Source organism: Spirosoma endophyticum (assembly GCF_900112365.1).
GTDB classification, from domain to species: domain Bacteria; phylum Bacteroidota; class Bacteroidia; order Cytophagales; family Spirosomataceae; genus Spirosoma; species Spirosoma endophyticum.
Genome location: NZ_FOLQ01000018.1, coordinates 1 through 57,671 on the forward strand (window position 1 = coordinate 1; position 57,671 = coordinate 57,671).

At 50.5% G+C, this 57,671-nt stretch carries 37 protein-coding genes (1 of these 37 running past the window's edge); 19 read left to right on the forward strand and 18 right to left on the reverse strand.

Going from position 1 to position 57,671, the window contains the following annotated elements:
* The first annotated feature begins 736 nt into the window (after positions 1-736).
* Entirely contained in the window at positions 737-5,380 is a 4,644-nt protein-coding gene (locus BM202_RS27975) for an endo-1,4-beta-xylanase (RefSeq protein ID WP_093832442.1), read from the forward strand.
* 438 nt (positions 5,381-5,818) lie between these two features.
* On the opposite strand, the gene BM202_RS37430 is transcribed toward BM202_RS27975, so the two are convergent.
* From BM202_RS37430 to BM202_RS27990, 4 genes are all read right to left on the reverse strand, one after another.
* On the reverse strand, positions 5,819-5,968 hold the full coding sequence (locus BM202_RS37430; RefSeq protein WP_177236704.1) for a hypothetical protein: 150 nt from the start codon (positions 5,966-5,968) through the stop codon (positions 5,819-5,821).
* A 98-nt stretch (positions 5,969-6,066) separates the two neighbouring features.
* Positions 6,067-7,113, reverse strand: a complete 1,047-nt coding sequence (locus tag BM202_RS27980; protein WP_093832444.1) for an SDR family NAD(P)-dependent oxidoreductase — start codon at positions 7,111-7,113, stop codon at positions 6,067-6,069.
* Between the two features lie 62 nt (positions 7,114-7,175).
* Entirely contained in the window at positions 7,176-8,333 is a 1,158-nt protein-coding gene (locus BM202_RS27985) for a zinc-dependent alcohol dehydrogenase (RefSeq protein ID WP_093832612.1), read from the reverse strand.
* Positions 8,334-8,443: 110 nt separating this feature from the next.
* On the reverse strand, positions 8,444-9,469 hold the full coding sequence (locus BM202_RS27990) for an SDR family NAD(P)-dependent oxidoreductase (protein ID WP_093832446.1): 1,026 nt from the start codon (positions 9,467-9,469) through the stop codon (positions 8,444-8,446).
* Between the two features lie 170 nt (positions 9,470-9,639).
* On the opposite strand from BM202_RS27990, the gene BM202_RS27995 reads away from it, so the two are divergent.
* On the forward strand, positions 9,640-11,247 hold the full coding sequence (locus BM202_RS27995) for an alpha-amylase family glycosyl hydrolase (RefSeq protein WP_093832448.1): 1,608 nt from the start codon (positions 9,640-9,642) through the stop codon (positions 11,245-11,247).
* 20 nt (positions 11,248-11,267) lie between these two features.
* A complete protein-coding gene (treZ, locus tag BM202_RS28000) occupies positions 11,268-13,127 on the forward strand; it encodes a malto-oligosyltrehalose trehalohydrolase (RefSeq protein ID WP_093832450.1) in 1,860 nt (619 codons plus the stop codon).
* Between the two features lie 35 nt (positions 13,128-13,162).
* Here treZ (BM202_RS28000) and BM202_RS28005 read toward each other — a convergent pair whose 3' ends face one another.
* Positions 13,163-13,852 carry a DUF421 domain-containing protein gene (locus BM202_RS28005; RefSeq protein WP_093832452.1) on the reverse strand — a complete coding sequence of 230 codons (690 nt, stop codon included), beginning with the start codon at positions 13,850-13,852 and terminating at the stop codon, positions 13,163-13,165.
* A 74-nt stretch (positions 13,853-13,926) separates the two neighbouring features.
* Positions 13,927-14,616 (reverse strand): DUF421 domain-containing protein, encoded by a 690-nt coding sequence (locus tag BM202_RS28010; protein WP_093832454.1) that lies wholly within the window; start codon positions 14,614-14,616, stop codon positions 13,927-13,929.
* A gap of 177 nt (positions 14,617-14,793) precedes the next feature.
* On the opposite strand from BM202_RS28010, the gene BM202_RS28015 reads away from it, so the two are divergent.
* Positions 14,794-16,533 carry an alpha-amylase family protein gene (locus tag BM202_RS28015; protein ID WP_093832456.1) on the forward strand — a complete coding sequence of 580 codons (1,740 nt, stop codon included), beginning with the start codon at positions 14,794-14,796 and terminating at the stop codon, positions 16,531-16,533.
* A 6-nt stretch (positions 16,534-16,539) separates the two neighbouring features.
* Entirely contained in the window at positions 16,540-18,453 is a 1,914-nt protein-coding gene (gene treZ, locus BM202_RS28020) for a malto-oligosyltrehalose trehalohydrolase (protein ID WP_093832458.1), read from the forward strand.
* Positions 18,454-18,648: 195 nt separating this feature from the next.
* Here treZ (BM202_RS28020) and BM202_RS28025 read toward each other — a convergent pair whose 3' ends face one another.
* The 4 genes from BM202_RS28025 to BM202_RS37435 all read right to left on the reverse strand — a co-directional run bounded on the left by BM202_RS28025 (position 18,649) and on the right by BM202_RS37435 (position 21,941).
* On the reverse strand, positions 18,649-19,872 hold the full coding sequence (locus BM202_RS28025; protein WP_093832460.1) for a PQQ-dependent sugar dehydrogenase: 1,224 nt from the start codon (positions 19,870-19,872) through the stop codon (positions 18,649-18,651).
* 95 nt (positions 19,873-19,967) lie between these two features.
* A complete protein-coding gene (locus BM202_RS28030; RefSeq protein WP_093832461.1) occupies positions 19,968-20,696 on the reverse strand; it encodes a LytR/AlgR family response regulator transcription factor in 729 nt (242 codons plus the stop codon).
* The gene (locus tag BM202_RS28035; protein WP_093832463.1) at positions 20,696-21,742 is read right to left on the reverse strand and encodes a sensor histidine kinase; all 1,047 of its coding nucleotides are present in this window, start codon (positions 21,740-21,742) and stop codon (positions 20,696-20,698) included. The genes BM202_RS28030 and BM202_RS28035 overlap by 1 nt, the downstream gene beginning before the upstream one ends.
* A 40-nt stretch (positions 21,743-21,782) precedes the next feature.
* Complete coding sequence (locus BM202_RS37435) at positions 21,783-21,941, reverse strand: hypothetical protein (protein ID WP_177236705.1); 159 nt, start codon at positions 21,939-21,941, stop codon at positions 21,783-21,785.
* 85 nt (positions 21,942-22,026) lie between these two features.
* On the opposite strand from BM202_RS37435, the gene BM202_RS28040 reads away from it, so the two are divergent.
* The 4 genes from BM202_RS28040 to BM202_RS28055 all read left to right on the forward strand — a co-directional run bounded on the left by BM202_RS28040 (position 22,027) and on the right by BM202_RS28055 (position 24,547).
* A complete protein-coding gene (locus BM202_RS28040; RefSeq protein ID WP_093832465.1) occupies positions 22,027-22,377 on the forward strand; it encodes a hypothetical protein in 351 nt (116 codons plus the stop codon).
* Positions 22,378-22,845 (forward strand): hypothetical protein, encoded by a 468-nt coding sequence (locus BM202_RS28045; protein ID WP_093832467.1) that lies wholly within the window; start codon positions 22,378-22,380, stop codon positions 22,843-22,845.
* Positions 22,846-22,911: 66 nt separating this feature from the next.
* Complete coding sequence (locus BM202_RS28050; protein WP_093832469.1) at positions 22,912-23,271, forward strand: ArsR/SmtB family transcription factor; 360 nt, start codon at positions 22,912-22,914, stop codon at positions 23,269-23,271.
* Between the two features lie 289 nt (positions 23,272-23,560).
* Positions 23,561-24,547: an aldo/keto reductase gene (locus tag BM202_RS28055; RefSeq protein ID WP_093832471.1), complete on the forward strand. Its 987-nt coding sequence runs from the start codon at positions 23,561-23,563 to the stop codon at positions 24,545-24,547.
* Positions 24,548-25,072: 525 nt separating this feature from the next.
* Here BM202_RS28055 and BM202_RS28060 read toward each other — a convergent pair.
* The 3 genes from BM202_RS28060 to BM202_RS28070 all read right to left on the reverse strand — a co-directional run bounded on the left by BM202_RS28060 (position 25,073) and on the right by BM202_RS28070 (position 30,213).
* The gene (locus BM202_RS28060) at positions 25,073-26,347 is read right to left on the reverse strand and encodes an FG-GAP repeat domain-containing protein (protein WP_093832473.1); all 1,275 of its coding nucleotides are present in this window, start codon (positions 26,345-26,347) and stop codon (positions 25,073-25,075) included.
* A gap of 175 nt (positions 26,348-26,522) precedes the next feature.
* On the reverse strand, positions 26,523-29,396 hold the full coding sequence (locus BM202_RS28065; protein WP_093832475.1) for a PVC-type heme-binding CxxCH protein: 2,874 nt from the start codon (positions 29,394-29,396) through the stop codon (positions 26,523-26,525).
* Between the two features lie 127 nt (positions 29,397-29,523).
* Positions 29,524-30,213 (reverse strand): 3-keto-disaccharide hydrolase, encoded by a 690-nt coding sequence (locus BM202_RS28070; RefSeq protein ID WP_093832477.1) that lies wholly within the window; start codon positions 30,211-30,213, stop codon positions 29,524-29,526.
* Between the two features lie 417 nt (positions 30,214-30,630).
* Here BM202_RS28070 and BM202_RS28075 point away from each other — a divergent pair, with 417 nt between their 5' ends.
* From BM202_RS28075 to BM202_RS28110, 8 genes are all read left to right on the forward strand, one after another.
* Positions 30,631-31,353, forward strand: coding sequence for an RNA polymerase sigma-70 factor (locus tag BM202_RS28075; protein WP_245776809.1), 723 nt, complete (start codon positions 30,631-30,633; stop codon positions 31,351-31,353).
* Positions 31,354-31,426: 73 nt separating this feature from the next.
* Positions 31,427-32,440: a FecR family protein gene (locus BM202_RS28080; protein WP_093832481.1), complete on the forward strand. Its 1,014-nt coding sequence runs from the start codon at positions 31,427-31,429 to the stop codon at positions 32,438-32,440.
* 21 nt (positions 32,441-32,461) lie between these two features.
* On the forward strand, positions 32,462-35,950 hold the full coding sequence (locus tag BM202_RS28085; protein ID WP_093832482.1) for a SusC/RagA family TonB-linked outer membrane protein: 3,489 nt from the start codon (positions 32,462-32,464) through the stop codon (positions 35,948-35,950).
* Positions 35,951-35,979: 29 nt separating this feature from the next.
* The gene (locus BM202_RS28090) at positions 35,980-37,419 is read left to right on the forward strand and encodes a RagB/SusD family nutrient uptake outer membrane protein (protein ID WP_093832484.1); all 1,440 of its coding nucleotides are present in this window, start codon (positions 35,980-35,982) and stop codon (positions 37,417-37,419) included.
* 124 nt (positions 37,420-37,543) lie between these two features.
* Entirely contained in the window at positions 37,544-39,847 is a 2,304-nt protein-coding gene (locus tag BM202_RS28095; protein ID WP_093832486.1) for a GH92 family glycosyl hydrolase, read from the forward strand.
* A 63-nt stretch (positions 39,848-39,910) separates the two neighbouring features.
* Positions 39,911-42,193 carry a GH92 family glycosyl hydrolase gene (locus BM202_RS28100; protein WP_093832488.1) on the forward strand — a complete coding sequence of 761 codons (2,283 nt, stop codon included), beginning with the start codon at positions 39,911-39,913 and terminating at the stop codon, positions 42,191-42,193.
* 55 nt (positions 42,194-42,248) lie between these two features.
* Positions 42,249-44,018: an L-lactate permease gene (locus BM202_RS28105; RefSeq protein ID WP_093832490.1), complete on the forward strand. Its 1,770-nt coding sequence runs from the start codon at positions 42,249-42,251 to the stop codon at positions 44,016-44,018.
* A gap of 118 nt (positions 44,019-44,136) precedes the next feature.
* Positions 44,137-45,771 (forward strand): carbohydrate-binding protein, encoded by a 1,635-nt coding sequence (locus tag BM202_RS28110; protein WP_093832493.1) that lies wholly within the window; start codon positions 44,137-44,139, stop codon positions 45,769-45,771.
* Between the two features lie 140 nt (positions 45,772-45,911).
* Here BM202_RS28110 and BM202_RS38375 read toward each other — a convergent pair whose 3' ends face one another.
* The 5 genes from BM202_RS38375 to BM202_RS28135 form a co-directional block, all read right to left on the reverse strand.
* Positions 45,912-49,697 carry a S8 family serine peptidase gene (locus BM202_RS38375; RefSeq protein WP_093832495.1) on the reverse strand — a complete coding sequence of 1,262 codons (3,786 nt, stop codon included), beginning with the start codon at positions 49,695-49,697 and terminating at the stop codon, positions 45,912-45,914.
* A 299-nt stretch (positions 49,698-49,996) separates the two neighbouring features.
* Complete coding sequence (locus BM202_RS28120) at positions 49,997-51,073, reverse strand: hypothetical protein (protein WP_093832497.1); 1,077 nt, start codon at positions 51,071-51,073, stop codon at positions 49,997-49,999.
* A gap of 174 nt (positions 51,074-51,247) precedes the next feature.
* Positions 51,248-52,540, reverse strand: coding sequence for a Zn-dependent hydrolase (locus BM202_RS28125; RefSeq protein ID WP_093832499.1), 1,293 nt, complete (start codon positions 52,538-52,540; stop codon positions 51,248-51,250).
* Between the two features lie 49 nt (positions 52,541-52,589).
* Complete coding sequence (locus BM202_RS28130) at positions 52,590-53,753, reverse strand: DmpA family aminopeptidase (protein WP_093832501.1); 1,164 nt, start codon at positions 53,751-53,753, stop codon at positions 52,590-52,592.
* A gap of 49 nt (positions 53,754-53,802) precedes the next feature.
* Entirely contained in the window at positions 53,803-54,669 is an 867-nt protein-coding gene (locus tag BM202_RS28135) for an alpha/beta fold hydrolase (RefSeq protein WP_093832503.1), read from the reverse strand.
* Between the two features lie 316 nt (positions 54,670-54,985).
* On the opposite strand from BM202_RS28135, the gene katG reads away from it, so the two are divergent.
* Entirely contained in the window at positions 54,986-57,259 is a 2,274-nt protein-coding gene (gene katG, locus BM202_RS28140) for a catalase/peroxidase HPI (RefSeq protein WP_093832505.1), read from the forward strand.
* A 323-nt stretch (positions 57,260-57,582) separates the two neighbouring features.
* A protein-coding gene (locus tag BM202_RS28145) for an outer membrane protein assembly factor BamB family protein (RefSeq protein ID WP_093832507.1) crosses the window boundary here: on the forward strand, positions 57,583-57,671 show its 5' end (the start). The gene runs 2,023 nt beyond the window's last position; the window shows 89 of its 2,112 coding nt (coding positions 1-89); its start codon is at positions 57,583-57,585; the stop codon falls past the right edge of the window.

A 57,671-nucleotide genomic window follows, 5' to 3' on the forward strand; every position in this document is an offset into this window, starting at 1 on the left:
TGGCTAGGGGTGAGTTTTCCGATTGAATTTGCCAGATGATGCCTTTATTCGCGTAAACAGCCCAGTCAAGAGTGTTCTTAGAAACATCAATCCCAATGAAATGGCGAATGTCCATTGAAGTGCTTAATTTTATGGTTCGACAATCAGACAGCTTACTCATCACTCGCTACCTTGCTAATGGGTCACAACACCCTAATTTCTATTCGAGGTTAAGTAAGAAAGACCGAGCGGGACCTGAATCGGCCCATAGGTTGCGAGCCTGGCCGGAGACGCTAGGGAAGCCCGCTCGGTTGTCTGTCTGGCAAGCTACCCAAATCTTGGTTTCTTACCAGCCCTCAAACCTAAAGGCCGGAGCGGTGATTTTAATAGCTGTCCAACTTAATCAGTAGCAAACGCTGGCTCACTTTAGTGGGTTCAAGACAAAAGCGTCCGTATTGATCGCGAATGTAATCTTGCCTAATTATTTATTTTAGGTGAAAAATCGATAACTAATAGCAGGCTAAAACACTCGAATTTCAAAACTTCCCTCAACGATCATCCCTCACCTACGAGCTTAATCAATAGGCCCATTACCGTAGTATAGATCTACACCAACAGTTATGGTGCTTTTTCAATATGTTCTAATACTTTTTTAATAAATAAGTGTCATTTTAACAAGTATAAAAAAAATGGCCTATCCTTTTGAAATCAAGCTGCAAATGCATGTCGGATCAGTCGATCCGCCAGCTCTTCGTCAATGAGAAAAAATTACTTTTTATTCGTTCTGTGTCTCCTGCTATTGGGAGTCATATCACCGCTAGTTGCCCAGCAAAACCTGGTACCCAACCCGGGCTTTGAGTCGGGCTCTGGTGATACGTTCACCAACTGGACCAAAGCCAATGGATCGACCTATCTGACCGCCACAACCGCTGCCGCCGAAGTGCACGGTGGAACACGCGCTTTAAAAGCAGCGGGGCCGGGCTTTGCTGGTCAACAATATCAGGTGCAGATGCTAAGTGACCTGATTCCAACTACCATCGGCACAGCCTACACGTTTAAAATCTGGATCAAAGCCGCTACTGCTGGCGGAACGGTCCGCTTCTCGACCCAGCCCAGTGCGCTCTACGGTCCCGATACGAATGTTCCGGACAACGTATGGACTCAGTTGTCATGGACATTTACGGCCAATGTAACCCAAACCCGCATCGCCCTGGATTTAGGACAAAGCAACGTCGTCTATTATCTGGACGACATGGAAATGCTGGGAACGGTTGTCGTTAACCCGCCTGCCGCTAATCTGGCAAATTACTTACCCAATCCCAGCCTGGAAGAGGGTACGGGCAACACCTTCACCAACTGGTCGGAACTGAATGGAGCGGGTTCGTTTTCAGAAACGACCAGTCCCGCCGAAGTGAAAGTTGGGGCCAGAGCTTTAAAGGTGGTATCCACCACGCCCCGCAATGCGTACGAAGTACAGTTTGCCAGTCCTTTTTTAAATACGCCGGTGGGCAAGCGCTTCCAGTTTAGTATCTACATCAAAGCGGCTGTGGCCGGAGGGCAGGTCAGACTATCCACTATATCGCCCCTGGCGAACTATGGCGCGTACGCTTATTCAACTACGACCACCATTGGTACCGACTGGCAGTTGTTAACGCTCGATTTTACACCGGTTGAACCTACTACGCGGGTCGCCATCGATCTGGGTACCAGCAGCGCTACTTATTTTGTAGACGACATGAGCCTGACCTCGACGGATGCCCTGCTAATCGGAAACGGTGGGTTTGAAACCGGTTTTGGCGATAACTTTACCAACTGGACCAAGCAAAACGGAGCTTCGTTTCTGACAGCTACCACTACTGAGACTCACTCGGGTGGCCGGGCGCTACGGGCTGAGGTCACCGGTAGTCAGCCTAATGCCGGCCAACCTTACTCGGTACAGTTGATCAACGATGCAGCCACAACGGTTGTCGGAACACAATATACGTTCTCGATCTGGGCTAAAGCCACCACGGCTGGAAGTACGATTCGCTTCTCGACCACGCCCAACTCGCTCTACGGACCTGATACGCCTGTACCGACCACCTGGACCAAACTGAGCTGGACATTTACAGCCAATGAAACCCAGACTAAACTGGTCCTTGACCTGGGCAAGAACACGAACGTTTATTACCTTGACGATGCCGATATCAGCCCAGCCATCATCAATCTCGTTACCAATGGGAGCTTTGAGTTGGGTGGCCCTGGCAACAATTTCACGAACTGGTCAAAATACAACGGGGCGGCCAATATAACCGAAACCACCGTTGCGGCTGAAGTGAACGAGGGCAGCCGAGCGGTAAAAGTGATCAATACAGCCACTGGTGAACCGTATAGTGTGCAACTGGTAAGCGACCCGATGAGTCTTAGTGCCGGCAAAAATTACACGGCCAGCATTTATGTGCGCTCGAATGTGGGGGGAGAAGTCATCCGGTTTTCGACCAATGCTACAGCCGGTGCTCAGTACGGGCCCAACTATACGACAACAACGGCCTGGCAAGCCATGACCTGGACGTTTACGGCCAATGATGCCAGTACCCGGATTGTGCTGGACATGGGTACAAGTGTTGGTACGTTCTTTGTCGATAACGTAACGGTGACCGGCGCGGATGATTGTGCGGTCAAGTATCAGGTACCCGCTGGTCAAACGCCTATCGCTACGGGAAAAAACAAATTCCTGGGATCTGCATACAGCACCCCTCAGATGCCAAATTTCGAGAAGTATTTTAACCAGGTAACGCCCGAAAACGCGGGTAAGTGGGGCAGTATTGAAGGAACCCAAGGCGTTTATAATTTTACCGAAGTAGATCAGGCCCGTGCGTTTGCCAAGCAGCGTGGGTTCCCCTTCCGGTTTCACGTACTGGTGTGGGGCGCGCAACAGCCAACGTGGCTAAAACCGCTGAGCGATGCGCAGAAGGTTCAGAAAATAAAAGCCTGGTTTCAGGCGGTTGCCAACCATTACGATGGCAGCTCGGACGCACGGGCCAGGCTGGAATACATTGAAGTGGCCAACGAAACGCTGAACGATCCACCGAATAACCTGGGCCCCAATTTAACTGATCCGGCCAGTGGTGATTACGTAAACGCGTTGAAATCATTGAATGCCGAACTAGGCACAACACCTGGTCGGTTCGACTGGGTTGTCAATTCGTTCAAACTGGCCCGGCAGTACTTCCCCTGCGAAACCAAACTGATGTTGAACGAGTACAACGCTGAATCCGGCCTGGCAGATGATTATGTGTCGCTGGTTAATCTGCTGAAAGCGGATAATCTGCTGGATGTGATCGGACTACAGGGCCACTCGTTCTCGACCCGGAAGTACGACCCCAATCAAAGCTTTGCGGCCCATACTGCCTATTTGAGAACACAACTCGATAAGATTGCCGCAACCGGATTGCCGATCATGATTACCGAACTGGACATCGACGGCGATGTAGACAATACCTACACGGTTACGACTAACGTAGCGGTGAAGCAGGCGTTCCAAAAATCGGAATATGAGCGCATTTTTGGTTTGTACTGGAATCACCCATCGGTCATTGGCATCACCCTGTGGGGGTATCTGACGGGCCACTGGCGCACAGCTCAGGAAGCGTTTCTGGTCGATGCCTGTAGCGGTCAGGAAAAACCGGCCTTACGCGATTACCTGAACAACACGCTTAGCAACAACCCAAACAGCGTTCGCGCATCCGGTAATCCGCCCTTAGGCACGAGTTTTCTACCCAAAATTTGTGGCATTCCGGTGGCCGCTCAATATACGTGTACCAGTGAGGTACCCGTGTCCAGTACGGCGGCTATCACGGCTTCGGCGGTCAACTGCCCCGGCCCCCTCAGCGTTACCGTGCAGGACGTAACCACGCCAGCGACCCCGACGACCGGTGCTTCCTACACCATTGTCCGAACCTGGACCGTCACCGATGCCTGCGGCAATGTCGGAACAGCATCTCAGCGAATCACGGTTTTGGGCACTTGTCTTCCCGTTGCTACGTCCTGCGGCAGTCCAACGGCCACGCTGGGGCAACCGCTCAGCCTGGTCGCACCAACCTACAACTGTGCTACGAATGAGTTCAAGTTCAACACCGTCGGTGGCGATGGCTCCCCCGTCAGTTACTCAGCAACTGGTATCACGTCTCCGACGACGAGCTGTACGGCTATGGTCGATGCTGGTATCGCGCAGGACATTCGGAATCAGCGACCCGATTTGGAGCCCTTCACCCTGTCGGCCACGCAGAACGGCATTACAGTGACGTATTTGTGGAATGCTCTGACCACCTGTAGTTCCGTAACGGCGACGCCACCGAATGGACTCGCTCTGCTTACACCAGAGTACAACTGCTTAACAGGTGCGTTCATCTTCAAAACCCAGGGCGGCAACGGCGACCGCATCGAGTTCATGGCCCTGGGTATCACCGGCTGGACCACGAACCCCAACCAGTTTGTGGATACCGAACTGCGCACCGCCGTCGATGCCCAGCCGATAACGCTTAAAGCCCGCCAGAACGGCACTGAGGTAACCTACGTTTGGAATATTCGGGCACAGTGTCCGGTGGGGGCCAACAGCCCACCGTTTTACAACGGGAGCTTATCGAACCAGACGGCTCAGCAAAACAGCCCGTTCAACTACGTACTGCCCACCGGTGCCTTCACCGACCCCGAAGGTCAGCCGCTTACCTTTGCCGCTTCCGGATTACCCATCGGCATTACCTTTAACGGAACGACACTGAGTGGTACACCCATGCAGTCAGGCAGTTACCTGGTTAAGATCACCGCTACAGACCCTAGTGGACTAGCGACAGAGGGTGTATTCACATTGACGGTTGCGCCAGTAGGTGGAGGTTCACTTCAGCTCGTAGCGCCGGAATACAACTGCTTGACGGGTGCATTCATCTTTAAAACCCAGGGCGGCAACGGCGACCGCATCGAGTACATGGCCCTGGGCATCACCGGCTGGACCACGAACCCTAATCAGTTCGTGGACAAGGAGAGCCGAACGGCCAGTGATGTTAAACCCTTTACGTTGATGGCTCGCCAGAGTGGCAACGTAGTGACGTATGTCTGGGATCTAAAAGCGTCCTGTGGACGAGCTCGTGCCGGTATCGACGAACTGGGCACGGGGTTGCAGGTACGGGTACTGGGCAACCCCGTGGAAAGTAAATCGGCGGAGGTCGAAATCAGCGGTGTCGATGGCCAGTCGGTTCAACTAAACCTGACTGACAGCCGGGGTGATCTGCTGCATCAGGTCCATATCCATCAGGCCCGAACGCTCGAACGAGTTAGTATACCGATCGGTACGGCACAGGGAATTTTGTTATTACGGGTTAGTACGGGCACCGAGCAGAAAACGCTTAAATTGCTCAAACCCTAACGCAAGAAGCTCCTGTTTACAGGTCAAGAAGTCAACAGCCAGACTTTAGAAAGTCTGGCTGTTTGTTTAGTTACTAAGTGGCCCGAACGAATTTAGGCACCTGAAGACGTATCGGCCTACGGCTTTCAAAGGGTGCAAAACAATTGATTGTATGACAACTGGAGTGGCGCGTATGTGCCCAAGATGTTCGAGATTTCTCCTTGTCAACTCATACGGATCATACAGGCAATTCTCTGAAATAGATGTTTATTAATCAAAGGGTTTTCGTGGACGAAATCCTAGTTGTTCAGAAAAAACAACCCTTTCGTGAACGGTTTCAGGCACTAATGGCAAGAGTCGGACTATTTCTCTGCTTAACAAATAGCGTTCATTTGGCCAAGGGATTTTGTTGACCCGGCTTATCGGGGTTTTTAGCGCTGTAGACTAAAGATCGGCACGCTACGTTAACGTCGGTTCGTTTTCCCTGAGCAACGGCACAAACTCTTTCTCCAGCCGGATGAAGGTAGCGTTACGATTACCAGTATGATCATAACAATCGTTGAAGGCCCCTTTTCTCCTTACGGCCGACAGCGATAGAGGAAAAAGCATACAATCACCGAAGGAAAGTTCAGCATGCCTTTTAAATAATAAAATCCAGACGATTGATTCGAATCAATCGTCTGGATTTTATTCAATGATAATACCGCTTATGCGATGGTATCTTCAACGGTGTCTTTCGCCCGCTTGTACGACCCTTTAATGGAATCCGCTACGTTGTCTAACGCATTTTTCGCCGTCCGACCCGCTTTATTCGCTTTGTACCGATATTTCATTTTATCGTAAGCACTTGGTACATACGAGTGTCGATTTCGAGAAAACAGCCATATACCGCCAAGCACGGCTATACCCACGGCTACGGCAATTGCTGTCGTTTGCTTCTGTTGCTGTTCGGCTTCTTCCTTAGGCGTCATGTCTTTTCGGGTTTGAGCGGCCAGCAATGGATCGGGCAGTATATGGCCCAGCGCTACTCGTGCCTTGTTCATCCAACCGGCCACTACGTGATCTTTTCCACTCATTAGCGCTTCGTACCCTTCTTTCGCCACATCGGCGGGGTTGGCCGTTTTCTGCGGATCGGCTCCTTTAATATTTTCAGCGCCCGCTACCTTAAAGAAATTGGTATTAGTCGCCCCGGGCATCAGTACCGTAACGGTTACATTCGTGCCAATCAACTCATTTCGAATGGCTTCGGAGAACGATTTAATAAATGCCTTGGTCGCACCATAGACGGCCATCATCGGGTTGGGCACGACCGATACTTCTGAACCGAGCATCAGAATTTTGCCGTTATTCCGGGCTACCATGTCTTTTAAATACAGCTTGGTCAGGTGCATCAGGGCTACAGCATTGACCTGTACAACGCTTAATTCTTTTTGCAAATCTGTCTCGGTCGCAAACATGCCGTATTCACCAAAGCCCGCGTCATTAACCAGTATATCAATCTGTTGCCCTTTTCCGCTGGTTTCGCCGTAGATTTCTTCGGGTGCTTTGGGGTCTGCCAGATCTTTATTGATGATGGTTGTTTGAGTGCCGTACTGATTATAGAAATTACTGGCTAATTGCTGGAGGCTTTCTTCATCACGCCCAACCAGCACTAAATTGTAGCCATCTTTGGCGAAAAGCCGGGTTAGTTCGCGGCCGATGCCGCTGGATGCGCCCGTAATCAGGACTGTTTTTTCGTTGTTCTGGGTTTCCATCGTTGAGTGGTTTGAGCGTATTGTCCACAGAGCGGTCCGTCGATGTGGACATTTTTTTTGTCTTAGGGTTTCAAAATGACTTTGGTGCAGTCGTCTTCCTTTTTCTTGAAAATGTCGTAGGCCCGCGAAATCTCGGCCAGGGGCAGTACGTGCGAGACGATATCATCCAGTACAACTTTGCCCTGCACTACCAGATCAAGCAAATGATCAATGTTTTTGTGGACAAACGACTGACCAGTACGTATCGACACGCCTTTATCAAATATGCGGCCGATCGGGAAGTTATCCGAAGGTGTACCATACACGCCCACCACCGATACGATACCACCCCGACGGACGGCCTGAAAACATTGTTCCAATACGCTGGTGCTGCCTTTCTCCAGATTAATAACGGCTTTGGCTTTATCCAGCAACGTTCGCTCGGCTTCCATGCCCACGGCATCTACACAGAGGTCGGCCCCGCGGCCTTCGGTCATGCTACGTATGGCTTCGATCACATCGACCTCATGCGGGTTGAGCGTTTCGACTTTGTTGACGCGCCAGGCCCGTTCCAGCCGGTAATTGACCGGATCAATGGCAATGACGCGTCCGGCACCCTGCAACCAGGCCGATTTCTGGGCCATTAGTCCAACCGGCCCCGAGCCGAAAATGGCTACCGTTTCTCCTCCTTTTAATTCGCCCCATTCGATGGCGCTCCAGCCTGTGGGGAAAATGTCGGACAGAAAAAGTACCTGCTCGTCTTTGAGTTCTTCAGGTACGTGGCGCAGACCGTAGTCGGCAAAAGGGACGCGTACATACTGAGCCTGCCCGCCATTGTAGCCCCCATAGAGGTCCGAATAGCCGAACAGCCCACCGCCTTTTTCGGTCAGTAACCCGCCGTCTGGTCCATAAAACTCGGGATTAGAGTTTTCGCAGTGCATCTCCAGATGGTGGTTGCAGAAATAACATTTGCCGCAGGCGATGGTAAAAGGTACCACCACCCGATCGCCTTTTTTAAGGTTGGAAACCTCAGAGCCGACCTCTTCAACGATACCCATAAACTCGTGACCGAGTACTTCGTTGCGGAATTGGGGCAGAAACCCGTCATAAATATGAAGGTCTGAGCCGCAGATGGCTGTCGATGTGATACGTAGAACGACATCCCGCGATTGCTCAATTTTAGGATCATCCATTGTTTCGTAACGGATGTCACCGACTTTGTGGAAGACTGCTGCTTTCATAAATTGATTGAAAAGAAACGTTGAGCCGACTACTCGGGTATAGCCAGTAACGCTGTCAACTGGCGTTGGTTTATTAATCCAAGGGAATGGGCCGATTAAGTAGCCCACAATTACCCTATCTCGTTATTCGCTTTAGCCGCTTCGTCGGTCAGGTGCGCCAGCACGGAGTTAGACAACCAGGTTTCACTATCCTTACCCGTTGCCCGTTGCTCACCAATTCCGCCCGGATCGGGCAAAAAACCATTGGCAAACGCCAGTGTATCCGTAATTAAACCCGGGGCTATACCATGCAGGGCGGTCGCTATTTTTGCCGGCAACGTAATGATACGTTCCGCTTCTCCCACCCGACAGGCTGCCAGAATCTGACGGGCACAATCGTCGGCGGCAATCGTGAACAGGGGGATTGAATCACCAAGTTTGAAGACCGTATATTCTTTCTCGTTCTGCCCTTTGAAAATCGCATTCCGGGGACTTCCCGTACGGATCAGGCCGGGACAGATGGTCGTGACATAAATGCTGTCTTTGATGAGTTCGGAACGTAGTCCTTCCGAATACCCGACAAACGCAAATTTACTAACCGAATAGGGTGACAGGTGCGGCACGGCGATTTTGCCGCCAAAGGACGTAATGTTGACGATACGCCCGGATTTGCGCGCGCGCATCTGAGGAAGTACCGCATTGATCGTATGAAAAGCCGACCAGAAATTGACTTCCATAGCCTCCCGGAAATCCTCTTCCGTCGTATTTTCCAGCGGACTGACAATAATGGTCCCGGCATTATTGACCAGTATATCGACCGGGCCAAGTACCTGTTCCACCGCCCGCATAAACGCCTGCACCTGCGTCTTGTCGGTGATGTCACAGGCATAGGTGAAGATATCCGTTCCCCGCATGCGCAGGTCGGCCTGAGCACGATCTAACTCAGCCTGATCGCGGGCGCAAATGGCTACGTGCGCGCCCGCCTTTGCGAATTGCCGGGCTAAGACAAGTCCCAACCCGCGTGCTCCTCCGGTGATAACAACGGTTTTATCATGAAAATCAATGGTTCGTTTTCTGTCTAAATAGGCCTTTGTAACCATCAGCGCGCCCATACCCGCCAGCGTCCACCATAAGCCTGTACTCGTCGATGCGCTCATAATTTATTGTGATTTTACGTCTGTACTAGGGTCAACCAACGTAGTAAACGGATTGTTGGCGGGGCTTAGGGAGCGGACTCATTGGCTGACCATAGGCTTATTTTCACCTCGCAGGCAAAACCAGGACGCCACTTTTCGGTTTTATAAGACGATTTCCCGGAAAATAGAGGATGGAAGCAGACGCAACGAAACACCTTTGGTGGCAGGAAGGAATCATTTACCAGATTTATCCCCGTTCATTTCAGGACAGTAATGGCGATGGTATCGGTGATCTTCCGGGTATTTTGACACGGCTCGATTACCTGAGCGAACTGGGTATTACAGCTATCTGGTTATCGCCCATTTTTCCGTCACCTATGGCCGACTTTGGGTACGACATCTCTGATTATCAGGGCATCAGCCCTTTGTTTGGCACCCTATCCGACTTCGATGCGCTTGTAGCCGCCGTGCATGGTCGGGGCATGAAACTGATGCTGGACCTGGTACCGAATCATACGTCCGACCAGCATCCGTGGTTTCTGGAATCCCGCTCGTCCCGCGATAATCCAAAACGGGACTGGTACATCTGGCAGGACGCGCTCCCCGACGGCGCGGTACCGAATAACTGGCTTAGCATGTTCGGGGGAAATGCCTGGGAGTGGGATGAGCCAACCCAGCAATATTATTACCACGCCTTTCTGAAAGAGCAGCCGGATCTGAACTGGCGAAACCCGGAGGTACAGGAAGCGATGCTCAATGTTATGCGGTTCTGGCTGGACAGGGGCGTTGATGGATTCCGGGTGGACGTTATGTGGCACATGATCAAGGATGAAATGCTGCGTGACAATCCGGTGAATCCCAACTACCAGCCGCACATGGCTACCTATGAGCAACTGCTGCCCGTGTACTCCACGGATCAGCCGGACGTGCATGATGTGGTTATGCAGATGCGGCATGTGCTGAACAGCTATCCCGAACGAATGATGATTGGGGAGATTTATCTGCCGCTTCATCAGTTGGTTGCGTATTACGGCGTCGACGGTAAAGGAGCGCATTTACCATTCAATTTTCAGTTACTGACGTTGCCCTGGGAGGCCCGGCAGATTGCCGCTGCGGTTGATCAGTACGAGGGTGTTCTACCGGTTGATGGCTGGCCAAACTGGGTGCTCGGCAATCATGATCAGCCACGTATTACCAGTCGGGTGGGTAAGGAGCAGGCCCGGGTTGCCGCCCTCCTGCTGCTGACGCTGCGCGGTACTCCAACTATTTATTACGGAGATGAAATTGGCATGCGGGACGTACCGATCCCGTTTGAGGAAGTGCAGGACCCACAGGGCTTGAATATGCCCGACAAAAACTTGAGCCGCGACCCCAGCCGGACCCCCATGCAATGGAATAAATCCCCGAATGCAGGCTTTAGCGAGGGAAAACCCTGGCTCAGACTGGCGCGCGATTTCGCTCGGGAGAACGTGGAGCGGCAGAAGGAAGATCCCTACTCGATGCTAACGCTATACCGGCGACTGATCAAATTACGCCAGCAGGAGCCTTCTCTGCGGGTCGGCGATTACGTACCCGTATATTCAGATACCCAGCTTATAGCGTACATCCGCCAGCTTGAGGGCCATCCCCGTTTCCTGATTTTATTGAATCTGAGCCACCGTCCCGGTTATTTTAAAGCAAAAGATAGCTCTCTGACGGGTGTTGTTGCCATTGCTACGTCGCCCGATTGGGAAGGAACGCCGGTGAACGATACCATTAGTCTGAGTGGCGATGAGGGCCTGGTGATACGCTTGACTTAAGTTCTTTAACCACACCGAACATGAAGACAATTGGCGCGAATTATATTAGAAACGGTACCTGTATATTCACCGTCTGGGCTCCCGAAAAAGAAAATGTTACGTTGCACATTGTGTATCCAACGGAGCGGGAGCTACCCATGCAGTGCGACAAGTGGGGCTATTTTCAGCTACAGCTGGACGATGTTTTACCGGGCACGCGTTATTTTTTCAGGCTGGATACAGGCAGGGAACATGCCGACCCGGCGTCTCATTTTCAACCGGAAGGGGTTCACGGCCCTTCGGAAGTTGTTGATCACTCGGCCTATAACTGGCATGACCAGAGCTGGCGGGATTTGCCGTTTCGTGACCTTATCTTCTATGAACTGCACGTCGGTACGTTCACGCCCGAAGGCACATTTGAAGCCATTATTCCGCGCCTGAATGATCTGGCCCGCATCGGCATCAATGCGATTGAGTTGATGCCCATCTGCCAGTTTCCCGGCAACCGGAACTGGGGGTATGATGGCGTCTATCCCTATTCCGTTCAGGATTCCTATGGCGGTCCAATTGGGTTGAAAAAGCTGGTTGACGCCTGCCATGCGCGCGGTATTTCGGTTTTTCTGGACGTAGTATATAATCATCTGGGGCCGGAAGGCAATTATCTAAATGAGTTTGGGCCTTACTTCTCCGATAAACACCATACTCCCTGGGGCAACGCAATAAATTTCGATCGTGAGTGGTCGGATGGCGTACGGGACTATTACGCGAACAATCCCCTGTTCTGGTTTGAGCAATACCACATTGATGGGCTTCGGCTCGATGCCATTCATGAAGTGTTCGATTCGGGCGCTCTGTCGATCTGGGAGCTTATTCATACCAAGGTAAAATACCTGGAGAAACAACTGGGACGCTCGCTGTATCTGGTGGCTGAGTCGGACCTGAATAACCCAGTCGTAACCAGAGACCCCCAACTGGGCGGATACGGGTTTGATGCCCAATGGCTCGACGATTTTCATCATGCCCTTCGTGTATTGATCAACAAAGATGAAAAAAAACGGTATGGCGACTTCGGGCGTATGGAGCAGTTAGCCAAAGCCTACACCGATGGCTTTGTTATGAGCGGGGAGTATGTAGACTTCCGGAAACGTAAATTCGGCCGATCGTCGACGGGCGTACCGGGCGATAAGTTCATTGCGTTCAATCTGAATCACGACCAGGTTGGCAATTTGTTAGGTACTGATCGCTTATCGCTGCTGGTCGATTTTGAGCGCCAAAAAGTAGCCGCAGCCGCTGTGTTTCTATCGCCCTACATACCGTTGCTGTTTATGGGGGAAGAATATGCCGATGAGTCTCCGTTCTATTATTTCGCGAGCCATACCGACCAGGGTCTGATCAAAAATGTACGGGAGGGACGGAAGAAAGATTTTGCCGCTTTTATCGGTGATGTCGACTTACCTGATCCTTTTGATGAAGCTACCTTCAACCAATCAAAAATTCAGTGGGATACGCGCGACAAGGGTAACCATCAACGTATGCTGGAGTGGCATAAAACGCTCATTGAACTACGTCGCTCGGTACCTGCCTTGCGGAACATGAATAAGCAGGAGGTGAAGGTAACGGTACTGGGTCAGGCCGGATTCGTTCTGCACCGGCAAACCATTGATGGACAGCAGCATCTGGCCTGTTTATTTAATCTGTCTGATGACGTTATTACGTATGAATTGCCCGTCTGGGTCAGTTCGTGGGACAAACTGCTGGATTCAACCGAAAAACAATGGCAAGAGGAAGGCAGTACGCGTCACAAGTCGTCACCGGCGCAGGTAAAGCCCGGTCAGGCCATTCACCTGGCACCCTGTAGCATCACGGTTTATACGGGCGAATTCACATCGGATTGGCAATAGCCTTCTTAGCCAGCATTTTGCGACACTACGTCCTGTTATTTAAACGCGGGCACCCAGTCACTATAACCGCATTTGTCGCAGGCATCGGATTGAGCCTTTGCTTCGGGCTGCGGATTGCCACAATGGTAACAGACATTTTTACCCGGCACTTTTTCCTGCTGGTCGATAAATTCGGTGTCCCATTCGGGCAGGATCGAAAGCCCGGGTCTTGGTTCGGTTTCTTCGATAAGCGTGAAAGCGCCGTTGGCTTCCATATACATTCGTTTAACATGCCCTAAATGCGTTAATCCGCTGGATCGAAGCTGAGCAAAAAGCAGTTCGCGGGAGAGACGAGCCTCCTTCATCGCGGGCATTTGAATGACCGAATTCTCGATGAGCCTGCTGATATTGCCCTGTGATATTGCCTCAAAACGCTGACTTTTAGCCGCGTAATACGACACGATACGTTGTGTAAAAACCACGACCACCCCGATGACATAAGCTGGTAGCAGGCCCCGATGGGCATCCAGAATTGGTACACCAACAGCGGCTGCCATTGAAATCATGGCGGCCATTTCATTCCGGCTCAACTGAGAAGCCATCCGTCGGCCCATTAACCGCATGGTGATGACCAGGAGTAAATAAATCGCAGTTGCCCGGATTATAATTTCAACGTAAAACATGCCAGGCACCTCACCGATGAGAATCCGTTGCCAGTCATACAAATAAATATCGTCCTTTTTCATAGTTGAGTTCGTCTTCCTTAATGAGGCTTGCCACGAGCGAAAACCCATGGAACAGCTCGTTGGGGAATCTTGGTTTAAAGTACTGCGTCGCCCCAATCGGTTGCCTGGCAAATTGGGCAGGGGCCAGGTTTTGGCTGGGCTGGAACCGTAGTGCCACAGTTAGTACAAGCGAGCATTTTCTCTTCAGGATGCCCATAAATCACCTGTATTTCTTCATCCGCGGGTGGCAATACCGACAAGCCAGGCTTACCTTTCTCATCCTGATAAATGCTGAAAATACCATACGCTTCCAGATATAGGCGTTTGACTTTGCCCAGACTATATACGTTTTCGCTACGTAGCGCGGCATAAATCTGCTGGTGAGAGAGCCTGTTTTTCCCCATAACGTCGAGTTGAATAATCCCATCTTTGATGACAGCGGTTTCAGTGCCCTGTATCAATTTTTCCGCTCTGCTGCTTTTGAAACCTAACAGGTTAGTTTCCCACAGAAAAACCAAGGCACAGAGCAAAGCCAGTACGCCCGACAACAACCCCCGGTCGGGCAGTTGCATGGCGGGTGAAACGATGGCTCCCATCGTAAGCATGACGGTTAGTTCCAGATTGGTGATCTGCCCGTTCATTCGCTTGCCAAGCAGCCGCATCACGATCAGGACGACTATATAAATAAGTGTTGTACGGATGAACACTTCCACCAGAAATTCGACCGGAGCATCACCAATCAGAATCCGTTGCCAGTCGGCCAATTTTATTTCCTCTTTGTCCATTTCCCCCTAACTTTTGTTAGGGGGAAATGATTAAGCGTGCGCGCAAATTCTGGGTTTATTCCAATATTCTATACGGTATACAAAAAAAATAAGCCAGATAGTCAGGAAACGGTAACTGGTGTTAACAGGATGGTTCTATTATGAGTTGGTCTTATTGACTACACTCAACATACGTCCATGAAAAAACTAATTCTTGTCCTGTGCCTTTGTCTTTTTGCCGCCTGCCAGAAGAAGATCGACGATACAAAATCAGAAGAAGCTCCCGCTGTCCCTACACCAACCGATTTTATTGAGGAGTTATGGTATAAAAACGGCCTCGTGTACAGCGTTGACGTTGAGGTTTTCAAAGATTCGGATGGAGACGGCTTTGGCGATTTCAATGGAATTACTCAACAACTCGATTACCTGAAAACATTAGGCGTTTCGACCATCTGGCTCGCTCCATTTCAACCGACACCCAACAAAGACGACGGCTATGACGTAGCTGACTTTTATGGCATTGACTCAAACCTGGGCACCACACAGGATTTTGACAATTTCATCCGTCAGGCGAATCAAAAGGAAATTCGGGTCATGATGGATTTGGTGACCAACCATACATCCGATCAGCATACGTGGTTTAAGCAGGCTCGCCAGAACAAGAATTCACCCTATCGATCGTGGTACGTCTGGTCGAAAGATCGCCCCAAGAAGTGGGACAAAGGCATGGTGTTTCCGGGCGTGCAGAAAGACATCTGGACGTTCGACAAACAGGCGGGCGAATACTTCTACCACCGCTTTTATGATTTCCAGCCCGACCTGAACATGCAGAATCCGGCCGTTCAGCAGGAAATGCGAAAAATTGTCCGCTACTGGCTGGATAAAGGAGTTGCAGGCTTTCGCGTGGATGCAGTTCCCTTCCTGATCGAAGTAGCCGACCCCGATTTCGATCCCGAAAAGCCTGTCCATCAGTTCGATATAATCACGCAGTTGCACCAGTACATTCAATGGCATAAGCGGGATGCGATCCTGTTAGGGGAAGCCAATGTAGACCCGAAAGAGCAGGAGCCTTACTTCGGCAAGGAGGGTCAGAACATGCAAACGATGTTCAACTTCTTCGCTAATCAACACCTCTTTTACGCCCTGGCGACAAGCGAAACCAAGTCGTTACGGAAAGCCCTGGATGATACCAAAAATATTCCGCCAACGGCGCAATGGGCGCATTTTCTGAGAAACCACGATGAGATTGATCTGGGTCGGTTGAGCGATACCGAACGGGACAAGGTGTACGCTAAGTTCGGCCCCGACACCACGATGCAACTGTATCAACGGGGTATCCGTCGCCGACTGGCGCCCATGCTGGGTGATCCGCGTCTGGTCGAACTATCCTACAGCGTACTGTTTTCGCTACCGGGTATGCCTGTCATCCGGTACGGTGAAGAAATCGGCATGGGCGATGACCTCAAGCTACAGGAACGAATGTCGATTCGTACACCCATGCAATGGTCAAATGGGCTGAACGCCGGGTTTTCAGGTGGAACTAAACTGGTACGTCCCGTCATCAATCAGGGGCCGTATAGCTACGCAAAAGTCAACGTAGCGGCTCAACGTTCCGACTCTGCCTCCTTGCTGAACAAGGTCGCCCGGTTTGCCCGCATACGCAAGCAATGTCCCGAGATCGGCTGGGGAAACTGGGAACTTCTCGATACAGGCTCAGAGCACGTACTGGCTATTCGTTATGACTGGCAGGGCCGTTCCCTCGTAATGATCAATAATTTCAGTCCAGAACCCCAGCAATGCCAGTTAACTACATCATTAAAACCACGTAGTACGTTGGTTAATCTTTTTGATAACAGTCAGACGTCGGTTGGCGATAAGGGTACATACTCCGTTAAACTGGCAGGGTATGGCTATAGCTGGTATCGACTGAAAAAATAATGAGGTATGCTGCCACCACTAACTGTAGAAAAGCGGTCACTTGGCGTAACGTTCTCTGGTAAAAATCAAGCCGATGTTCTTTTGTGGGCACCCACGCCGGAACATGTAGCCATCAAACTCACCGAGTCTTCGGAAGTAATACCACTAAACAAAGAAGAGCTAGGCTACTGGAGCGTACAGACGCCCAAAATCAAACCCGATTCCTTGTACACGTTCGTGCTGGACGATGAAAAGGAGTGTCAGGACCCTGCTTCACTGGGGCAGCCCGAGGGTATAGAAGGGCCTTCCAGAGCGATAGATACAACTTCGTTTCAGTGGGAGGATCAGAACTGGGTCACGCCCACTCTGGAAAATTACCTGTTGTATGAACTGCACATTGGTACGTTTACGCCGGAGGGCACATTCGATGCGGTTCAAGGAAAACTGGATTATTTAAAAGCCTTGGGCATCAATGCCATTGAGATTATGCCCGTTGCTCAGTTTTCAAACGCACGAGACTGGGGCTATGACGGTGTATTCTGGTATGCGGCCCAAGACTCCTACGGTGGAGCCAGTGGCCTCCAACGTCTGGTGAATGCCTGCCATGTTCGCGGTATAGCGGTGGTGCTGGATGTCGTTTACAATCACTTTGGGCCGGAGGGAAATTTTCTGGAACACTATGGGCCGTATCTGACGGATAAATACCAGACGCCCTGGGGTAATGCTGTTAATTTCGATGATGCCTGGTGTGATGGCGTTCGACGGCATGTGCTTGAAAATGCGCTCATGTGGTTCCGGGATTTTCACATCGATGCGCTACGCATGGATGCCGTTCACGCCATCAAAGACGCGGGTCCGGTGCATATATTACAGGAACTCCGGCAACAGGTTGACCGCCTGATGAAAACCACCGGCCGTCGCCATTATCTGATGATTGAATGCGATCTGAACGACCCTAAATACATCCAGCCACTGCCCGAGCATGGGTATGGCATGGATGCCCAATGGATTGATGAGTTTCACCACTCGCTGCGGGTTACGGTGGGCGAAGAAAAAACAGGATACTACGCCGATTTTGACGGCATTGCCAGTCTGGCAAAATCCTTTCGGGATGCCTATGTATACGACGGTCAGTTCTCGGAGGTTCGCCACAAGCTGTTTGGGAGTAAAGCCGAAACGAATCCGGGTAGTCAGTTTATCGTCTTTTCGCAGAACCACGATCAGGTCGGCAATCGCAAGCAGGGGGAGCGATCAAGTGTGTTGTATAGCTATGATACGTTAAAACTGATGGCAGGGGCCGTTCTGGTCAGCCCGTTTATTCCCATGCTGTTCATGGGCGAAGAATGGGGCGAAACAAATCCCTTTCTCTACTTTGCGAACGTGTCGGAACCGAAACTGGCCAAAGAGATAAAACAGGGCCGGAAAGATGAATTCAGTACGTCTAAGTCGGACGTCGAGGTTCCCGATCCGGATGTGGAAGAGACCTACCAGCAAGCCAAACTAGAGTGGGAATTAATCCAGCAAAAACCTCACCGAACGCTGCTTCGGTATTATCAGACCCTGATCGCGCTACGGCAGCAATTACCAGCACTGCACAAGTTGAACCGTCAACAGCTGGATGTAACCACCTGCGACGAGCAACAGACGCTGCTCCTGCATCGCTGGCACGACGACCAGCATGTGTTGTGTCTGATGAATTTCTCCAGCGAACAACAAGATGTAACAATATCTATGTCAGCCTCAACTATGCATTGGCAAAAACTGCTCGACTCGGCTGATCAGCAATGGCAATTGGAAACCGGTTCCAGCACCGCCCCCAATTCGCTGGTAGATTCAACATCGGTTACGTTACCAGCTGAGTCGCTGGTGATCTACGCGTGCGGTCACGAGAAATCTCATATTAACGTACCGAAGCCCATTCCAGCACACCTATATCAATAAGCAGTAGCTGACCTGTTGGCTAGGTGTATAAAAATACAGTAGCGTGCCCCAAAAACCGCGTTTAGCTTCTGCTATTCGGGCTTTTGAGAACACGCTACTGTACTTGTCTACTCACCGCCTTTTAGAAACACAATCCAACCTATCCGGTCGTGCAATCCATTAGCCAGCGAAAAAATACCCTATGATGAACTAACGTTATTTTTTATCGATGCGGTACAGTCTACCCTGGTCTGTGATCGCGTACAAGGCTCCGTCGTTGCCCTGCGTTACGTCCCGGAAACGCTGGTATTGATCGGAAAGCAACCGCTCTTCACCCACTATTTTATCATCCTTGATAATGAGCCGTACGATGTGCATACCACTCAACGCGCCAATAAAGAGGTTGTTCTTCCATTCCGGAATATGATCACTGCTGTAGAACGTCGAACCACTGGGCGATACAACAGGGTCCCAATAATAAGCCGGTTGCTCCAATCCTTCCTTTTGTTGAATGGCGTCACCCACTTTTTTGCCACTGTATTCGATCCCGTACGTAATGGTTGGCCAGCCGTAATTCTTGCCGGGTTTGATATGATTGACTTCATCACCTCCTCTTGGCCCGAATTCATTCTCCCACAGATCGCCCGTTACCGGATCGATGGCCAGTCCCTGTACGTTCCGATGCCCATACGAATATAATTCAGGTCGGGCACCTGCCTGTCCAATAAATGGATTACCAGGGGCGGGTTTACCGTCTTTCGTAATCCGGATAACTTTTCCCAAGCCTGAATTGAGCGACTGGGCCTGTGGCCGGGTTACCAGATCGGAACGCTCACCGGTGCTGATGATCAGGTTACCGTCTTTGTCGACAAGAATCCGGCCGCCATAATGCAGATTGCCTTTGTAGGCCGGTGTGGCGCGATAAATGACCGTTGCGCCCTCAATCTTTTTCTCATCGGCCGACAATTTACCTTTGGCAACGGCCGTCACATTTCCCTCAGCACTTGGTTCAGAAAATACCCAGTATACCATCCGGTTTGTCGCAAAAGCGGGGTCAACCCGAAGGCCTAACAATCCGCCCTGACCCGATGGATTAACCTTGGGAATCCCCGTTATGGCCTCCCCTACCTTACCATCGGGCGTGACGATGCGCATCGTGCCTTCTTTCTCGGTAATGAGCAGGCGGCCATCGGGCAGGCTTGTAATCCCCCACGGAAATTTAAGCGCTTCTGTCAGCACTTTGCCTTCATAGTTCGTAGCCGATTTCACACCGGCGATTCGGGTTTGGCCAGCAAAAGCCGGTTTATAGTCGGAATTGGGCTCTTTGGTTTCTACAGCACTCGTCTGCGTAGACGCCGTTGTGTTGTTGGACGTAGTTTGGCCACAGGATGGCAAGGCCAGCGAGGCCCCCGCTATGAATAGCAGAAATTGGGTCTTCATTATTGATTCAGCTAGTTAAGTAATGTGAATTTTGGGATTTCAGTAAATGCGCTTACCATACAAACAGAGTTTAGTAACTAAAAATCCTACTCAGCTCAATCGCGCTGGAGAACTTCTTCGAGCTTGGCTTTGTAGATTCGCCCAATAGGAATTTCCTCATTGTTGATTCGAATATACGTAGCGCTGACGGCCTGAATGTGATCCAGCGCCACAATAAAAGACTTATGAATCCGGACAAACCGATCTGGGGGCAGCTTTTCTTCCAGATAACTGATTCGTAGATAGGACACTAGCGTGCCCGACACCGTATGAATCCGCACGTAATCTTTCAGGCTTTCAATCCATAAAATATCCTCCAGAAAGAGTTTGACCATCTCTTTATCAACCTTGAAGTATTGATAATCTTTTCCAATTTTGGTCGGCTCCGGCGAATCGTCGCTAATAGGCATCGTGGGCGAGAACCGGTAAATTTTGCCCACCGACTGGAGGAAGCGCTCGAATGAAATGGGTTTTACCAGGAAATCCAGTACGTCAAATTCGTAGCTGTCCAGCGCATATTCCCGAAAAGCCGTCGTGAAAATAACTTTAGGCCGGTAGCCTAACGGACGTAGTATATCGAAGCCGGTCAGGCGGGGCATCTGAATATCCAGAAAGAGCACATCAACCGGAGCACCGGCCGCCGACGTTTGCTGTAACAGTCGGAAGGCCTGGGTCGGGCTATTGGATAGACCCACCAGTTCCAGATCAGGCAACCGACCGATGTAGTCTTTCAACAGATCGGTTGCCAGCGGTTCATCATCCAGCACAAAACAGCGAATGGCCATCAGTTTACATTGAATTTCAAGACGGCCAGAAACTGACTATCTTCCGGTAAGGTGACTAATTCATAGTTGTCGGGAAAGAGAATATCCAGCCGTTTTTTCAGGTTTGTTAAACCTAAACCCGTTGTCGACGGATATAAAACGCCATCGGGCACCGAGTTTTCGACCGAATAGACCAGGCGGTTGCCCGTTCGGGATAGCGTCAGTTGGATCCAGCAATTGGTTTCGGTTTGGGCGGCACCATGTTTAAACGCATTCTCCACAAAGGGTAAAAGCAGCATTGGCGGGATCATCAGATTCGTCAGATTCGCCAGCTCATCAAAGTTCGTCTGTACGTCCAGCCGATCCCCATAACGAATTTGCTCCAGCGAAATATAGTCCGTCAAATACGCCATTTCTTTGGTGATCGAAACCATCGAACGGTGGCTCTCGTGCAGTTGGTAGCTGAGCAGTCCGGCCAGCCGTTGCAATAGATGTGGCATTTGAGCGGGCTGATGCAACGAGACCGAGATCAGGTTATTGAGCGTATTGAACAGGAAATGGGGTTGAACCTGGGACTGTAGCAGCCGGTATTCGGCGGAGAGTTTTTCCCGGCGATACGTCTCACTGAGCCGTTGTTGCTGCAGTGCATGCCGGACCAGGTTAACCGCCACAAATAGAGCAACCACCAAATGCAACTGCATGGATTCGGCCAGAATTTTAGGCCAGTATACATACGGTTTGAGCAACCCATCCGGGTAATAGACGGGGTAAAGCCAGGTATAATTAATGGCGCGCCGAAGCAGCCCAAAAACCAGTACGCCCCCCAGTAAACTGGCCCAGAAACCCGCCATACGGCCAGCCATCAGGAAATGCCGGACAGTAACCAGCAGATGCCAGTAACCCGCGATAATTAACAGGGGAATATTCAGCGAAATGCTATAGAAACTCTGCTGGAAATTATCCATGTAAGCCCCCGTATTGAGCCATTCAAACAGAAAGTAACCCAGCCAGAAAAGTCCCTGTGCTCCGATTTCCCGGTAGAATTTAAGCGCACCCAAACGAGCCATTGTCCATGATTTATTTCGCCATGAGAAGACAAAATTACGGTTAAATTCTGATCATAAGCCGACGAATCGGACCAACTACGCGCGTAAACTCCCCAACAGGGTCATCCTTCGATAAACAACCAATTTTCTCGACCAACTGCACTACCTCCGCACTAGCCGTCGTGTGAAGGAGCGATCTGGTTGTTGGTCTAAAATACATTTCGCGTACGAACGTAGTGTTTTGCTTTGCCAGTGGTAATACCACCTTGAATCATATTTTTTCAACCAACTCATTGGCTATCACTATGCAACTCTATCGAACCATCTCACGCCAGTGGCTAGCCAATTTGGCTACGTCCTTTCACCCACGTATGGCTAGCGTTAAGCAGGTCCATTTTGTCTGGCTTGCGGCATTCATACTGCTACTGCACGCGCAGGCAGGGCAGGCGCAGATTGATAATAGGGCTCAGCCCGACTCGACCCGGGGTTATTGGCGGCTTAACACGCAGGCAGCTACCCGCAACACCCTGATCCAGTTTTTCGGGCCCAACCATCAACTTCTATACGTAGAAAATCTGCCCGAAAAATGGGTCAAACTCAGCCGGAAAAATCAAAAGCAGTTCGATCAGTTATTAGCGCAATTGCTGGCGAATTAGTTGGTAACGTCACGTATCAAAACCGAAACCCTACCGTCTACGCCCGAGTTACCAACGCCACCGCGTGTATCAGCCAGCGCAAACCGCCTGCAAAACCTGCCATCGACAGCCGCTTCTTATCAGGTGCACGCCTATGTCAATCCGGTGGGGAAACTCTACTTGATCGTTGATAATCCCGATCATTTACGCTATAAAATCTGGGTGGCCGATCAAAAAGACAGGACGCTCTACGAGGAATTCACTAACCACGATCAGTATCGACGCAGACTGGACTTATCAGCCCTGCCCGCTAATTCCTACCAGGTGACCGTTCAGATTGACAACAACCCATTTATTTATAAAATCAGCCGGCAAGAGGCCAGATTCGCCTACAGTATTCAGCCTGAATCCGTCAATAAGGAGGCAACTATTGAGCAAAGTCGGGAGCCGAGAAGGCCCTTGCGTGTGCCTGTTACTCTTGATCTGTAGCGGATATTTACTAGAATCAACATACCGATAGCCAACCAGATCGTCTACTAGTAACGTCAAACAAGCATGATTGGAGAGGCACAGAAAATCAATCAATTAGCGCAATTAGCGGATATGCTTAAGGCGCTGGGGCAACCGCTACGTATACAAATCATGATGATCATCGTCAAAGAACGTATCGTGAGTATTCCCACACTTCAGGATTATTTACCGGGAATCGATCAATTTCTCCTCTACAGTAACTTACGGTATATGCATAAGAAGCAGCTAGTCAAAAAGCTACGAAAAGGGCGAGACGTCTACTACGGCTTGTCGGAAAAAGCCCTTTCTGCCGAATTTGATACGTTCTTTCAAAATCGATCTGGCGATAAAGCGGGCTTCGCCCATGATCGTCCCTCATCGGAAAAAACGCACGTCTTTGCGTAACCACTGGCGCGGCTGTTTTACGGTTTCACCGCCTGACAGCATCTGGGATGCCAGTAGGTTTGCCGCAGCCAGACCAGTACCGCTACTGACGCCCGTTGATTACTTTTCCTGAAATACTCGTGCCCATAGTCACTTTGTTTTGACACGACGAAGATGAGTTTTTGGCCAGAATCATGCGTATCCGTTTTGAAAGATTGGGATTGGTTGATTTTCGTAAATTCCTGTTTGATTTAACCATAGGTCGTCCTCGTAGGTTTATACTATAATCAACATCATTATGCGTACAACAATGCAAAAACGCAAACTGGGAAACAGTGGCCTTGAGGTATCAGCCCTCGGTCTTGGCTGCATGGGCATGAGCTTTGGCTACGGCCCGCCCAAGGACACAAAAGAGATGATTTCGCTGATTCATGCTGCTGTCGAACAAGGCGTTACGTTCTTCGATACGGCTGAGGTATATGGCCCCTATACTAATGAAGAACTGGTGGGCGAGGCCCTGGAACCCTTCAAAGGCGACGTAGTGATTGCCACCAAATTCGGTTTTAACTTCCAGGATGGAAAACAGGCTGGGTCAAATAGCCGCCCGGAGAACATTAGAGCCGTAGCTGAAGCTTCCATGAAACGACTACGGGTCGACGTCATCGACTTGTTCTACCAGCACCGTGTCGACCCGAACGTACCGATTGAGGACGTAGCGGGAACGGTGAAAGACCTGATTCAGGAAGGAAAGGTGAAACACTTCGGCCTGTCGGAAGCGGGTGCCCAAACCATTCGACGGGCGCACGCTGTTCAGCCGGTAACGGCTCTGCAAAGCGAATACTCGCTCTGGACCCGTCAGCATGAAACCGAAATCATCCCGACTATCGAGGAATTGGGTATCGGTCTGGTGGCGTATAGCCCACTGGGAAAAGGTTTCCTGACCGGTAAAATTGATGAAAGTACCAAATTTGCCGAGGGCGACATTCGTAACATTTTGCCCAGGTATACTGAAGAAGCCCGTTCTGCCAACAAAGCCTTGCTGGACTTGCTGGATCAGTTTGCCGAACGCCGACAGGCTACGCCCGCACAAATTGCTTTAGCCTGGGTGTTGGCCCAAAAGCCCTGGATTGTCCCCATTCCGGGCACCACGAAGCTGCACCGCCTGACGGAAAATAACGGAGCCGCTGCGATTCAGCTAACAGCCGACGAACTTCAGGAGATTAAGGATGCCGCGGCTCAAATCGACGTAGTGGGGACGCGCTACCCCGAACAAATGGAAAAATCGACAGGGCTGTAAATGGTCAGTTAGTTTTGTTTGATTCATCAAATCAAGGGCTAAAACTGCTCACCGTATAGTCTATACGACCCTAGAACGAAGTCAATAGGAAGGGACTATCTTAATAAATAAAATCCAATAGCTTCGTTTTATCCTCTGATTGAGAGTACTGCATTGAATATGCCTTAGAAAAATTCAATAATGAGCAAAAAACCGCTGATCGGCTTTTTTGGCTGTTTCATGTTGGAAATCCCGCAGTTGGTACGAATACCGTAGCCTGGTCTGACTTTCACCGCTCATATTTGTGGAGTCATTCACAAACAACAATCAAACAACACTAACTAATGAAAACGAATTTTCTCCACATAAACCGCCCCGCCCGGCCCCGCATAATTGAAGTCGGTGGCCCGTTGGTTGGCTTACGAGGCCGTACCGTCTATCGCATGCGGTCGCGTTAAAACACACCTGTTCAATACGTTAAGCTCCCAGATCATCGGGAGCTTTTTTTATGGCCTGTCGTTTACATTAGTCGCCAACAGCACTCCCTTATTTTTTTATCACATTCTCGAATAAAAAAACGCCGTTTTTATTCGCAATGACAATGTCTGGCTTTCGGTCGCCATTCATGTCCTGTGCCACAATGTTAAGACCGGCCCCGGAATCATTGTCAATGATGTGCTCTCTGTAGTATGGTTCCTTGCCGGGCGTAAACTCAAACCACATCAGAATACCCGGATCACTGTCGCCCGGATCACGACCGTGGTGGGCCAGGAATCGCTTTCCGGTAATATAGTCCTTACGACCATCCCCGTTCAGATCGGCCATGATCGAGGAATGTGTCTGGGCAGTCGTGGTGCTCATCAAATGGGTTTTGAAGTCGAGTTTACCTTCGTCACTGACCTGTTCATGCCACCAGACGCCGAGGGCATGAGCCGACGCACATACTACGTCATTTTTCCCGTCCCCATTCACATCCAGAATCTGCATGTGCGAGCAGGGTTCGCCCAGGTCGGCGGGATGAAATACCCAGTTACCCGACTTATTATCGGCGGTTCCTTCAAACCATCCTTCCCGAACCACTACGTCGTTAAAGCCGTCTTTATTCACATCTCCATAGCCGATGCCGTGGGAAAACACCTCGGTTCCGGGAACATTTTCTTTACTAATAGCATATCGCGTCCATTCCGTATCGCCGGGTTTTGACGGTGGCTTTAACCACACAATTTGCTTTTTGGCTTTATCCCCACACAGGATATCGAGTCGGCCATCACCATCTATATCGATAAAACCCGGCGACTCGTTGGCAATGCCGACCGAATCGGCAATGATGTGTTTTTGCCATACCGCACCGACGGACCGACCGGGTTTATTCCTGGGATTCTCAAACCAGAAACCGGGTTTACCGGGAAAGTCAACAATCACTACGTCATCCCAGCCATCCTGATTGACATCCATTCCCAGATTCAGAAACGAATCGCTGTATTCTTTTCGCGGGTCATACACGCGGGACGGGGCCATTTCGTGACGGGTCCAGTTGGGCGCTTCGAACCAGTAATAACCGGCCACAATGTCCATCTTTCCATCCTTGTTCAGGTCGGCTACGGCTACCCCTTCCGAAATGAAATCTCGGGTGATCGTTGTTTTTTTAAACTCGTTAGTCAGCACAACGGGCTTTGGCTGATTGGGCGTGTTGGTTACCGTATTTGCAGCCTGCTGTTGACGTACTTTGAATAAGGGCTTATCCTGACCATAGGCGTTGGTCAGCCAGCTAAGGAGTAGGATACAAAACAATACGTACCGGGTGGCTATTGTGGTGTTCATAGTAGGCGAAGTTTAATAGAACACTGATTATGATGACCGTTAAGATATTTGAAGATTTTAGCAATGATCATAACATCGGGTTTTTAGAACAAAAATCAATGCCTTTACCAACTATCATAACTGACCTTAAGAATCATAACGATCAGCGTTCTATCATTTTATAATTTCCCAATTTTTACTCTTCCAGCACTTTGGCTATCAGCGCCTGAATTTCGTGATTTTCGTGCGAATGGTCCCGTTTGCCAACCCGGTCGTTAAATTCTTTCAGCAGCTTTTTAGAATCCTCCGTACCGATGGCCCCGATGCGCTGAATGGTATAGGGCAAATGCCTGGGCATTTTAGATTTTTGGGCCAGTTCCAACGCCCGCTTCATATCAATGGCGGCCAACGGTTCGGCGGCATACCAAAGCATCAATGGCAGGTTATGATCGTCTTTATTGTCGGATTTCTGAACGAGCGCATCCACTACGTCCCAACGCTGCGCAGGGTCCAGCCGGAGCATGGCCGATGTCAGGTATAACCGTACCAGCGCCGAATTATCCGTTTGGGCCAGCGCCGTAAAGCGTTTCAGCGTTTCCGGAGAAACGCTTTTGTTTTCGGCCAGTAATTGAATGGCCCAGCTTCTGACGTATTCATTCTCGTTGGCCAGCAAATCCGTTAACTCTTTTTCGGTAAGCCCTTTGGTTACATGCAGCGCCCACAACGCCCGAAGCTTCCGGGTAGCATCCGGATTTTTAGCCAGAATGTCTTTCAGGGCTTTGTGTACTTTCTTGTTGGGGCCACGTTCCTGCAAGATCGTCCGGGCTTGTCGTACGTACCATTCGTTGGCATGTAGCTGGTAATTAACCAGTTCCATGTCCGACGCCTTTGCTAGATCGACCTGTATCCACTTGTCATTGGCATGGGTAATTTTAAAGATGCGACCCATCGTTTTGTTGTGAACATCCGGATTGGGGCTATGGCATTGGTTCTTGTCGTACCAGTCGATGGCCCACACCGAACCGCTAGGATCATATTTCATATTCAGCCACTGCGACCAGGAATCGTTCATCGACAGGAAATCCGGTTTGTGAGTCACCAGATAACCCGACCCGTCGCGAACCGGATGGTCCTGGTTCAGTTTGGCGCCGTTGATGTTGTTCATAAAGATATCGTTTCGGTATTCTTTCGGCCAGCTATTGCCCCCCAGGTAAATCATCGCGCCGGAATGGGCGTGCCCCCCTCCTGCCGAAGCCGACCGGAAGTTGCCCGCGTGCGGACCGCGTTCACCCACCCAGTGTACGTGGTCGGCGTGGGTTTTAATGTCGTCGTAGGTGTACGGATTAAAGTGCTTGCCCGCCTGCCGGAAGTAGCGCCCGCCCTGAATCATGTTGTACATGTGCGGAATCACGCAGGCCGTAACGAACGCGTGCCCATAATCGTTGAAATCAAGTCCCCAGGGATTGCTGGTACCTTCGGCGAATAATTCGAACTGATGGGTTGTGGGATGATACCGCCAGACACCGGCATTCAGTTTAGTACGTTCCGAATCCGGGGCACCCGGTTTGCCAACGTTGGAATGGGTAAATACGCCGTGTGTCCCGTACAGCCATCCATCCGGACCCCAGCGCAGGCTGTTCAATACTTCGTGGGTATCATCAGTGCCCCAGCCATCGAGCAGTTTCTGGGGCGGCCCAGCGGGCAGATCGGTTTTAGCATCGATGGGAATAAACAGCAGATACGGTGCCGCCCCGAGCCACACGCCCCCCATGCCGACCTCAATACCGCTGACCAGATTCAGTCCTTCGGCAAAGACTTTTTTCTTGTCCAGCGTTCCATCGCCATTGGTGTCTTCAAAGATCAGAATGCGGTCTCGACCCTGCCCTTCCGGTGCCGGAACAGGGTAGGTATGGCTCTCGACCACCCACAGTCGGCCACGGGGATCGAGGGTAAAACAAATGGGTTTAATAATGTCCGGTTCAGCAGCTGCCAGCGTAATCCTGAATCCATTGGGCAGGCTCATTACGTTGGCCGCTTCGGTGCCGGACAGTCCGGCATGGAGCACGGGGTCCAGCGGTGGCAGGATAATAATATCTTTCTGATTTAATTCGTTGGGGAAGGTCGGACGCGTGGGATAAAATAGAAATTCATCAAAATTGATGTGTGCCCATTTGTCATTCGCGATGTAGGGAATCTGCGAAATTCCGGTTTCGTTGTCGATGATCCGGATGAAAATATCCTGATTCAGATAGGCTTGCAAATCAACCACGACCGGCTGCAACGTAGCGCGGCCCTGTCCGGTGCTATGAAAAATGACTTTATCGGTACTGGCCTGTACCAGTTCGACACGCGTATCCTGCAAGGCACCACCCGACACCCGGAACGCGGCAAACGGTTGGGTTACGGTAAAAGGGCTGGAGGTTAACGTACCGGTCAGTTTGTAGTTGGTCGTGCCTCCGCTGCTCAGAAAATACTTCCCGGCAAAGCCAATGTGCATCTCTTTCTCGTGAATCGGAGACGGATCATCCTGAGCAAAAATCGGGTTCACAAACGCATCGCCGGTGGCGGTCCAGTCTTTTAACGTACCGGACTCGAAATTCAGGTTTAGCGGCTGCCCGTTCTTTGTGGGTAGTTGTCCGGCAATTGTGGCATCAGAAATAGTACCCTCCACGACCTCGAACTTCCCGACCATACCAGCCGCTCGGTGACCCGGAACCGTGCAGTAATACGTATCGCTTTTATCGGCGGTAAACGTAATGCTGGCCTTACTTCCCTTTTCCTGAAGGGTTTTGCTTTTGATACCCAATTTTTCAAGGGCGATATCATGCGTCATGAGTTCGGTGTCGGTAATGGTGATACGAACCCGATCACCTTTATTCGCCTTTAAGGTTGGGTTGCGAGCCCCATCCTTCGAAAAGTAGCCCAGCATGGACGCTTCCAGCGCATACTCCCGGTCGACTTTCGTGGTGTCCTGAACCGGTTTGGTTTTGGAAGATTGGGCTGTACTATACGTACCCGTTATTGAAAGAACGACGGAAATCAATAGTATGAGCAAACGAAATTTGTTCATAGGAATAAGGCGTAAGTCGTTGAAGGTAAGTCAGTAATAAGGTTACTCTGGTGACAAAAACAACGCGAATGGGCTTTACTACTTAATTAGTACGTTATAAATTGATCCCAAGGCGACAAGCCTGCCATTACAGTTCGGATATAGTCAGATCACGAAATTCAACCTGGGCAACCCCTCCGGCGTGAATCTGAACGGCAATGACGCCTTTTGCCGGTATTTTGCTGTCCTGTTCTGTATAGTCACAAGTTTTCACGCCATTGATGTATAGCTCGTGGTGGTTGCCTTTGCAGCGGATGATGTAGCTATTCCAGCCGTCTTCTTTCAAGATACGTTTGAGGATTCTCAAATCACCGCTGACCAGTTTTTCGCGTCTATGTTCATCATACAGATCTCCCCAGTACCCATTGCCAATGTCCGCCTGATAACCCACCATTTTACCGCCCTCAATGAGCGAACGATATTGAATTCCGCTGTTGATCATACCCGTCGAAGGATCGCCCGACAACCGAAACAGGCAGCGGAACTCAAAATCACCATACTCTTTCAAGGTGTACAGATACGTATTGGCCGGTATCTTTTTAACGCCATCCCCGCTTTGTATAACGCTGTCTTTCACAGACCACAGGTTGGCATCAGCCGGATCGACCGTTTTCCAGCCAGTCAGGGTTTTGCCATCAAATAATGACTCGGCCTTCCCCGACAACTGGGCAAAAGCCAGTACTCCACAGAAAACCTGACTGACTAAAATGAAGGCTATAACGAGCCACCGTTTTGCTACGTTAGCCCTGGGAAGTACACGAATCCAGTTTGATTTCATCAATTAAAGGGTCTCGGAAGCGTTCTGTTTGCATGCCCTAAGCTACTGGCAAGCCTGACAGGCTGGACATACTTGTTCTTGCTAAAATACTAAAAGCAGTTACTATATCCATATTTACCCTGCCCACTACGTAGCTGGTTTTGAGTCTGTCTGGTTTTTTGCCGGGACTCGGGAATACCTGAAGTAACTTAGACCACTGACGCCACCGACTTGCTGGCTGGCGTACCTTATCCGGATACTGAGCTATTACGTCCTATAGGTATATTTCTGTTGCTCAGAGAGCCATAACTGTACTTTCAAAATGAATTTGAAGGCTCGACACCCCATTAAATTCTATTTTTTGAAAAAATAATTAAAAAAGACTAAGTGTTTTTATGGACTTCATCGTCTTTGTATCAGAAGCGGTTCTTTTAGTCAATGGAAAACGGACACTACCAGAACTACCCACTTCACTTACAAGCAGCGATGGGACAAGTCCTACCACTAACACAGCGCCAGGGAATTGGTCAGTTACCTAGTTTGACCCCCGAAGAAGTGCCCCATGACTCCGCTGATAAGGCAAGTTGGGACACGGAATTGTTTCTGCGGAATACCTTTCAACAGGATGTCGAAAGTGGGATTAGCTTGCTGTTTCGGCAATACTACGCTATGTTGTGTAGTCACGCGGTTCGCTACGTATCGTCGAAAGCCATTGCTGAAGACATCGTTTCGGATATTTTTTATGAGTTTCAGGCCGAATCCCGATACCAAACCATAACCTCATCCTACAGAGCCTATCTGTTCACGGCTGTGCGCAATCGGGCATTCGATCATGTACGGGCCGAAATGCGGCACACGACATCGCTGGACAATGCCGAATTAATTCCAGCCCACATCACGCAAAGTCCCGACTCAATCACGCAGTATGAGGAGTTGTATCATGATGTGGAAAACGCCATTAACGCCATGCCCCTGAAGCGTCGTCAGATTTATGTGATGCACCGGTTTGAGGGGAAGAAATACCAGGAAATAGCTACCGAACTGAACCTGTCGCTACGTACCATTGAAGCCCATCTTTTCCAGGCTATGCGCCAGATTCGGAACACGCTGAAGGACAAGTGGCTGTTGATTGCCTGCCTGGCAGGGGCGCTCTGGCATTGATTACGTATTATTTTGTATGATGACTACGTGTTTTTCATCTTGAAACCGTCATGATACGGCTAACATTCCACCAATGAAAACTCAGGTATCGAAAGAAACGCTTTTCAACTACTTTGCTGGCCGGGCAACCGCCCTACAAAAGCAGGCCATTGACGAGTGGGCGAAAGATCCTATTAACCGGGAAGTGTTTTTCGAGTGCCTGGTCGCATGGGAAAGTCAAAATTCGCAGTTTATGGCCGACGACCGGAAAGCCCTGGAACGACATCGGCAACGCATGCTCGACCAGCAGCCTGAAACCGCTACGTCTCAACTATCTGCGCCAGGAGAACCCATAACACATTGGCTAAATCCCGGTCGGCTGCGCTGGATGATAGCCGCTTCCATAAGCCTGATCGTCCTATTAGGCGGACTCTTTTTCAAAGATGATCTGCTGTATACTACATATAGCACGGCCTATGGCGAAACCCGTACGGTCAAACTCGCTGATGGAAGTCAGGTGACGCTCAACGCCAACTCATCGTTACGGGTACCTCGATTTGGATTCGGCCAGAAAACGCGTGAAGTCGTATTGTTAGGCGAAGCTGATTTCTCCATCAAACACCTGCCCAACCATCAACGGTTTGTCGTTCAGACACATAATAATTTTGAGGTGGTTGTGCTGGGCACCGAATTTCTGGTCAACACCCGTGAGAAAGCGAAGAAAGTGGTGCTGAATAAAGGCAAAGTACAACTCCTGTATCAGGAGGGGGAAACCAGTAAGCAATTAATGATGAAGCCTGGCAATCTGGTCACGTTCGATCAGACGGGTCGGGTCAGCTTGAAGCAAACACCTAACCCACAAGAATTTACGTCCTGGAAAGAACATCGATTCGTATTTGATGGAACAACCCTGGCAGAGATTGGCACGCTGTTTAAGGAAAATTACGGGATAGACCTGAAAATACCCGACAAAACGCTGGCGCAATGGACCATTTCGGGTGCCTTTAAGGCCTACAGCGCCGAAGAACTTATCGAAACAATAACCAGTGCTTCCAATCTGACCTACCGACAGCAAGGTGATACGATTGTTGTAACCCAAAATCAGTAACTAAACACCCCTTACCTACTCATGAAAAAACTAATACGTATGCTGCTCCTGCTGGGAGTGGTACTGGGAGGAGTACGGCCCGGCTTTTCCCAACTGCTGGCCAGCGCCCACCAGATTCAGCAAAAAGAAGGGCCGGTCAAAACGTCACCCCAAAAGCTAAAAGACGTCCTTAAAAAGTTGCAGGACCATTATGCCATCGATATTCTGTTTTTCGATCGTAATGTAGACGGTCTCGTCGTGGCGGGTGATGTGATCAATTATAAGGTGAACATCGAGCAGAATCTTACGGCCGTTTTGAAACCGCTGGGACTGCGCTACAGAAAGGTAAAAAACGGTGGCTACGTCGTGGTGTCCAAAGAGTCTGCCGAAAGAACGGAAGCCAGCAACAATCTGTCGCCAGTTGGCTCACTAACGTCGCCCGATCGGTTCGATAACGAAGTTGACAGCCGACCGGCATCCATGAACCTTCCGGCCAAATTACCCACCGAAAAATTAGCTCCGGTCGACATTCCGGTTCAGGGCACCGTCACTGACGATAAAGGCGAAGGGTTGCCGGGTGTGAGTATTGTCATCAAAGGGTCGCAGAAAGGAACGACGTCCGATGCCGAGGGAAAGTATAAAATCGACGTACCAAACGTATCAGCGATCCTGATCTTTAGTTACGTCGGCTATTTGCCTCAGGAAGCAACGGTTGGCACCCGTACGACGGTCGATGTTACGTTAAAAGCCGACGACAAAACGCTCGATGAAATTGTGGTTGTGGGCTACGGAACCGTCAAGAAAAAGGATTTAACGGGCTCGGTGGGCGTCATCAGCAGCAAAGAAGTGAAAGACCTTGGCGTCACACGTATCGAACAGGGATTGGCCGGGCGGGTCGCCGGGGTTCAGGTGAAAGCCGTGTCGGGCGAACCCGGTGCGGCTCCCCAAATCAGGGTGCGCGGCATTGGCAGCATCTCGGCGGGAGCCGGTCCGTTATACGTTGTGGATGGCTTTCCAACCGATAACATTCAGACCCTGAATCCCAACGACATCGAAACCCTCGACATTCTGAAAGATGCGTCGGCAACGGCGATCTACGGCTCGCGGGGTTCGAATGGCGTGGTCATCATCAATACCAAACGGGGGAAATCGGGGAAAGCCAATATCACGCTCGATACGTATTACGGCTGGCAGAGCGTATCGAAAGTGCCGATCATGAAGAACTCCATCGAGCAGGCGAATTTCTTCTACGACGGCATGCGCAATCGGAATCTGGATGCAGGTAACAACGTTTCGGGCAATCCAACCACCTGGACATTTCCAGTCCCGGCCATCATCATGGACGTTCGCGAAGGACGAAATACGACCGACGAAAACTCACTCGATAAAGTCCTGATTACAGCCCCACAACGCCAGATTCAACTGGCTGCCACGGGTGGTACCGAAAATGTACGATACGCCGTCAGTGGGGAGTATTTCAATCAGGATGGCATCATCGTCAACAGCGGCTTCAAGCGGTATTCACTCCGTACTAACATCGACGCGCAACTCTCGAAACGGCTGTCGGTAAAATTGAGTCTGAATCCGTCGTATACAGATCAGCGTTCATTGCCATCGACCGGTGTGAGTGGCGGCACCGCGGCTACGTTGGGCATTGTAGCGTCGGCTTTGCAGGTTCATAATTTCCGGCCGTTGCTGGATGCCAACGGCAACTACTTTAATTATGCCGGCCTTGCCGACATGGCTGATATCTACAATCCGCTGGCCGTTGCCAGGGAAACCATTACGTCGCAAAAAGGCTTTCGATTTCTGGGCAACATCAACGCTGAATATCAGATTTTACCGGATTTAAAATTCAACGTTCAATTGGGCGGAAGCCTGCTGAACGGGAAGGGCATGTACTTCGTGCCGCAACGCGTTTATTTTGCCAATGCCCTGGCGTTAGGTACCGACAATGCCTCCATGATTACGAACTGGCTTACCGAATACACCTTAAACTACACGAAAACTATTGGCAAACACTCGCTCTCAGCCTTAGCGGGCTATACGGTTCAGAAAGAGCACGGCGAATCTAACTTATTAAGCAGCAACAAATTTCCCAATAACCTGGTACCTACCTTAAGTGCGGTCGGTGGCTTGATCACGAACGGCACATCAAGTGTTTATGAGTGGTCACTGCTGTCGTATCTGGCCCGTGTCAACTATAATTACAACAGCAAATATTACCTGACTACATCCATTCGGACGGATGGTTCATCCCGTTTCGGCACCGAAAATAAATACGGCATATTTCCTTCAGTAGCGCTGGCCTGGCGGATTTCGGACGAGAATTTCCTGAAAAATACGCGGGCGATTAGCGAGCTAAAACTACGTACCAGCTATGGCGAAACCGGCAACAATAACATTGGCAACTACGACCAGTATGGAACGATTGCCTATGAAAATTATGGTATGGGCGGCACCGTGGCGAGTGCCATTGCGCCGGGCCGGATTGGCAATCCGTCACTAACCTGGGAAAAACAAACGTCCGTCAATGTTGGCGTTGATGCCAGTTTTTTCAACAGTCGGGTTAACGTGTCTGTCGATCATTTTCAATCCAGAAATACGGATTTACTCCTGAACGTAAACATTCCCAATAATACCGGATTCAGCACGGCTTTGCAGAACATTGGCGAGGTGAAAAACACGGGCTGGGAGTTCGTTTTGAGCACGGTAAACGTTGACAAGAAAATCAGATGGTCAACCGATTTCAACCTGTCTTCGTATCGCAACAAAGTAGTCAAATTAGGGCCGCAGGGCGATCCTATTTACTCGGGCAACAACGTAACGATGATCGGTCAGCCGATTGGCATGTTCTACGGGTTTCTGGTCAATGGCATCTTCAAAAACCAGGCCGATCTGGATAAAGGGCCGCTCTACAATCCAACCGGAAGCGACCGCTCGCGCGTTGGCGATGTGCGCTTTGTGGATATCAACGGTGATGGTGTCATTAACAATGCCGACAAAACCATCATGGGGTCGCCTTACCCGGATTTCTTTTATGGCATGACCAACCGCATTACGTATAAAAACCTCAGCCTGAGTGTCAGTGTGCAGGGCTCGAAAGGAAATCTGATTTATAATACGTCGCGGGGTGGCGGCAACAGTGGACGGGCGCGCGTTCGGGGCTATGCATTCAGCAATAATTACTGGAAATCGGAGCAGGACCCCGGCGATGGCGTAACACCCCGCCCCAATGATAGTCCAACGGGTGGTGTACGACTGCCGAGCCAACTGTTCCTTGACACAGGCACCTACCTCAGAATCAACAATATAACCCTGGCTTACGTAGTACCCAGTGCTATTACGCAGAAACTGGGCCTTGGTTCGCTACGTGTGTATGTAAACTCAAACAACCCGTTCCTTTTCACGAAAAACACGGCGTTTAACCCGGATGTCAGCACAACCGACAATCCGTTGACGCCCGGCGTAGAGGCCAATGACTATCCATTGCCGAAGAGCTTGATGATTGGCTTAAATGTGGGATTTTAACGTAGGGAATTAAGTAAAAAACTACAGCAATGAAAAAGATATTCTGCCTGCTAAGTGTAGCTTCCATGCTCACGGTGTCATGCCAAAAGACCTTCATCGAATTGAATCCGATCTCCACGGTAAGCGTTGAGGCCGTCTATAAAACTGACAAAGATTTTCAGGATGCGGTCGTCGGCGTGTACAGCATGCTCCGAAATCAGTATCAGGATTTTTGGATCTTCGGCGACCTGCGGGCGGATGATTCGTGGCACGCCCTCGGCAACGATGCCTTTCTGGTTTCGGTGGATAAGTTCAACATGAACAGCGATGCGGCTTTGATGATTTCCACCTGGCGTAATTATTACAGCGCCATCAATCGGGCAAATCTTATTTTATCCAAAATCGAAACGGCCGATGCAGCCCTCGTCCCGAACAAAGATCGACACATGGCAGAAGCCAAATTTCTTCGGGCGTTTGCCTACTTCGATCTGGTACGAATTTTTGGCGACGTTCCGCTTAACCTTGCTCCCACCACGATTGCCGAAGGATACACAAAAGCGCGCGAAAAAGTAGACAAGATTTATGACGACGTCATTATTAAAGATTTGCTGGCGGCCGAGGCTGTATTGCCCACAAAATATACGGGTGCTGATGTAGGTCGGGTAACAAAAGGAGCTGCGAAAGCTATTCTGGGACGCGTGTATATGACCCGTAAGGATTTCGTAAAAGCGGAAGCCAAACTACAGGAAGTCACTACGTTAGGGTACGCCCTTTTGCCGAATTACAAAGACCTGTTCGACTACACAAAAGACGAACACCATAGCGAATACATATTTGACATTGAATATCAGGACGGCAATCTGGGCGCGGGCAGTGGTTTCTCGAACAAGTTTTTACCGAAATCAGCGAACTCGCTGGCCGAAACATTTTACGGCATAAAAGGCGGTGCTGGCGAGCAGAATAGCCCGACGCTAGCGCTGTTCGACTCCTTCGATCCGACCGATCCAAGACGCGATGTTACAGTGGCGAAAGGCTACACGGACAACAACGGGGTTTTCCAGGGATTTTTGCAGATCGCTACGTTCACCAAAAAGTACTTAGCTATTACGAACACGCTGAATGACAGCAAAGTAAACTGGAAGGTGATCCGGTATGCCGACGTATTATTGATGTACGCCGAAGCGCTGAACGAGAATGGCAAAACCGATGCGGCTCTTACGTACCTGAACCAGATACGCACCCGGGCGAACATGCCAAAGTTCGCCGGTCTGAGTAAAGATCAGTTACGTACTAAAATCTACGACGAACGGATTTACGAACTCTCCATGGAAGGCGTCCGGTGGTTTGACCTGGCCAGAACAGGACGCTTGCAAAGCGTCCTGGGACCGCTTGGCTTCAAAGACTTCAATGCGCTATTCCCGATTCCACTGGTAGAAATTCAAATCATTAATAACTCAGCCGTATTACTGCAAAACCCAGGGTATAATTGATTATAATTAAAAAGACCCCCAACCCCCTGAAGGGGGCTCTGGTTGCGAGTAAAGAAGCCCCCTTCAGGGGGTTGGGGGTCTTTTTAGACATCCATCACTCATTAGTATATTTTCATTTAAGCGTATGAAAGTGAGAATCAATCTAATCTTAGCCCTGTCAATGGTGATGTCTCTCAGGGGGATACAGGTAGGTTTTGGTCAGCAGAAAAAGAATGTATCAACAAGCCCTGCCGTAAACTACATCGATCCGACGATTGGAAACATAGCGCCTTTTTATAACACCAACCGGCCGGTCGTGCAGGTCCCCAACCAAATGATACGTATGTTTCCCAAGCGTCAGGATCATCTGGATATGCAGATCACCGACTTCCCGATGACGTCGCTGAATATCATTACACCCCAGGTGATTTTTGCGATAAAGCCGTTTGCTGGCGCGTTGGCCGATACGGGCTGGTACCGGCGACTAACGTATGACCATGATCTGGAAGTCACCCAGCCCTGGTATTACTCCGTAAAACTGACGGACGATGACGTATTGACCGAATACACAGCGGGCGAACGAACCGGGATTTACCGATTCACCTTTCCGGCGGGCGCTAAGAAAAACCTCCTCTTTTCTCACTATTACGCCAAAGGGAAATATGATCTCACTGACGGCACAACCATCACGGGTGTAGAGTTTGTCGATGACGCCAATCACCAGCAGAAAGGCATGGCCTATTTGTACGGAAAAGTCTCTGGCAAACCGGAAAGTGGCAAGAAGCAGGGCGAAAAAGACTGGGGTCGCTACACGGTGCTGGGACCTCCCCAAAAGCATAAAAAAGTGGAGGGCGAACGAGCCTATTTTAGCTACACTGAAGCCGATGCGCCGGTGCAGGAATTCCGTTATGCCCTTTCGTTTATCAGTTCCGAACAGGCCAGAAAAAACTTCGAAAAGGAGCTGACGGGCGTTACGTTCGATCAATTAAAAAACAAGGGAAAAGCCGCCTGGGAGAAAACCATTGGGCAGGTGAAGGTAGAAGGGGGCACCGACGCCCAGAAACGCAGTTTTTACACCGCCCTTTACCGTTGCTACGCCCGTATGGTCGACATGTCGGAAGATGGAAAATATTTCAGCGGCTACGACAAGAAAGTACACGACGATAAACGGCCGTTTTACAACGACGATTACACCTGGGGTAACTACCTGGCCCTGCATCCGCTACGTTCGATCCTCGATCCCAAACGGGAAGCGGATATGCTGCAAACCTATGTGCGGATGTACAAGGAAAGCGGCTGGATACCCGAATACCCGAAATTCTTTGGCGACCGTGCGGGCATGTTTGGCTTCAAGTCTTTTGTGGTATTTCTGGACGCCTATCGAAAAGGCATTCGGGATTTCGACACCAAAACAGCCCTGGAAGGCATGATCAAAAGTGCCGACAAGCGAACTATGCTCCCGCACCGGAATGACCCGAAAGGCGCACTGGACGATTTTTACTATGCGAAAGGCTATTATCCGGCGCTGCATCCCGGCGAAGCAGAAACCGACTCCGTAGCTAAACTCCACGGCAACGGACAACGTCGGTCGGCGGTGGCCATTACGTTGGGGAATAGTTATGATAGCTGGGCGTTGAGCGAATTCGGCAAGGAATTGGGGAATCAGGATGTCTACAAAAAATACGCACCCAGAGCCCAGAATTACAAGAACGTCTGGCACGCTAAAACAGGCTTTTTCCTGCCGAAAGACGCGAAAGGTGAGTTTATAGAAATTGACCCCAAGTTCGATGGTGGTCATGCCGGGAACGATTATTATAATGAAAATAACGGCTGGAGTTACCGCTGGAATGTTCAGCAGGACATCAAAGGGTTTACCGAGTTGATGGGTGGACCTGACAAACTGGAGCAGAATCTGGATCAGCTTTTTCGGGAGGGCCTCGACCGCAGCAAGCCCGTTTTCTGGGAGAAATTTCCTGACCAGACGGGCATGATCGGGCAGTTTGCCATGGGCAACCAGGTGACCTTCTTTATTCCCTATCTGTTCAACTACACCAACGCGCCCTGGAAAACCCAGAAGTACACCCGACTCCTGCTGGATACCTGGTTTCAGGATACCATTTTCGGCGTCCCCGGCGATGAAGATGGCGGCTCAATGTCCTCCTTTGTGGTCTTCTCGGCCATGGGCTTCTACCCCACCACACCCGGCATTCCCCGCTACAGCATCACCAGTCCGCTGTTCACCAAAGTCACCATCGACCTGCCCAACGGCAAAAAATTCACCTTGTCAGCCCCCAACTCATCGCGTCGCAACAAGTACATCCAGTCGGCCACGATGAACGGCAAACCCCTGACCTCGCTCTCATTTTCCCACGATGAGCTAATGAACGGCGGGACGCTGGTCTTGGAAATGGGCGAGAAAACCGACAAGAAATGGAATATAACATACTAACGTATCCACGGGCTGAAGCCAAACGCAGCCCGGCCTGTGGATGCACTTAACCTTCAACTGAATATGTCAGAATTTCAACGAACTCTATATAAAACCTTATTAATCAGTATCGCTACGACTAGTTTGCCCCAACTCAGTCTGGCGCAAACGGGTGTCAACTACATTGATCCGACCATTGGCAACGTAGCACCTTTGCTGAATACCAATCGCCCGATTGTGCACTTGCCCAATCAGATGGTACGGGTATTTCCGCACCGGCAGGACCACCTGGATATGCAGATCACCGACTTCCCGATGCTGTGCCAGAATATCATTACGCCCCAGATGATCTTCGCCATCAAACCATCTGTCGGTAACGTAGCAGACACGGCCTGGTATAGCCGCCTGACCTATGACCATGACCTGGAAGTCACCCAGCCCTGGTATTACTCCGTAAAATTGACCGATGACAACATTCTGACCGAATACACGGCGGGCGAAAAAACCGGTATCTACCGATTCACCTTTCCGGCGGGCGCCAAGAAAAATCTCCTCCTCTCCCACTATTACGCCAACGGGAAATACGAGATTCAGGATGGGAATAAAATCATCGGTAATGAACTCGTTGTCGATGCGATTCATGACCAGAAAGGAACCGCTTATTTGTACGGCGTTTTTACAGGCAAGCCGCAAACCGGCAAGAAAGACGGCGAAAAAGATTGGGGTAAATACACCGTTAGTGGCGTACCTGAAAAACCCAGGAAAATGCCGGGCGAACGCGCCTTTGCCAGCTACGCCGAAGCCGATGCGCCCGTGCAGGAATTCCGCTACGCTATCTCATTTGTCAGCCCTGAACAGGCGAAGAAAAACTTCGAGCAAGAGTTAACCGGCGTTACGTTCGATCAACTCAAAAACAAGGGCAAAGCGGCCTGGGAAAAAGTGATCGGGCAGGTGAAAATAGAAGGCGGTACCGACGCGCAGAAACGCACGTTTTACACCGCCCTTTACCGCTACTACGTCCGCATGATCGACATGTCGGAGAACGGTACGTATTTCAGCGGTTTCGACAAGAAAGTACACGAGGACAAGCGACCTTTTTATAACGATGATTATACCTGGGGAAATTATCTGGCTCAGCACCCATTGCGAGCAATCCTCAACCCCAAACAGGAAGCCGACATGCTGCAGTCGTACGTGCGGATGTTTCAGGAGAGCGGCTGGATGGCGGAGTACCCACGGCCATTTGGTGATCGGCCCGGCATGTTTGGCTTCAAATCGTCGGTGATGTTTCTGGATGCGTATCGGAAAGGGATTCGGGATTTCGATGTCAAAACGGCCTTCGCAGGTATGCTCAAAAACGCCGAACAGGCTACCATGCTTCCGTTCCGAAATGGTCCCAAAGGTGATCTGGAAGAGTTTTACTACACGAAAGGCTACTACCCGGCACTGCATCCCGGCGAAACGGAAACTGACGCGTTTGCATCGCAGAAACCGGGCCAGAAACGATCGGCGGTGGCCATTACGTTAGGTGATGCGTATGACAGCTGGGCACTGAGTGAGTTGGGCAAAGAGCTTGGCAATCAGGATGTCTACAAAAAATACGCACCCAGAGCCCAGAATTATAAGAACGTCTGGCAGGAAAAATCCGGGTTCTTCATGCCGAAAGATGCAAAGGGAAACTGGATCGATATCGACCCGAAATTTGACGGCGGCCACAATGGATTTGATTACTACAATGAGAACAACGGGTGGAATTTTATGTGGAATGTTCAGCAGGACCTCAAAGGCTTGCGCGAGTTGATGGGTGGTGCCGATAAGATGGAAGCGAAACTTGACCAGCTTTTCCGCGAGGGACTCGACCGCAGCAAGCCCGTTTTCTGGGAGAAATGGCCCAACCAAACGGGCATGATCGGGCAGTTTGCCATGGGCAACCAGGTGACCTTCTTTATTCCCTATCTGTTCAACTACACCAACGCGCCCTGGAAAACCCAGAAGTACACCCGACTCCTGCTGGATACCTGGTTTCAGGATACCATTTTCGGCGTCCCCGGCGATGAAGATGGCGGCTCGATGTCCTCCTTTGTGGTCTTCTCGGCCATGGGCTTCTACCCCACCACACCCGGCATTCCCCGCTACAGCATCACCAGTCCGTTGTTCACCAAAGTCACCATCGACCTGCCCAACGGCAAGAAATTTACCTTATCGGCCCCCAACTCATCGCGTCGCAACAAGTATATCCAGTCGGCTACGATGAACGGCAAGCCCCTGACCTCGCTCTCGTTTTCCCATGATGAGCTAATGAACGGCGGGACGCTGGTCTTGGAAATGGGCGAGAAAACCGACAAGAAATGGGAACCGCAGAATTAACGTATAGCCTACATCGTCAGGAAAAACTGACTAACCTATAAACGCATTTATCTCTATGAAATGGACACAGGTTATTGACCCGCTTAACAATATAGCGTTGTCCGTATTGGTGGCGGCAGTGCCCATTATTTTTATTTTCTGGGCACTGATCATCCGGAAAATGAAGGGTTATCAAGCCAGTCTCATCGCCATCGTCATTGCTACGTTCATTGCGATTCTGGTTTATGGCATGCCCGTAAAACTAGCCGTTCTGTCCATCGCGCATGGTGCTTTGTACGGTCTTTTCCCTATCTGCTGGCTGGTGATCATGTCGGTGTTCCTCTTTAACCTGACCGTTAAAAGTGGCCAGTTCGAAATTATCAAGCACTTCATGGCGGCCATTACGTCCGACCGGCGATTGCAGGCGCTCCTGATTGCATTTTCGTTTGGTTCGTTTCTGGAAGGCACGGCGGGCTTTGGCGCACCGGTGGCCATTACAGCCGCCATGCTGGTCGGACTAGGGTTCAATCCTCTCTATGCGTCGGGGATCTGCCTGATTGCCAACACCGCCCCCGTTGCGTTTGGCTCCATCGGCATTCCCATTACGGTAGCCTCGCAGGTATCCGGTATTCCCGAACTACCCATCTCGCAGATGGTGGGCCGTACGTTGCCTCTCCTATCAATATTGCTGCCTTTTTATCTGGTGACGATCATTGCCGGATTCAACAAAGCGAAAGAAATATGGCCTGCGGTGCTGGTATCGGGCGTTTCGTTTGCCTTTCTCCAGTGGTTTTCGTCCAATTATTTAGGCCCTTCCCTGCCTGATGTCATCGCGGGTCTAGGCTCGATTGTTTGTCTGATGGCTTTTCTCCGATTCTGGAAACCTAAAACGGTGTGGCGCTTTGCTAACGAACCAGCCGCCACGTTCAACACCGACGTATCGTACACGAGCGGGCAGATGCTTCGGGCCTGGTCGCCGTTTATTGTGCTGACCATCATGGTAATTGCCTGGGGCATGCAGCCGATCAAGGACGTGCTAAACTCAGTTGGGATGTTCCAGTTTGAATTTCCGGGACTTCATAATGCCATTGTGGGACAGGACGGAACCGTACTACCTAAATTATTCAAGGTCAATTATTTATCAGCCGCCGGAACCGCCATACTCATCGCTGACCTCGTAGCCATTCCATTGATCGGCCTGACGTATGGCGAGGGGGCAAAAGTATTCGGCGCTACGTTAAATCAACTAAAATTCCCGATCCTGACCATTGCCGCCGTACTGGGATTTGCCTACATCCTGAATGATTCGGGTATTACACTCACCCTGGCTGCCGTGCTGGCTAATACCGGCTTTATGTTCCCATTTTTCGCGCCGGTTTTAGGTTGGCTGGGCGTGTTCATTACAGGTTCCGATACGTCGGCCAATGCGCTGTTCAGCAAACTTCAATACGCTACGGCTCAGTCGATTGGCGTCGATCCGGTGGTGACTGTGGCCGCGAACATCTCGGGGGGTGTTGTGGGCAAAATGATTTCTCCACAATCCATCGCCGTGGCTGCGGCAGCCGGCAATCTGGTCGGTAAAGAGTCCGAATTATTCCGCTTTACGGTGAAGCATAGTTTCTTCATGCTGCTCCTGATCTGCCTGATTGTGCTGGCGCAGGCCTACGTAGTGAAATGGACAATTCCGGTCTATGAGATGCTTAGCAGTAGCAAAACGGTTACCACGCCTGACGTATCACGCGGTTATGTCTACCTGCTTGGGTTAGCTATTTTGTTAACCGTCCTGGCATCGACGATTGTGACGATGACGAAGAAGAAAACCCCAACACCGGACCTGGTCAATTAACTTTTATTGAACACAGAGACACGGAGAACACAGAGTTTTAAATCATTGGCTTTTAAGCATCTAAAGCTTTGTGTTCTCCGTGTCTCTGTGTTCAAACCACCTTTAAATCCTTAACTCGATGAAACTATTCCTTTCTCCAAAAGAATGTGTGCTGACGTTTTTTGCCTTTCTCTGTATAACCAAGTTGAATGCCCAGCTTGTCAAGCGATCCAACGTACCGGCACCCGCTTTCGAAGTCACCGGCAGCATTTATCCCTGGGAAGTGCATGATGAAGGTATGGATTTGATCCTCGACAACCTGACGAACATAGCCGGTGTAAATTCGGTGTATCTGATTGCCGTCATGCACCAGGAACATCGGCCGTTCAACAATGACAAACTACCCGGCACGTTCCTGTTTAACCACAATCCGGCTCGCCGGGAATGGGATGCCGAAGACTCCAGAGCTTATTTCCGACCCGATATGAGTGCCTACGGACGTATCAAACCTATGTTTTCGAAGTATGCCTGGCTGAACGAAACCGACTGGCTGAAACTACTTCTTGACAAAGCACATGCGCGTGGTCTTCGGGCGGGCGTCGAGGTTTCTCACACGTACATTCCGGTGGACTACCTCAATCAGCATGAAGAGTTTAAGCAACGGGATATCAACAACAATCCCGTCGAGCGACCTTGTACGAACAACCCCGATGTCCGGCAGTATCTGGTTGCGCTTTATGGCGATCTGGCCAAAAACTACGATGTTGACTACGTTCAGACCTGTATGTTGTTGTTTAGCCGATCCGATGATCCGACCAAAGGCGGCACCTGTTTCTGCGAATCCTGCAAGCATAAAGCCAAAGCAATGGGTTTCGACATGGAAGCAGCCATCCCCATTCTGAAAGACAATCCGTATGCGCAACCTCAGTTGGATAACTGGCGCAATTTCCGGAAAGCATCCACAACCGAAATTTATAAGTTGGTTACGGATAAACTGCATGAGATCAATCCTGGGATTGATTTCCGGCTGAATGACCTGAACGACAGGACATCTGGCTTAGCACTCGAAGAGTTAAAGAACAATATCAACTCCGTTCATTTATCCACGCACACGGAGCAGAATGGCTATCAGAAATCAGACCGGAAATCCCGAATCGCTACGACGAAGTATTTCATGGGCAATGATATTCCCATCATCCCCGGCGTTCCTACGCGCCTGCTCACAACACCTGAGATTGTGAAATCCAGTATTAAAATTTCGGTTGATGGTGGCGCAAAAGGAATTGGGATCAAGCATTATGACGGCTCTCCCTATTCGCTGCTACGGGCCGTTCGCAATGGACTTAGCGAAGCGGGTGTAGCTGGTTTTACGCCAGTCACCGGTATGGAGGTTGAAAATATGACGCTGGCAGGCTACACCGCCGACAAATTTCTGATCGAGCCCTGCGTACAGACAACCGGAAAGGGAACGGCAAAATCTGCTTTTACCAATCCATCCGGCATCTATGACATTGTGGTTTCGTATGCGGATGAGAAAGGGGGACAGGGTAATTTATCCCTATCCGTCGCCGGTAAACCAAAAGCCTCCTGGCAATTAAATGAAGACGTGGATTGCTGGAAACGAAAAACCATACCCGGCATAAAGATCAATACGGGCGATGTGATTGAACTCGTCGGCGTCGCGAATGGCCGTGAAACGGCGCGGGTCGATTTCATTGAATTTGTACCACAACCTGGTGCTCTCAAAACGAAAGCATCCACAAAAACGCACTGAGTTCAAAAACCGTTTTCAGCCACTGACTAAAGCATTATCCAAAACTTTTTTTACGTATAGGTTGGTTGCAAAAAGCCGGACAGAACTTCTGCCCGGCTTTTTTACCGTTCGTTCAGCCTGAAAACTGATCTGTACTCACATCACTTATTGAAGTAATCGATTTTCTCGGCGTCCGAATTGTTATCCACCCGCAACTCCCCGACTCCAGCGCCCTGAACCACCATACTCACCCCTAAACTCCCTTTCGTGTTGCCCGGCAGGAACTGACCCGTCAGCCCAACGGAGCGTGAATTACTGGCCGCATTGGGCTGATTATTTGTTAAGGTATAAAAGTCGCCATTAGACGTATCGAACACCCACCCACTGTTCTGAACCGGCCGTCCAGCGACCAGCGTCTGGTTCGGATCAAAGCTCAGCGTCAGCAACGGGTCCCTGGCAAAACGAATCACGACGGGTCCAGTGGTGGCCACCTGATTCAGTTCAGCAACCTTCACCACCACTGATAGGTTAGTGGTGCCATAGAGGGTAGTAGGCTGCACATACAGAATAGAGATTAGGTCGGGGGCCAGCGCTACGGTTGTGCTGGCCGTTGATGAGCAACCGGCAGCCGCCGTTACCACCACTGAATACGTACCGGCCTGAGTGACGCTGGCCAGGTTACCCCCATTGAGTTGGGTAGCGCCCGCGCTGAACACGTACGTTACGCCGGTAGCAGGCGAAGCCGTCAGGGTGACGCTGGCACCCGGCGTACTGAGCAGCCCGCTGGCCGTTAAGCCAGCCGTTGGCAACGTAGTAGGCGAGCCCTGAAATTCATAGGCTCCCATATCAATGCGCCCACCGTTATAAAAGCGCGGATTACCCGCTACATCGAATGTGCCGGCAGTAGCCGCAGTCGTGGCTGGGTCGCCGGCGTTGATAGCCGGGGAGCAGGACGCCAGACTAAGGTCTCCAAGTACAACCGAGCCAATAACTGGCTGGCTGATAAATCGGGGATCGAGGTTGAGGTTGTTAGAACCGGAGCCCGACCAGCCGCCCTGAATGATGCTATACGTTAACAAAGGAACGCTGACGGATATCGTGCTTGATGCCGGTTGACTGCTCACCTCCGTACTATTGCCCCAGATAATGCTGTTTTTAATGGTAGGTGACGAGCCGTTATAATTATAGATGCCACCACCAACCAGGGCCGCACTGTTGCCCGAAAACGAACAATTCGTCAGTGTGGGGTTCGATGTATTGAAATTTGCCACACCACCCCCATATTGACTATTGTTAAGCTGGAAAAAACAGTTCACCAGCGTAGGTGACGACGCATCATTATAGACACCACCACCGGCACTCCCTGTACTCGTCGTACTGTTTGCGGCAAAGGCGCTATAGGCCAGCGTGGGTGATGCGGATGCATTTGCCAGACCGCCACCGGAAACAAACCCAACATTGGCAATAAAGTAATTAAATAGCAGGTTGGCGTTTGAGGTATTATTCATCATGCCACCACCGACATACGCCACATTGTTATAAATTGTACAATTCCTGATTGAAGGGCTTGACCCGTAACTATATAAGCCGCCACCGTAGCTATCCGGCACTGACAGATTGGATGTTGTCCCACTGGTAACCACGAAATTGGCAACGCCATCCCGTACGGTAAACCCATCTAAAATAGCCGTGCTGGTGAGGGGATTGCCGTACGCGGGGAAATTAAGGATGACGTGGTACGAATTGTTCGCGAGCGAGTTGTCCTGCTGAATGTCGCCACTGAGAATAGTCGGATTCGTGCCCAGATTCCGTTGATTGAGGTTAAAATTCGAGGGTTCATTTCCGGCAAAGCCGCCGTAAATAGCCAGGTTGTTTTGCATGGCAAACGACCTGGTGCGCGGGTCGGTTGGGTTGGCATTACCAAACGCATCGACACCAGGGTAATACGTGCCTTTGGCGACCCAGATTTGCGCAACCTGGGTGCAGCGTTTGGCTGCCGTCAGGGCAGCTTGCAGCGACGTGAAGGCACTTGCCCAGCTAAGGCCGTTGTTGGCTCCCGTAGCGCTGGCATTTACATATAATATACCTGCAGTAAGACCAGCCGGACAGCAGGCAGTTCCTTCATCAATCTGTCCATTCTGGTTATTGTCTTTATTGTCGCAAAGTTCGGGCGCACCGGGGTAAACCGTTGCGTCGTTGTCGTCGTAGTCACCTCCACAAACGGTTACGTTGTCATGATCATTGTCGACATTATTGGCCGCATTAAACACGGTTGCGATGAGGTCGGGCGTACCGTCCGGGTCACCCGTAATTTTTGAACTCGCGCAAATCGTGCCCAACAATAGTATCCCCGCTACGTGAGGAGCGGCCATCGAGGTACCACTCAGGTAGGCATAGCCATTATTTATGTAGCAGGAGGCCACGTTGACCCCTGGTGCACTGTAATCAACGGGGCCGTTACCGTAGTTGGAAAAGCTGGCTATTTTACCATAAATATCCATGGCCGACACCGTGACGATGTTCGATCCATTGACCCGGGCGGGGCTGACGTAGTTAGCATTCTTCGCATCATTCCCTGCGGCCACAACGACCTTACATACCCCCGACAAAGCGAGCACGGCATCATCGATTGCCTGGCTGGGCGCACCACCCAGACTCATATTGACGACATCCGCACTGGCCGCATGAGCCGCTACGTAGTTTACACCGGCCACTATCGTTGAAACGGTGCCAGTTTCGTCCAGAAAAACCCTTACGGCCACGACCTCAGCACCAGCGGCTACACCAATCACGCCAAACCCATTGTCTTTGGCGGCTATCGTACCGGCAACGTGTGTACCATGACCGTTGATATCAGCCGCGCTAGTAGTATTCGGAACAAACGTAGTAGACAGTCCGGTGTTTACGTTCAGATCAGGATGTGTAAGATCTATGCCTGAATCAATGATCCAGGCCCTCTTCCCCACCCCCGATGCACCCCCGCCTACCCGGCTGATACCCCAGGGTATACACTGCGACAGAGCGTCAGGTAGCTGTCTGTCCAGGATGGCCGTTACAGTCCCGGTAGTCAGTGCCGTTTTTAGCGCATTTCCATCATTCAAACTAAGCGACAGCACCGGGATCGTTACCACAGGCGATGTACCGCTCATATTAGGCGCATCTCCTGCCGCGTTATTAACAATGATAACCCCGATGGCCCCGGCCTGTTGTGCATTGGTGGCTTTCGCAACAAAATCGCAGGTACCCCGATCAATCAGGGCAATCTTTCCCGCGATGTTATTTTGAATGACGCCACAGCCATCCGTTACAGGAGCGGACCCGTCATTGACCAGTATCACCTCGCCGGAAACGGAGCCCGTCGACCCGAAGGTAGCGGTACCTACGGCGTAGTTCGTCACCCCGTTGAGCGTAATGGAAGGGCCATTGCAACTGGCAGCCAGCATCGTAGGCGCATCCACATCGTTCAAGAAAACGGTTTGGTCGGGCACAATGTAGGCCACCTGATCGTCCTGACGCAGTTTGTCGACCTCAGCTCCTGTCAAGCCGCTCACCGCGAAACCTTTCAGCGCCGTATCGTATACATGCAGTATCGATTTTCCGGAAAGTTTATTTTTCAGTAACGTAGCGTTAGCTTCTTCCCGCATCAGTTGCTGCCGCTGCGGAAAAGATGGGATGGACATCACGCGCGCCTGGGCCGTTGAGGTTTTCTTATACACCACAATATACTGACCAGCGATGGCCTGACTGGCAGTAGGCTGACCCTGGTTGCCAGCCGTCAGACTGCTTGCCTGCGTCTGCGCCGGGCTTTTAAGCGGGAAATTGTTGTTCACCTGGGGTAACTTACCCACCTGGGCCTGGCTACCAAACGGTAACGCACCCAATAACACGCACAGCCCCGGTAGGATGAAGCGGGTCAACGTTGAAAAAAAAGCATAAAAACGAGTCATGATAAAATTGAGTTGGAATTAAAAAAGAGGAAATTGATACGTAGTATTGGTTTAAAACAGACCAAGTCGTGGCGGATTTGGGAAACACCGGTAGTTTATGGAGTAGGTGTGATCCATGGCAGCCGCGAGAAGTAGATTTTGGTGCTACAAGTTCCACATTTCCGCAGGAAAAAGCTGCTGCTCATGTACCAAAAACCTAGTATATTATGGCATGATCCAAAAAAACTTAGTGTACTGATGCACGAAGGATATTTTTATAAAATAATGGACACAAGTCGATTACCTCCGAAGCCTCACAATTATCGGTGTCTGGCCAGCCAGGTATTCACCAGGTCGGTCGTCGCAAAATGAATGCCTTTGAATCGTTCGGGTGGCGGAGTATTCAGCGCCTGTTGCAGGCGGATTACATCCGGGTAAAACTCATTACCCTGGCCCGAAAACTGATCATCAATGGCACGTAGTAGCTGGTCAACTCCATACATTTCGAAGCTCCAGGATTGAAGATTGTTGCTGTCTTTAATGTCAGCTTTTATGCTTGCCGACAGCCGGAGGATACTTTGTTTCAACGGCTCGACAAACTCCCCCGGATGGTCTACGAGGTTACCATCCAGAAAATTATATACTTCCCGATCGCCCCTTTTATGGGTCAGCAGATCCAGTAACTCCGCTTCCCAGTTGGGATGGGCTTTAATTTTGACAAGAGCCGCCTGACGGACGTCATCGTCCTGATAGCGACCCGAATAGCCTAGCAACGTGATGATAGGATCGCCGGACTTATATGCAGCAACCTCATCCAGCCGGATCTGATGCCACCGTTTTTCATCGTCGAGTTGACGGGCTACCCGAGCCTGCGCCTGCTGTACGGACTCGCGCACATATCCAACCAGTAATCCACCACTATACAACGTACTGATACTTAATCCAACCCAAAAAGGAATGTTAAACGCCTGGAGCGGAAGCGTGGAGAGCCAGGCTGGATTGAGCGAGAGTAAGCAGGCCATTAACCACAGCAAGGGTATCCATAACTGACCATACCCCATAGCTATCCAGTGCAAAAACGAGGGATACAGCCCATCCTCATGCCATTCCTGTTTGAATAAGGCACAAAAAAAGATCGTTAACGCTACCCCCAACCAGGCCAGCAGGACGAGACCCGTACGCGTCAGGGCTTCTGAAGAGACCCAATCAAATCCACCTGCCGAGCGAATACTAATCGTCAGGATCAGGCTGCTGACGGCGAAACCCAGTGATAAATAGACCAGCGCCAGCCCGTAGCCCATGGAATTGTTACCCCCCGTGATGGGTTTCGGCGGCATAATCATGGCCAGGCCGATGTAGAAAAGGACGGTAATAAAAAAGAAAATGTATCCGAGCATGGGTGTGTGGTTTGTCAGCTAATTAACCAGGAATAAAACACGGTCTATTCTACCTGTTTGATCTCGTCAGCCGGGTATCGTTTTATTACCACTATTTACGTTTCGGCTCATCTGCTGAGTAATCTTTTTACGACAAATCTGCTACGTATCAGGAAAGTAATAGACAGACTCGTTTTATTTCTGGTCGATAGACAGCAACGTTTGCAGCAACACATTGGCACCATTGCCGATATCGACCCCTTTCGAGAATTCTTTGGGCGAATGGCTGATACCGCCTACGCTGGGGATAAAGATCATCCCCACGGGTGCGATTTGCGCTATTTCCTGCGAATCATGTCCGGCCCCACTTTGCATGTACCGGTACGTAAAGCCCAACGTTTTGGCCGCACTGATGATTTTATCCTGAATCGGTTTGGCCGTCAGGGCGGGCGTTACCCCTATCGAAGACTGCTTGAACGTAATGGTCGTTTCGGAGGCTTTGGCAATTGCCTGGGCTTTTGCTTCTACTTCGTGAAACAAGCTCCAGATTTTATCATGCGACAAATCCCGGATTTCCACGCCCAGCACCACCTTGCCCGGAATAACATTGTAGGCGCCGGGCTCGGCCGCAATTTTACCGATCGTACCGACCTGTTTTCCCTCGTGACTGGTAATCACCTCATTCAGGGCAACAATAAGCTTCGCGGCTGCCAGGAGCGCGTCACGTCGCATCGCCATCGGAGTCGTGCCCGCATGGTTGGGCACCCCGTCAACGGTGGCATCCCAGTGTTCAATTCCAACAATACCTTCGACCACGCCGATCTGCTGGTTTTCGGTCATCAGGATACCGCCCTGTTCGATGTGCAGTTCGATAAATGCGGTCAAATCGCCTTTTTTTCGCACCACTTTGCTTAGGCTATCGGGGTTGCCGCCGATGGCCCGGATACCGTCGGCAATCGTAAGTCCACTTTGGGTGACCGACTTCAGCGCGTCAGGCGTGATTTTGCCAATCATGGCACCGCTGCCGACCGTACCACCTTCTTCATTGGCAAAAATGATCAACTCCAGAGGGTGTTCGGTGACAATGTTATTTTCGTTAAGGGTCTCGATCAGTTCCAGCCCGCTAATCGAACCGACGGGTCCATCGTAATTGCCGCCATTCGGTACGCTATCGATGTGGGAGCCAAAGCCGATGGGCTTCAGGGATGGATTTTTTCCTTTTCGTCGACCAATAATATTCCCGGCGAAATCGATTGTTACGTCGAGTTTGGCCTTTTTCATCAACCCGATAAAGTAGGTGCGACCTTCCTGATCGGCTTTGCTGTAGGCCACCCGCCCTATTCCACCATTGGGCAGCTGACCAAATTTTGATAGCTCCAGGAGTCGGATCTGAATTCGTTGTTGATTGATTTTCAGGTTGCTTGTATTTTGCTGGGCAAGAGCCACGGAGGAAGCCAGCATCAGGCAAATGAGTAGTGTGTTTTTCATAGGTTGTTAGAAGGGATTGATGTAAATTTTTGGTCTTCGGGTGCTTCGCTTACTTAATTCGATTATACTTTCTCAGTAAATCAGTAACCAACTTATGGGGCAGCGCATACGCCTTATTCCCGTTAATACCCTCCATTGTTTCGGCGGCAACCATCGCATTAATAATGGATTCCTCGACGGCCTGAACGGTAGCCTCGAACAGTGGATTCATCTGATCATTGGGAAGTTGATCCAGTTTAGTGACCTTATCCCGTTGGAAAGCCGTTGAATTTGCCGTCGAAAAGGCAATGAAAATATCGCCTGACCCATTGTTCCCTTTCCCACCAACAATGCCCACGCCAAGTGAGACTCTGGTGGCTATACGTTTTAATTGATGCGGCAACAAGGGGGCGTCGGTCGCGACAACGACGATGATGGAACCGTCGCCTTCCTGTTTATAGGATGGCGGGCCTTTAATCTCATAATTCAGCGTGTCTTTCAATTCCTCCCCAATAGGTACACCAGCAACGGTCAAATGGCGTTTGGTGCCGAAATTCGATTGCACCAATACACCGACGGTGTAGGTTGAATCTTTGATTTTTACGCGTCTTGATGATGTTCCAGTGCCTCCTTTGAAACCCAGACACATCATACCGGTTCCTCCCCCTACATTTCCCTCCTCCAGATGGCCCGATTTAGCCTTGTCCAGGGCATCAAAAGCATGGCTTTCTTTGACGTGAAACCCGTAAATATCATTCAGACCACCATCGTATGTTTCTGCCACAATCGGGTACGTGTACCAGTAATCCTCTTTATACCAGCCCGTTTTTACGAACCACTTCAATACGGCATCCCGCACAACGCCCACACTATTCGTATTCGTGATCATGATGGGCGTTTCCAGAAACCCGGATTCTGTGATCCACGTCGTTCCCGTCATTTCTCCATTACCATTCAACGAATACCAATTTGAAAAAACAGGATTATTCGTTCGACCCCTCGGCAATATGGCGGTGACGCCCGTTCGGACGGGGCCTTTTCCCCGTATGTTTTTTCCCTGACCGGAAATGATGGTGCTATAGCCAACCTCTACGCCCTTTACATCGGTTATGGCATTGAATTTTCCGGGCGTTCCCGTAAAGGGAATACCAATGTCTCTGGCTCTTGGTTTTTGCCCAACTACCGAAAATTGAATGGAGAAGAATAGAATCAGTACAGTAAAATAGTTGACCATGCGCTACGTCGTTTTCAGAAGCCGTTTGAACTAACTTTTGGTGCCAGACTCACTCCAGCTTTGCCATGCCGTTTATTTTCCGATAAGGCGTTTTGAAAAAATCCCCGACCACCTGATTGAACAGGTCCTTGTAATGAATGAGTGTCGAATGGCCGGAGTTGGGTAAAATCCACAGATACCCTTTGGGAATAGCTTCGGCAATGACCAGCGTGTGCTTCGGCAAAATGACATCATGATCACCACCGATCACCAGCGTTGGGCAACGTACCTGTTTCAGGTCCGCCGTTGACAGGTGGGGATGGAGGGCCATCAGATTCAGCAGTTTCTTCTGTGCTTTGACAGCCGGTGTTTGCGACACTTTAGCCAGACTATCATTCGTGGCTACAATACTCTGAAAAAGGCCTGGTTCAATAGCCGTCGTGTCGGGCCATAAGTTGGCTCCGGTAATGGCCAGTTTCTTTACCTTTTCGGGATGCCGCATCGCGAGCAATAACCCATCGATACCGCCGTCACTCCAGCCAACCACGTAGCACGAGTCCAGATGAAGCTGATTCAGCAGGGCGTTAAAGTCATCGGCCATCATTTCATACGTGAGCGAATCGCTGGTATCCGCTGATTTTCCCTGGGCCCGGCTGTCGACCGCTATCACTTTGTAGTTCCTGGCGAAATACGGAATCTGGTTTTTGAAGTTGTTGATAGAACCGCCATTCCCATGAATGAAAAGCAGGGGTTTACCTACGCCATAGATTTCGTAATACATCCTGAAACCCCGGATGCTGGCAAACTTCCCGGCTTTGGCATTACTCCCATAGTTGGTGGTGCCAGACGACATAACGGATACTGCCGGTTGGGCGAAGGCCGATACCATCAATAACGAAGCAGCCAGAGCAACGGCCAGCGTTTTTAGTCTGTGCATGGATTTGATACGTGTTTAACTTGCGTAGACGTAAGCTACGACAGGTTGCTTATTTTCGAACAAACAACCCGGCGCCTGATCAAATATTAACGTAAAAACATTGTTTTTCCAATTCATTGGCAATTTGTATCGTTTTTGATTCGTCCAGGGCTACGAATAAGCGGAATGGGTAGTAAACGGAAAAATGAACCTTACCCTAGTAAACGTAACGCAGACTTATCTATATAATCTATGATCACATAAGAACAATAGATAAGGACTATGTCTTCGATTCATGTAAATTTGACTCGTCAAACAATAAACCTATTACCGAAGAATGGAAAATATCGAAAAGCAAGATACGCAAGACCCCTCCGTATGGGACGTCAACGATGACAGCAAAGTCAACACCGTTGGCCAGTGCCCCTTTTTGAACGGGGAATTAAATAAAAGTGCCGGTGGTGGAACGACAAACCGTGATTGGTGGCCAAATCAGCTGAAACTGAACATCCTGCGTCAGCACTCGTCGCTGTCCGATCCGATGGGCGAGAATTTCAACTACGCCGAGGAATTCAAATCGCTCGATCTGGCTGCAGTGAAACAGGATATTTATGATCTGATGACCACGTCTCAGGCTTGGTGGCCAGCCGATTATGGTCACTATGGCCCTTTCTTCATTCGGATGGCATGGCACAGCGCGGGTACCTACCGCATTGGCGATGGTCGGGGTGGTGCCAGTTCCGGTGATCAACGTTTCGCACCACTCAATAGCTGGCCCGACAATACAAACCTCGACAAGGCTCGCCTGCTGCTGTGGCCGATCAAACAAAAATACGGCCGGAAACTCTCCTGGGCTGATTTGCTGGTTCTGACCGGCAACTGTGCTCTGGAGTCGATGGGCTTCAAGACGTTCGGCTTCGGCGGTGGACGTGAAGATGTCTGGGAACCGGAAGAAGCGGTTTACTGGGGCTCTGAAACCGAATGGCTGGGCGACAATGTACGGTACGCCAACCCACACGAGCGTACGCTCGAACAACCCCTCGGGGCGGCTAATCTGGGCCTCATCTACGTGAATCCGGAAGGCCCGGCGGGTAATCCTGATCCGCTTGCTTCGGCGCATGACATTCGGGAAACGTTCGGTCGTATGGCCATGAACGACGAAGAAACCGTTGCGCTTATTGCAGGCGGCCATACGTTCGGTAAAACCCATGGTGCGGCTGACCCGAGCAAGTATGTTGGCTCTGAACCCGCTGGTGCAACCATCGAAGAGCAAGGTCTCGGCTGGAAAAACTCATTTGGCAGCGGACATGGTCCAGATACCATCACCAGTGGTCTGGAAGTTACATGGACCAAGACCCCGACACAGTGGAGCAACGATTATTTTGAACACCTGTTCACCTATGATTGGGAACTGACCAAAAGCCCAGGTGGCGCGCACCAGTGGCAGCCCAAAGGGGGAGCCGGAGCCGGAACCGTACCCGATGCTCACGATCCGTCGAAACGCCATGCTCCTATGATGCTGACAAGCGACCTGGCCTTGCGGGCCGATCCTGCTTACGAGAAGATTTCAAGACGTTTTTACGAAAATCCGGACGAGTTTGCCGACGCCTTTGCGCGGGCTTGGTTCAAGTTAACGCACCGCGATATGGGTCCAGTCGAGCGCTATCTCGGTCCGGAAGTACCAACCGAAGAACTGATCTGGCAAGATCCGATTCCGGCTACTACGCATTCGCTGGTCAACGATCAGGATGTTGCAGCCCTGAAAGCTAATATTCTTGCTTCTGGCCTGACGATTCCTCAGCTAGTATCTACCGCCTGGGCTTCGGCATCTACGTACCGCAACTCCGACAAGCGCGGTGGCACCAACGGTGGCCGTGTTCGCCTGACTCCGCAGAAAGATTGGGAAGTTAACGATCCGGCACAATTAGCCAGCGTACTGAGCACGTTAACCAGTATTCAGGAAGAGTTCAACAGCATCCAATCGGGAGATACCCGGATTTCAATCGCTGACCTGATCGTGCTGGGTGGCAGTGTCGGTATCGAGCAGGCTGCTAAAAATGCCGGTCACGAAATCACGGTACCCTTTACACCCGGACGTGGCGATGCAACGCAGGAGCAAACAGATGTGCAGTCATTTAATGCCCTGGAACCAGGTGCCGATGGCTTCCGCAACTACCTGAACCCCAGACATAAGTCTGCGGCTGAAGATATGTTGATCGACAGGGCTCAACTGTTGACGCTGACGGCTCCTCAAATGACGGTGCTGGTGGGCGGCCTGCGGGTGCTCAACACAAACTTCGATCATTCGAAACATGGTGTCTTTACCGAACGTCCGGAAGCCCTCACCAATGACTATTTCGTCAACCTGCTCGATCTGGGCATTACCTGGCGGGCCACTTCGGATGCCCAGAGCGTATTTATGGGCAGTGATCGGAAGACGGGCGAACCTAAGTGGACGGGCACCCGTGTCGATCTGATCTTCGGTTCGAACTCAGAACTCCGCGCTATCGCTGAAGTGTATGGATTTGCCGATTCGCAGGAGAAATTTGTACGGGACTTTGTCGCGGCATGGACTAAGGTGATGAATCTTGGCCGCTTCGATCTAGTCTAATAGCAGGTGTAGCGGAGTCAGGTACTCGTGTAACCTAATAAAAGGTAGTCTGGAAACGGGCTACCTTTTTTACGTCCAACCTTTTCGAAAACGAGATTGGATCAAGGCGAATGGAAGGGCATTTTGCTCACACAACGGTTAGGCTTCTTTGAAATCAACTTTACAGGTCAAATCAGGCAATACTCGTAGTATATCGGCTACTAATTGAGTAGTATCTTTAAGTTTGGTTATTTATTGTCCACGGAGCGGTTCGTCGTTGCGGCCCGCTCCGTGGACAATAAATAACTCCCCATTACCTGATACGTAACTTCCTGACCCACTCGATGAAACGCTTTTATATTCCCGGAATTCTTCTGATTGGCAGTTTACTCACCACAGCCTGGCTACGTACCGACGAGCCAAAACCAGGCAC

Excerpts from the sequence above, each read along its gene's own strand:
- BM202_RS28055 (WP_093832471.1), top strand. The coding sequence starts at position 23,561 with ATGCAAAAACGCAAACTGGGAAACAGTGGCCTTGAGGTATCAGCCCTC.
- BM202_RS37435 (WP_177236705.1), bottom strand. The coding sequence starts at position 21,941 with ATGTATTTTAGACCAACAACCAGATCGCTCCTTCACACGACGGCTAGT.
- BM202_RS28080 (WP_093832481.1), top strand. The coding sequence starts at position 31,427 with ATGAAAACTCAGGTATCGAAAGAAACGCTTTTCAACTACTTTGCTGGC.
- BM202_RS28070 (WP_093832477.1), bottom strand. The coding sequence starts at position 30,213 with ATGAAATCAAACTGGATTCGTGTACTTCCCAGGGCTAACGTAGCAAAA.
- BM202_RS28095 (WP_093832486.1), top strand. The coding sequence starts at position 37,544 with ATGAAAGTGAGAATCAATCTAATCTTAGCCCTGTCAATGGTGATGTCT.
- BM202_RS28100 (WP_093832488.1), top strand. The coding sequence starts at position 39,911 with ATGTCAGAATTTCAACGAACTCTATATAAAACCTTATTAATCAGTATC.
- BM202_RS27995 (WP_093832448.1), top strand. The coding sequence starts at position 9,640 with ATGGAAGCAGACGCAACGAAACACCTTTGGTGGCAGGAAGGAATCATT.
- BM202_RS28090 (WP_093832484.1), top strand. The coding sequence starts at position 35,980 with ATGAAAAAGATATTCTGCCTGCTAAGTGTAGCTTCCATGCTCACGGTG.
- BM202_RS28010 (WP_093832454.1), bottom strand. The coding sequence starts at position 14,616 with ATGGACAAAGAGGAAATAAAATTGGCCGACTGGCAACGGATTCTGATT.
- BM202_RS28035 (WP_093832463.1), bottom strand. The coding sequence starts at position 21,742 with ATGGCTCGTTTGGGTGCGCTTAAATTCTACCGGGAAATCGGAGCACAG.
- BM202_RS28065 (WP_093832475.1), bottom strand. The coding sequence starts at position 29,396 with ATGAACAAATTTCGTTTGCTCATACTATTGATTTCCGTCGTTCTTTCA.
- BM202_RS27975 (WP_093832442.1), top strand. The coding sequence starts at position 737 with ATGAGAAAAAATTACTTTTTATTCGTTCTGTGTCTCCTGCTATTGGGA.
- BM202_RS28105 (WP_093832490.1), top strand. The coding sequence starts at position 42,249 with ATGAAATGGACACAGGTTATTGACCCGCTTAACAATATAGCGTTGTCC.
- BM202_RS27980 (WP_093832444.1), bottom strand. The coding sequence starts at position 7,113 with ATGGAAACCCAGAACAACGAAAAAACAGTCCTGATTACGGGCGCATCC.
- BM202_RS28130 (WP_093832501.1), bottom strand. The coding sequence starts at position 53,753 with ATGGTCAACTATTTTACTGTACTGATTCTATTCTTCTCCATTCAATTT.
- BM202_RS28110 (WP_093832493.1), top strand. The coding sequence starts at position 44,137 with ATGAAACTATTCCTTTCTCCAAAAGAATGTGTGCTGACGTTTTTTGCC.
- BM202_RS28005 (WP_093832452.1), bottom strand. The coding sequence starts at position 13,852 with ATGAAAAAGGACGATATTTATTTGTATGACTGGCAACGGATTCTCATC.
- BM202_RS38375 (WP_093832495.1), bottom strand. The coding sequence starts at position 49,697 with ATGACTCGTTTTTATGCTTTTTTTTCAACGTTGACCCGCTTCATCCTA.
- treZ (WP_093832450.1), top strand. The coding sequence starts at position 11,268 with ATGAAGACAATTGGCGCGAATTATATTAGAAACGGTACCTGTATATTC.
- treZ (WP_093832458.1), top strand. The coding sequence starts at position 16,540 with ATGCTGCCACCACTAACTGTAGAAAAGCGGTCACTTGGCGTAACGTTC.
- BM202_RS28060 (WP_093832473.1), bottom strand. The coding sequence starts at position 26,347 with ATGAACACCACAATAGCCACCCGGTACGTATTGTTTTGTATCCTACTC.
- BM202_RS28030 (WP_093832461.1), bottom strand. The coding sequence starts at position 20,696 with ATGGCCATTCGCTGTTTTGTGCTGGATGATGAACCGCTGGCAACCGAT.
- BM202_RS28050 (WP_093832469.1), top strand. The coding sequence starts at position 22,912 with ATGATTGGAGAGGCACAGAAAATCAATCAATTAGCGCAATTAGCGGAT.
- BM202_RS27990 (WP_093832446.1), bottom strand. The coding sequence starts at position 9,469 with ATGAGCGCATCGACGAGTACAGGCTTATGGTGGACGCTGGCGGGTATG.
- BM202_RS28040 (WP_093832465.1), top strand. The coding sequence starts at position 22,027 with ATGCAACTCTATCGAACCATCTCACGCCAGTGGCTAGCCAATTTGGCT.
- BM202_RS28085 (WP_093832482.1), top strand. The coding sequence starts at position 32,462 with ATGAAAAAACTAATACGTATGCTGCTCCTGCTGGGAGTGGTACTGGGA.
- BM202_RS27985 (WP_093832612.1), bottom strand. The coding sequence starts at position 8,333 with ATGAAAGCAGCAGTCTTCCACAAAGTCGGTGACATCCGTTACGAAACA.
- katG (WP_093832505.1), top strand. The coding sequence starts at position 54,986 with ATGGAAAATATCGAAAAGCAAGATACGCAAGACCCCTCCGTATGGGAC.
- BM202_RS28025 (WP_093832460.1), bottom strand. The coding sequence starts at position 19,872 with ATGAAGACCCAATTTCTGCTATTCATAGCGGGGGCCTCGCTGGCCTTG.
- BM202_RS28075 (WP_245776809.1), top strand. The coding sequence starts at position 30,631 with ATGGAAAACGGACACTACCAGAACTACCCACTTCACTTACAAGCAGCG.
- BM202_RS28135 (WP_093832503.1), bottom strand. The coding sequence starts at position 54,669 with ATGCACAGACTAAAAACGCTGGCCGTTGCTCTGGCTGCTTCGTTATTG.
- BM202_RS28120 (WP_093832497.1), bottom strand. The coding sequence starts at position 51,073 with ATGCTCGGATACATTTTCTTTTTTATTACCGTCCTTTTCTACATCGGC.
- BM202_RS37430 (WP_177236704.1), bottom strand. The coding sequence starts at position 5,968 with ATGCTTTTTCCTCTATCGCTGTCGGCCGTAAGGAGAAAAGGGGCCTTC.
- BM202_RS28125 (WP_093832499.1), bottom strand. The coding sequence starts at position 52,540 with ATGAAAAACACACTACTCATTTGCCTGATGCTGGCTTCCTCCGTGGCT.
- BM202_RS28015 (WP_093832456.1), top strand. The coding sequence starts at position 14,794 with ATGAAAAAACTAATTCTTGTCCTGTGCCTTTGTCTTTTTGCCGCCTGC.